The 57,390-nt window shown below is 71.5% G+C and carries 50 protein-coding genes (1 of these 50 only partly in view); 18 read left to right on the plus strand and 32 right to left on the minus strand.

What is annotated here, in order from left to right:
* Positions 1-1,333: 1,333 nt before the first annotated feature.
* Both AB0B58_RS38990 and AB0B58_RS38995 read left to right on the plus strand, forming a co-directional pair.
* Positions 1,334-1,492, plus strand: a complete 159-nt coding sequence (locus AB0B58_RS38990; protein ID WP_360235192.1) for a hypothetical protein — start codon at positions 1,334-1,336, stop codon at positions 1,490-1,492.
* Between the two features lie 348 nt (positions 1,493-1,840).
* Positions 1,841-2,377 carry a hypothetical protein gene (locus AB0B58_RS38995; RefSeq protein WP_360235195.1) on the plus strand — a complete coding sequence of 179 codons (537 nt, stop codon included), beginning with the start codon at positions 1,841-1,843 and terminating at the stop codon, positions 2,375-2,377.
* A 70-nt stretch (positions 2,378-2,447) separates the two neighbouring features.
* Here AB0B58_RS38995 and AB0B58_RS39000 read toward each other — a convergent pair whose 3' ends face one another.
* Both AB0B58_RS39000 and AB0B58_RS39005 read right to left on the minus strand, forming a co-directional pair.
* A complete protein-coding gene (locus tag AB0B58_RS39000) occupies positions 2,448-3,332 on the minus strand; it encodes an SDR family NAD(P)-dependent oxidoreductase (RefSeq protein ID WP_360235198.1) in 885 nt (294 codons plus the stop codon).
* 390 nt (positions 3,333-3,722) lie between these two features.
* Entirely contained in the window at positions 3,723-4,073 is a 351-nt protein-coding gene (locus AB0B58_RS39005) for a DUF6416 domain-containing protein (protein WP_360235201.1), read from the minus strand.
* 199 nt (positions 4,074-4,272) lie between these two features.
* On the opposite strand from AB0B58_RS39005, the gene AB0B58_RS39010 reads away from it, so the two are divergent.
* Positions 4,273-5,061, plus strand: a complete 789-nt coding sequence (locus AB0B58_RS39010) for a hypothetical protein (RefSeq protein WP_360235204.1) — start codon at positions 4,273-4,275, stop codon at positions 5,059-5,061.
* 268 nt (positions 5,062-5,329) lie between these two features.
* Here AB0B58_RS39010 and AB0B58_RS39015 read toward each other — a convergent pair whose 3' ends face one another.
* The 4 genes from AB0B58_RS39015 to AB0B58_RS39030 all read right to left on the minus strand — a co-directional run bounded on the left by AB0B58_RS39015 (position 5,330) and on the right by AB0B58_RS39030 (position 8,824).
* Entirely contained in the window at positions 5,330-5,704 is a 375-nt protein-coding gene (locus AB0B58_RS39015; RefSeq protein ID WP_360235207.1) for a nuclear transport factor 2 family protein, read from the minus strand.
* 3 nt (positions 5,705-5,707) lie between these two features.
* Positions 5,708-6,322, minus strand: coding sequence for a TetR/AcrR family transcriptional regulator (locus AB0B58_RS39020; RefSeq protein WP_360235210.1), 615 nt, complete (start codon positions 6,320-6,322; stop codon positions 5,708-5,710).
* A gap of 236 nt (positions 6,323-6,558) precedes the next feature.
* Positions 6,559-7,026, minus strand: coding sequence for a DUF4262 domain-containing protein (locus tag AB0B58_RS39025; RefSeq protein WP_360235212.1), 468 nt, complete (start codon positions 7,024-7,026; stop codon positions 6,559-6,561).
* A gap of 892 nt (positions 7,027-7,918) precedes the next feature.
* The gene (locus tag AB0B58_RS39030) at positions 7,919-8,824 is read right to left on the minus strand and encodes a LysR substrate-binding domain-containing protein (RefSeq protein ID WP_360235215.1); all 906 of its coding nucleotides are present in this window, start codon (positions 8,822-8,824) and stop codon (positions 7,919-7,921) included.
* Between the two features lie 21 nt (positions 8,825-8,845).
* On the opposite strand from AB0B58_RS39030, the gene AB0B58_RS39035 reads away from it, so the two are divergent.
* Together AB0B58_RS39035 and AB0B58_RS39040 are read left to right on the plus strand one after the other, a co-directional pair.
* Entirely contained in the window at positions 8,846-9,523 is a 678-nt protein-coding gene (locus tag AB0B58_RS39035) for a LysE family translocator (protein WP_360235218.1), read from the plus strand.
* Positions 9,524-9,793: 270 nt separating this feature from the next.
* Positions 9,794-11,431 carry a PAS domain S-box protein gene (locus AB0B58_RS39040; protein ID WP_360235221.1) on the plus strand — a complete coding sequence of 546 codons (1,638 nt, stop codon included), beginning with the start codon at positions 9,794-9,796 and terminating at the stop codon, positions 11,429-11,431.
* A gap of 68 nt (positions 11,432-11,499) precedes the next feature.
* Here the strand turns inward: AB0B58_RS39040 and AB0B58_RS39045 are convergent, their stop codons facing one another.
* The 3 genes from AB0B58_RS39045 to AB0B58_RS39055 form a co-directional block, all read right to left on the minus strand.
* A complete protein-coding gene (locus AB0B58_RS39045) occupies positions 11,500-12,114 on the minus strand; it encodes a hypothetical protein (protein WP_360235224.1) in 615 nt (204 codons plus the stop codon).
* A 242-nt stretch (positions 12,115-12,356) separates the two neighbouring features.
* Entirely contained in the window at positions 12,357-12,959 is a 603-nt protein-coding gene (locus AB0B58_RS39050; protein ID WP_360235227.1) for an AAA family ATPase, read from the minus strand.
* Positions 12,956-13,489 carry a hypothetical protein gene (locus AB0B58_RS39055; RefSeq protein ID WP_360235230.1) on the minus strand — a complete coding sequence of 178 codons (534 nt, stop codon included), beginning with the start codon at positions 13,487-13,489 and terminating at the stop codon, positions 12,956-12,958. Before AB0B58_RS39055 ends, AB0B58_RS39050 begins: the two co-directional genes overlap by 4 nt.
* Positions 13,490-13,740: 251 nt before the next feature.
* On the opposite strand from AB0B58_RS39055, the gene AB0B58_RS39060 reads away from it, so the two are divergent.
* On the plus strand, positions 13,741-14,079 hold the full coding sequence (locus AB0B58_RS39060) for a hypothetical protein (protein WP_360235233.1): 339 nt from the start codon (positions 13,741-13,743) through the stop codon (positions 14,077-14,079).
* The gene (locus AB0B58_RS39065) at positions 14,076-16,589 is read left to right on the plus strand and encodes an NB-ARC domain-containing protein (RefSeq protein WP_360235236.1); all 2,514 of its coding nucleotides are present in this window, start codon (positions 14,076-14,078) and stop codon (positions 16,587-16,589) included. Before AB0B58_RS39060 ends, AB0B58_RS39065 begins: the two co-directional genes overlap by 4 nt.
* Positions 16,590-16,695: 106 nt before the next feature.
* Here the strand turns inward: AB0B58_RS39065 and AB0B58_RS39070 are convergent, their stop codons facing one another.
* Complete coding sequence (locus tag AB0B58_RS39070) at positions 16,696-17,238, minus strand: CGNR zinc finger domain-containing protein (RefSeq protein ID WP_360235239.1); 543 nt, start codon at positions 17,236-17,238, stop codon at positions 16,696-16,698.
* Between the two features lie 38 nt (positions 17,239-17,276).
* Here AB0B58_RS39070 and AB0B58_RS39075 point away from each other — a divergent pair, with 38 nt between their 5' ends.
* Positions 17,277-18,215, plus strand: a complete 939-nt coding sequence (locus AB0B58_RS39075) for a DMT family transporter (protein ID WP_360235242.1) — start codon at positions 17,277-17,279, stop codon at positions 18,213-18,215.
* An 11-nt stretch (positions 18,216-18,226) separates the two neighbouring features.
* Here AB0B58_RS39075 and AB0B58_RS39080 read toward each other — a convergent pair whose 3' ends face one another.
* The 7 genes from AB0B58_RS39080 to AB0B58_RS39110 all read right to left on the minus strand — a co-directional run bounded on the left by AB0B58_RS39080 (position 18,227) and on the right by AB0B58_RS39110 (position 25,417).
* Entirely contained in the window at positions 18,227-18,751 is a 525-nt protein-coding gene (locus AB0B58_RS39080) for a GNAT family N-acetyltransferase (RefSeq protein WP_360235245.1), read from the minus strand.
* Between the two features lie 78 nt (positions 18,752-18,829).
* Positions 18,830-19,414 (minus strand): GAF domain-containing protein, encoded by a 585-nt coding sequence (locus AB0B58_RS39085; protein WP_360235248.1) that lies wholly within the window; start codon positions 19,412-19,414, stop codon positions 18,830-18,832.
* Positions 19,411-20,259, minus strand: coding sequence for a S8 family serine peptidase (locus AB0B58_RS39090; protein ID WP_360235251.1), 849 nt, complete (start codon positions 20,257-20,259; stop codon positions 19,411-19,413). Before AB0B58_RS39090 ends, AB0B58_RS39085 begins: the two co-directional genes overlap by 4 nt.
* Before the next feature lie 7 nt (positions 20,260-20,266).
* Positions 20,267-23,395 carry an adenylate/guanylate cyclase domain-containing protein gene (locus AB0B58_RS39095; protein WP_360235254.1) on the minus strand — a complete coding sequence of 1,043 codons (3,129 nt, stop codon included), beginning with the start codon at positions 23,393-23,395 and terminating at the stop codon, positions 20,267-20,269.
* Between the two features lie 40 nt (positions 23,396-23,435).
* The gene (locus AB0B58_RS39100) at positions 23,436-23,636 is read right to left on the minus strand and encodes an aroma-sacti cluster domain-containing protein (protein WP_360235257.1); all 201 of its coding nucleotides are present in this window, start codon (positions 23,634-23,636) and stop codon (positions 23,436-23,438) included.
* A 12-nt stretch (positions 23,637-23,648) separates the two neighbouring features.
* Positions 23,649-24,338 carry an iron-containing redox enzyme family protein gene (locus AB0B58_RS39105; RefSeq protein WP_360235260.1) on the minus strand — a complete coding sequence of 230 codons (690 nt, stop codon included), beginning with the start codon at positions 24,336-24,338 and terminating at the stop codon, positions 23,649-23,651.
* Positions 24,335-25,417, minus strand: coding sequence for a radical SAM protein (locus AB0B58_RS39110; protein WP_360235262.1), 1,083 nt, complete (start codon positions 25,415-25,417; stop codon positions 24,335-24,337). Before AB0B58_RS39110 ends, AB0B58_RS39105 begins: the two co-directional genes overlap by 4 nt.
* A 291-nt stretch (positions 25,418-25,708) precedes the next feature.
* On the opposite strand from AB0B58_RS39110, the gene AB0B58_RS39115 reads away from it, so the two are divergent.
* The 5 genes from AB0B58_RS39115 to AB0B58_RS39135 all read left to right on the plus strand — a co-directional run bounded on the left by AB0B58_RS39115 (position 25,709) and on the right by AB0B58_RS39135 (position 30,307).
* Entirely contained in the window at positions 25,709-25,840 is a 132-nt protein-coding gene (locus AB0B58_RS39115; RefSeq protein ID WP_360235264.1) for a hypothetical protein, read from the plus strand.
* A gap of 115 nt (positions 25,841-25,955) precedes the next feature.
* The gene (locus tag AB0B58_RS39120) at positions 25,956-26,093 is read left to right on the plus strand and encodes a hypothetical protein (protein ID WP_360235267.1); all 138 of its coding nucleotides are present in this window, start codon (positions 25,956-25,958) and stop codon (positions 26,091-26,093) included.
* Between the two features lie 24 nt (positions 26,094-26,117).
* Positions 26,118-26,249: a hypothetical protein gene (locus AB0B58_RS39125; RefSeq protein WP_360235269.1), complete on the plus strand. Its 132-nt coding sequence runs from the start codon at positions 26,118-26,120 to the stop codon at positions 26,247-26,249.
* A gap of 85 nt (positions 26,250-26,334) precedes the next feature.
* Positions 26,335-28,956, plus strand: a complete 2,622-nt coding sequence (gene lanKC / locus AB0B58_RS39130; protein WP_360235272.1) for a class III lanthionine synthetase LanKC — start codon at positions 26,335-26,337, stop codon at positions 28,954-28,956.
* 1 nt (position 28,957) lies between these two features.
* The gene (locus AB0B58_RS39135; RefSeq protein WP_360235275.1) at positions 28,958-30,307 is read left to right on the plus strand and encodes an MFS transporter; all 1,350 of its coding nucleotides are present in this window, start codon (positions 28,958-28,960) and stop codon (positions 30,305-30,307) included.
* Between the two features lie 20 nt (positions 30,308-30,327).
* On the opposite strand, the gene AB0B58_RS39140 is transcribed toward AB0B58_RS39135, so the two are convergent.
* The 3 genes from AB0B58_RS39140 to AB0B58_RS39150 all read right to left on the minus strand — a co-directional run bounded on the left by AB0B58_RS39140 (position 30,328) and on the right by AB0B58_RS39150 (position 35,977).
* The gene (locus tag AB0B58_RS39140; RefSeq protein ID WP_360235278.1) at positions 30,328-32,199 is read right to left on the minus strand and encodes a BTAD domain-containing putative transcriptional regulator; all 1,872 of its coding nucleotides are present in this window, start codon (positions 32,197-32,199) and stop codon (positions 30,328-30,330) included.
* A 108-nt stretch (positions 32,200-32,307) separates the two neighbouring features.
* Positions 32,308-35,184: an AAA family ATPase gene (locus tag AB0B58_RS39145; RefSeq protein WP_360235282.1), complete on the minus strand. Its 2,877-nt coding sequence runs from the start codon at positions 35,182-35,184 to the stop codon at positions 32,308-32,310.
* A 193-nt stretch (positions 35,185-35,377) separates the two neighbouring features.
* A complete protein-coding gene (locus AB0B58_RS39150) occupies positions 35,378-35,977 on the minus strand; it encodes a TetR/AcrR family transcriptional regulator (RefSeq protein ID WP_360235285.1) in 600 nt (199 codons plus the stop codon).
* Between the two features lie 78 nt (positions 35,978-36,055).
* Here AB0B58_RS39150 and AB0B58_RS39155 point away from each other — a divergent pair, with 78 nt between their 5' ends.
* The gene (locus tag AB0B58_RS39155; protein WP_360235288.1) at positions 36,056-37,000 is read left to right on the plus strand and encodes an LLM class F420-dependent oxidoreductase; all 945 of its coding nucleotides are present in this window, start codon (positions 36,056-36,058) and stop codon (positions 36,998-37,000) included.
* 96 nt (positions 37,001-37,096) lie between these two features.
* Here AB0B58_RS39155 and AB0B58_RS39160 read toward each other — a convergent pair whose 3' ends face one another.
* From AB0B58_RS39160 to AB0B58_RS39190, 7 genes are all read right to left on the minus strand, one after another.
* Positions 37,097-38,140, minus strand: coding sequence for a serine/threonine protein phosphatase (locus tag AB0B58_RS39160; protein ID WP_360235291.1), 1,044 nt, complete (start codon positions 38,138-38,140; stop codon positions 37,097-37,099).
* A 22-nt stretch (positions 38,141-38,162) separates the two neighbouring features.
* Positions 38,163-39,143, minus strand: coding sequence for an AraC family transcriptional regulator (locus AB0B58_RS39165; RefSeq protein WP_360235294.1), 981 nt, complete (start codon positions 39,141-39,143; stop codon positions 38,163-38,165).
* Positions 39,144-39,402: 259 nt separating this feature from the next.
* Complete coding sequence (locus AB0B58_RS39170) at positions 39,403-39,771, minus strand: STAS domain-containing protein (RefSeq protein WP_360235297.1); 369 nt, start codon at positions 39,769-39,771, stop codon at positions 39,403-39,405.
* A gap of 160 nt (positions 39,772-39,931) precedes the next feature.
* Positions 39,932-40,771 carry a SigB/SigF/SigG family RNA polymerase sigma factor gene (locus AB0B58_RS39175; RefSeq protein ID WP_360235300.1) on the minus strand — a complete coding sequence of 280 codons (840 nt, stop codon included), beginning with the start codon at positions 40,769-40,771 and terminating at the stop codon, positions 39,932-39,934.
* Between the two features lie 218 nt (positions 40,772-40,989).
* The gene (locus AB0B58_RS39180) at positions 40,990-41,697 is read right to left on the minus strand and encodes a GAF and ANTAR domain-containing protein (protein WP_360235303.1); all 708 of its coding nucleotides are present in this window, start codon (positions 41,695-41,697) and stop codon (positions 40,990-40,992) included.
* 308 nt (positions 41,698-42,005) lie between these two features.
* Positions 42,006-42,422 (minus strand): STAS domain-containing protein, encoded by a 417-nt coding sequence (locus AB0B58_RS39185; RefSeq protein WP_360235306.1) that lies wholly within the window; start codon positions 42,420-42,422, stop codon positions 42,006-42,008.
* 107 nt (positions 42,423-42,529) lie between these two features.
* Positions 42,530-43,249, minus strand: a complete 720-nt coding sequence (locus AB0B58_RS39190) for a GAF and ANTAR domain-containing protein (protein WP_360235309.1) — start codon at positions 43,247-43,249, stop codon at positions 42,530-42,532.
* 518 nt (positions 43,250-43,767) lie between these two features.
* On the opposite strand from AB0B58_RS39190, the gene AB0B58_RS39195 reads away from it, so the two are divergent.
* Positions 43,768-44,151, plus strand: a complete 384-nt coding sequence (locus AB0B58_RS39195) for a response regulator (RefSeq protein WP_360235312.1) — start codon at positions 43,768-43,770, stop codon at positions 44,149-44,151.
* Between the two features lie 48 nt (positions 44,152-44,199).
* Here the strand turns inward: AB0B58_RS39195 and AB0B58_RS39200 are convergent, their stop codons facing one another.
* Positions 44,200-45,705 (minus strand): glycosyltransferase family 2 protein, encoded by a 1,506-nt coding sequence (locus AB0B58_RS39200; RefSeq protein WP_360235315.1) that lies wholly within the window; start codon positions 45,703-45,705, stop codon positions 44,200-44,202.
* Positions 45,706-45,920: 215 nt separating this feature from the next.
* Between AB0B58_RS39200 and AB0B58_RS39205 the strand changes: the two genes are divergently transcribed.
* The gene (locus AB0B58_RS39205; RefSeq protein WP_360235318.1) at positions 45,921-46,532 is read left to right on the plus strand and encodes a hypothetical protein; all 612 of its coding nucleotides are present in this window, start codon (positions 45,921-45,923) and stop codon (positions 46,530-46,532) included.
* 105 nt (positions 46,533-46,637) lie between these two features.
* Here AB0B58_RS39205 and AB0B58_RS39210 read toward each other — a convergent pair whose 3' ends face one another.
* The 3 genes from AB0B58_RS39210 to AB0B58_RS39220 all read right to left on the minus strand — a co-directional run bounded on the left by AB0B58_RS39210 (position 46,638) and on the right by AB0B58_RS39220 (position 52,668).
* Positions 46,638-48,452, minus strand: a complete 1,815-nt coding sequence (locus tag AB0B58_RS39210) for a dynamin family protein (RefSeq protein WP_360235321.1) — start codon at positions 48,450-48,452, stop codon at positions 46,638-46,640.
* 160 nt (positions 48,453-48,612) lie between these two features.
* A complete protein-coding gene (locus AB0B58_RS39215; protein ID WP_360235324.1) occupies positions 48,613-50,208 on the minus strand; it encodes a hypothetical protein in 1,596 nt (531 codons plus the stop codon).
* 129 nt (positions 50,209-50,337) lie between these two features.
* Positions 50,338-52,668 (minus strand): LuxR C-terminal-related transcriptional regulator, encoded by a 2,331-nt coding sequence (locus AB0B58_RS39220; protein ID WP_360235327.1) that lies wholly within the window; start codon positions 52,666-52,668, stop codon positions 50,338-50,340.
* A 397-nt stretch (positions 52,669-53,065) separates the two neighbouring features.
* Here AB0B58_RS39220 and AB0B58_RS39225 point away from each other — a divergent pair, with 397 nt between their 5' ends.
* Positions 53,066-54,535 (plus strand): dynamin family protein, encoded by a 1,470-nt coding sequence (locus AB0B58_RS39225; protein ID WP_360235330.1) that lies wholly within the window; start codon positions 53,066-53,068, stop codon positions 54,533-54,535.
* Positions 54,536-54,657: 122 nt separating this feature from the next.
* A complete protein-coding gene (locus AB0B58_RS39230) occupies positions 54,658-56,652 on the plus strand; it encodes an Hsp70 family protein (protein ID WP_360235333.1) in 1,995 nt (664 codons plus the stop codon).
* A gap of 14 nt (positions 56,653-56,666) precedes the next feature.
* Here AB0B58_RS39230 and AB0B58_RS39235 read toward each other — a convergent pair whose 3' ends face one another.
* Positions 56,667-57,390, minus strand: partial view of a CotH kinase family protein gene (locus AB0B58_RS39235; RefSeq protein ID WP_360235336.1) — the end only. Its footprint extends 1,241 nt past the window's final position; only the last 724 of its 1,965 coding nucleotides appear in the window; its start codon lies beyond the right edge, outside the window; the stop codon is at positions 56,667-56,669.

The raw sequence follows: 57,390 nt of genomic DNA on the forward strand, positions 1-57,390 counted from the left end.
AGGTCGTCCGGCGCCCAGGTACGGACCATGTCTTCGATCACGAATCAGAGATCATGCCGCAGATCCATGACCATCCAAATGAGACACGCCCTTAGGTGCGATGCAAGGAGCGGCAAGCCATGTTCGGATGGTTCTAACGGTCATCAGTGGCCCACTCGGCTTGAAATGGGGCCCCACTAGCACTCGATGGCGTGACGGTCTGGGCCCTGCGGCGATCGGAGGGCTCTGTGCCCTCAGACGTTGACCTCCGGCCAGAACACACTGGTACCGACCTTGTTCGTGCGCCGGCCACATCCAAGCGAAAGACAGAAGTGTTTTCCTCAGAACCTGCCGCCTGCGGCCGATGATGACAGTGAAGGACAACCCCATCAGGGGTCGGCCGGGAGTGAGACGGGGTGGTAGATGGATTGCCGCGATGAGCTTAAGCCGAGCCCGCCCCTGTACGGATGCGGCACCTGCGGTTCGCAGGCGTTATCCGTCTCCTAGAGGGGTGGGCCTCGGTGCGTTTGGGGCAGCGCAACGTGCAGTGACTTTCAGCCGTAGGTGGCCCGCTTCCGAGTAGTCGGCATCTCCGCCGATCCACCGCACATCACGAAAACCCTCGACGACTACCGCACCCATGCTGCGGCTACTTCCCGTAGGTCATGGATTGGCGGGTGGACGCGACCGACGGCTCTCGCGGAGGGCTGGCGAGGTACCCGCGAAGATCATTTGCAAAGCCGGCGTCGTACCCGGTGATAGCGGGAAAGACCGCTCCCAGCTCCGATAGGCGGACGGTCAGCGTCGGACAGCGACGAGAACGCCGAGTACCGACCGACCCAAAGCGGCCTCTGGCCCGGCCTCTCGATCAAACCTGGTATCCGCGTTGCGTCCGGCTTGCCACCCGCCGCCGTGATCCTCGCCTGCTCCGTGGCGAAGTAGCCCTGGACGCCGACACCCAGCACTCCACAACTGCCGGCCACCAGCGCTGCCGTGACTACGGCGGTGGCGTTCAGCCGCGCGGCGCGGATGGTGCCGTTCACGGTTGATCTTCGCGGCGCGGATGGTGCCGTCGCGGTTCGTGTCGGCAGAGCATCGGGGCGTTCGAGCTGTCGTCGGCTCGGGGTGCTTCTTCTTACCAGCACTGCGCGCCATGTCGTGATTATCCCACCCGACATCTGTCCATCCGCTCGATGCGTGTCACTCGATTCGGGAATTGCCCGGCTTCCGAGGAGGTGTGGATGACCGACGTTCACGATGGGCAGCCACGTGATCTCGCGCGCCTGCTCCGGGCGGTGCTGGAACGCAATATGCCGTGTTTGAAGCGCATCGCTTGCCGGCACCGGAGTCCGCGATGCTCGAGCCGGCCGATCTGCGCACCTGGAGCCGGCAGGTCGCTGCGATGTTCAGCGAAGAGTTCGCTGCCAGCATGCTTCGCCAGGGAGGCAAGGTCTGGGCCCGCTCGCCCGACCGTCAGGTCAGCCCCGGCAACGGCGGCGTCCTTCCGCGGTAGGTGCACCGTGAGCAGCCGCTAGAGAACTACGACGACGGGTTCGTCGCCACGAAGGGTACTTGCGAGCCTTCAGCGCCCTGAGGCCGTGCGGTGAGGCGGTGCCGATTCGCGGCGGCAGCACCACGCTCAAGGGTGTGGATTCAGACCTAGGACCGCGGCAGCGACGAGGAACTGGCGATCCAGCCGAGGCACGCCGGATGACCGCGAACGGGCCGTGCGGAGGGTGCCGGACCGTCTCTGTCATCGCGCCCCGTTGACCCGGCAACACCTCAAGTACAGAGCTGGGGCTCCTACCGGAACTTACCGGGCTGCTCACACCCGGACCCGAAGGGGCAGCGGGGTGGCCTGATGGTGCTCAGCTTCTATGGCTCGTTTGGCGGCCCCGGTTACGGTGTTGTCGATCATCACCGCCACCGCGACTGGAAGGCAGTCATGCACTCACGATCCACACGCCTTTTCGGCACGTTCCTGGCCGTTCTGGCCGGGGGCGCGACCGTCGTCTTCGGCAGCCCGGCGCTCGCCGTCCCCTCACCGCCGCCGGTCACCTCGGGCTACTTCGGGCAGACACCGCTGTATCCCGGGCAAACGGTGCGGTACACGCTCGGCGCGTGCACCGGCCGGCTCAGCTACAAATGGGGCCTTTCCCGGCTCGTGGCCAAGACCACCGCCACTGCCTCGCCGGTGTCCGGCTGCCGGAACACCCGGGTACAGATGCTGTACAACACCCCCGACGATGGGCTGCGTTGGAGCGAGCCGGGCACCTCCACAAACTCCAATCCTGCCTATAGCCGGGTGACGGGCTACACGGCGCCGCAACAGGTCGTCGTGACGATCACGGACAACACGGGCGCCAGCGGGACCTTCTGGGGCACCAACCCGTATTGATTCCGGCCACCACGCAGTTTCATGGATCAGCCCGTCGAGGCGTGGGTGAACACCCGAAGCCGTTGCCACGTCAGCGTCGAGTCGCCTTCGACGCACGCCGGCACGCTTCGGCCAACGGCGGCAGTGGTGCGAAGACGTTGCCGCAATGCGGGGCTACCCTCTCCCGGGACAGCCCGGCGATGCGCATCAGCGGTCCAACCAGGGCGTCGTACAGCCCCGGCGTCGCCACGAACCCGAACCTTATGAACCAGTTCGCGGCGCCGACGGTCACCGTGCCGCGCGGCCGGCGGGCGCAGCGCAAGATTGCCGCGGCGACCTTCTCTGGGCGGTCCACCGGCGGCGGAGGTTGCCCGAAGCGGCCGGCAAAGTTGGCGGCGTTGCGGTAGATCGGGGTGTCCACGGCACCGGGTGCCACCAGGCAGACGTGGATGCCTGCGGCATCCCGGGTCTCCTGTCGCAGCCCTCGTACCAGCGCGCGCAGGCCCCACTTGCTGACCACATAAGCGCTGGTGTACGGCGTGACGACCGTCCCCAGCAACGACCCCCCGTAGATCAGCACCCCGCTGCCCTGCGCTCGGAACCGGGCCAGCGCGACCCGGGCCACGGTCGCCGAGCCGAGCAGATCAGTGGTCACAACCTGGTCGAACACCTCGGCGGGAACGTCCTCGAACCGGCCGAACGCCATGACGGCCGCGGTGTGCACCCACACGTCGAGGACGCCGAACGCGGTGACCGCCTCCGCCGCCACCGCCGCGACCGCCTCCGGCCGTGTGACGTCGGCGACCACCGCCAGTACCGGTGCGCCCAAGTCCCGGCATTCGTCGGCGACGGTGCCCAGTGCCACCTCGGAGCGGGCGGCCACGACCAGCCGAGCACCGGTGCGGGCGAATGCCAGCGCGGTGGCCCGCCCGACGCCACTGGAGGCACCGGTGACCACGACCGTTGCGGCTGGCACGACCAGCGGTGTACCCGCCCCTCAGCGGATCAAACCGTCAGGTGATACGCGGGTCCAGCAGCCGCAACGCCCGGTGGACGTGTCCCTCAATGACGCCAGGGTGCGCTCCGCTGCCTACGCTGCACCGCCGCGCCGGCGGCCGGCACGGCGCGATCCGGTCCGCCGCCTGCGCCGAGGCGCTCAGCCGGGTCACAGTGCGGACCACGGCGACCGTGGCCGTGGTACACATCGTCGGCGATATCGACGCCAGCATCGCTGGCGAACTGGGGTACGGCTGTCGTGACCAGTTGGGCGAGCCGGTTCTGCGGCCGCCGATGAGCCCGCAGGCCGTGACCGAAGCTGTCGGGATCGGCCGAGACGCCCGGCGCGGGTGGACTTACCGTGATGCCCTCATCCTGCGGTCGGTACCGCGTCCCCCAGTCTCCACCGCGTCTGCTCCGCCTCGGACAGGGTGATGCGAGCCTGACGGAACAGTTCCGCCACGGACGGCTTCACCGCATACCGCGTTCGCCCGGGTCCCGCGCTCCACCAGTAGAGCGGGTAACGACGTCCCGACGCCACACGCAGCCGCTCCAGCGGCTGAAGAGACCCGGCGATGGCATGCGCACCGGCCAAGGCGTTCCCGCTCGACGTGCTGATCTCGGCAACGCTGAGCCGCCGGCCAGGGTGATCGATCAACAGATCCACGATGATCTCAGCGCCGCCCGCGACCTGCGCGTAGAAGGCCTCCGCTGCGTGCAAGCATCGTGAAGGCTCCACTCCGGGGCATCGTCATGCCCGGACCCGCCGGAATGCTGACGCCACAGCGGGTCACCCTCCGGCAGGGACGCCGTCGCGCTGTCCGGACCAAGACGTCGCCAGACGCCCAGTTCCATGCCTTGGGCAGACGGCTGCGGTGCGAGCGACTTCCAAGGCCGGCCCGTGGACACTGCCGGAATTCGTGATCGATAATCGGCCGGACCAACCGAAGGGGAACCGCCGCATGTCACCAAGCCACAACGAATGCCTGGCCGAAGCGGCCACGCTGCCCGATTTCTGGCGGTGCTACGTGCTCGACGGCGCCGAGGACGAACTGAAGGCGAAGGCCATCGAACTCACTGAGGACACACTCGGTGAGCCGGAGGTGCACTTTCCGATCGGGCCAAGCTGGTTCCTGTCGCTCAAACTGCAGCTGTGGAGCCTCGGCGACGACACCCACGTGCTGAGCCTGGCCGACGTGTGGCTGCCAGAGGGAACCGACTCGAAGATCGAGGAGGGGAACCACCACGCCGACAGCGAGCACCGACTCGGGCACTGGGATCTCATGCACGCCCAGCCGTTCTGCCTTCGGTGGGAGGAACTGGAGGCTGTCGTGGCGACCATGCGGGCCGCGCCGGACATCCAGCAGACCACGCCGGAACTGGCGATGCTGCTGCTGTCCCGCTTCGTCGGCCACAGCGCGGACGAGCGGCACCTGGTGAAACCGCGCCGCGAGATGCTCGCCCACGAGCTGGAACAGCTCGGCGTATTCCGTGGCAAGAAGGCGAAGGCGATGGCCCGCCGGCTGCTGTGCGGGCCGCCGGACCGCGACTACCGATGGGTGTGGGACGGATCGGGTTGGATGCTCGGTGGTGAGTATCCCCACTATTCGCAGCGCAACCTCTGCTATTCGTTCCCGCACGAGGAATACAACGAGTTCCGCCGCCTCATCGGCTTGGCCGACCCAGCGGCGAAAACGCCGCCGATCTGAAAGCTCCTTGTAGCCGCGACTTCACACACAACACACCATCTCACTGTCATAGCCGATGTGAGTGCGCGATTCGGCTAGATCGACGATGATCCTGGCGCACATGGTTTGCCTTCGTGTGCGTCAGGGTTGGGCGTGGTCGGTGCGCCTGATGGCCGGCTATCGAGCGACGTCTGTGGATGTTCGCATCGATCAGCCTATGTAGTCTTGCCGCGGCGACAGGTCGTTTAGCTGGTCTATCCTGGGCGAAAATGATCTGGGTCGGCGGCGGTCATCCGGCGTTGACCTCGCCCGTCGGCTGGGCTGGGGCCGGGAAGAAGCCGGTGATGTCGGCGAGGCGGTGCGTGATGTCATGGATGGCGTGGCTGATGCCGGCCTGGATCGGGGTGTCGTCGGCGTCGCGCAGCTGCCAGTGGGCCAGGGACCGGTCGTGGTGGGTGTCGACCGTGACGATGGCGAACCGATGTCCTGGGAAGCCCTGCTGGAAGGCGTGCATGTAGTCGGCCAGCGCGTCGCGGCCACGCACCTCGGTGACCGGGTCGCGGTAGGACACCTGCGGGCAGACGTGGCGGTCGAGCAGGGTATGACGCTGCTCGGCGGGGGCCGACCAGGCGGCGGCGTAGGCGTGCCAGATATCGGTGCGCATTGGTCAGGGTGCTCCTTGTCCTCGGGGGGTGGGGCCGACGATGGCCGGGAGGGCGTTGGCGACGATGTCGGCGAGCTTGACGGTGGGGGTGCCGAACCGTACTAGCACCAGTACCCCCTGATAGAGGGCCAGCAATTCTGCGGCGAGCTGGTCGGTTGGGGCGGTCGGGGCAAGGTCGCCGGTGGCGACGGCGCGCTCGAGCATTCGCCGGAATCCGGTCTCGATCAGCTCCAGGCCGGCAGCTACCCCGTCCCGGCCGATGCCGGGCAGCATGGGCGCCTCGATGGCGGTGTTGGTGAGCAGGCAGCCCGGGTTGGCTTCTTCACTGTCGCTGTCGCTGAAGGTCGAGGCGAAGAACGTGTGCAGGCCACGCAGTGGCGGGTCGGTTTCATCGAGATGGAACTGCACCCGGCGGGCGGCCACCTGTTCGTTGTATGCGGCCAGCGCCGCGGTGAACAGTCCCTCCTTGCTGCCGTACGCCTTGTACAGACTGCCCGGATGCAGGCCGGTCGCCTCCTGCAAGTCCTGCACCGAGGTGTGCGCGAAGCCCTTGCGGCGAAACACGGCCATCACCGTCCGCAGTAGTTCCGGCTCGTTCCACGTCGGTCGACGGCCCACGCTCACCACCTTTGTTGAATGATCGCTCAACAAAGGTAGCTGGTGGGTCTGCCGTCGTCAACCACCCCGAGCGAGCCAGATGCGGCAAGGTCCACGGCTGCGCACGAAATGGCGGCTTGAACCCCATGTGTTGGCCCAGACCGCCACCGCGCATCCGAATCTGCCGCCGACCATTCGCGCTGGCCGGACGTGAGCGGTCACGTTCAGCCGCGCCGACCTACCCGGAATACGTCCCGTCAGCGGGATGAGACATGCCGGCCCAGGACCGGCATGTCGTCCACGCGCGTGCCGGGCTGCCAGGGCCAACGCTGGTACCGGTCCGGCCACACGATCTGCAGCGCCGCTACGGCGGCAGCAGCCGTGCCGGCATAGAACTGCGCGGCAACGGGCAGGTGGCGTTCCGGCTCGGTCACCGCAACGAACAGGACCTGGTGTCCCTCGAGAATGTCGTCTGCGTGTTGTCCCGCGACGCACGTCCGTCGGCCTGCGACAACGTCGCCGGCAACGGCATGCAGGACGGGCCGCGAAATGTCCGGCGGTAGTCCGAACAAGATCAGCTCAGGGTGATCGTGGTCGGTCAGACCGATCGTGTACCAGCACGTTTCCAAGGGATTCGGCTGGGGCACGAACTCCAGGTGCACGCCAGAACGCTCAATGGTCTCGCGGATCTGGCGAAGCCCGGTGTCCTGCTGTCCGGCCGTCATCAGGCTTACCTTCCGCCCGGTCGCTGTTGACCACGCATCGTGGTCGAGGCTGGAGTGCCCTTCCAAACCCTAACCCTGCATACCCAAAGCAGAACGCCCACACCTGACTGCCCCGCCCGGCTTCCGCCATGGCATCCGGCACGTAGCCGGCGCCAGAGCAGCCGATGCGGGTGCGTCGGTCACCGGCCGGGTCCTCGGGTCGTAGATCGATGAAAAGTCTGGAAGCTCCTCCGATCGGGCATCCACTGCTTTCAGGATCGCACCGCTTCGGCACCGTTCATCGGTGTGCTGCGGACCCGGGGCGGCAGACTGGCCCACTGGCGTGAATACCAGCACACCCTCGCCATCGCCCAGGCCGTTGGCCAGGCAAGACCCTGATCAAGCGGGGCCAGCCACGGGCGACGGCGAGAGTCAAGAATGCACGCTCATGCCGCCGACAAAGCGCGGGCCAGCCGACGCTGGCCGCGCTCGGTCGCCTGACGACCACCGACCCCGGCCCGAGGCGTTGCGCGCTTACGGGTAACGCAGGGTAACTGCGGCGCGGGGGGTTCTCACAAACTTGCCGGTGCGGCGCGGAAACGAACCGCCACGACGGTGACAGATGGCCCCTGAACAGGAACAACGGGGCCTGGCGGATACGCGTTGACGTTGGGTGTTCGACAAGCCTGGGACCTGGCTCCGGCAGCGGAACGGATCTGGTTGCACACCTCTTCACTGGACCACCCGAACGCCCTGGCCAACTATCGCCGCCGAGGTTTCCGCGCCTTCAAGGCCGAAGAAGGCGAACGTGGCTGGCCGAGGGGCCACGAGAATGCCTCACGCCGATGGAGCCTCCGCGAAGGGCGGCGCCGGCCGCGACGCGAATCATGTCGGACGCCTCGGAACCGGTTGTTCAGCCCGTCTTCCGGGCCAGCACCTCGGTGATGCAGCGCAGTAGATGCTCGACGGCGGCAGACCGGCCGCCCACTCGGGTAGTGGCGTGAATCTGCCGGGCCAGCCCGGCCGGCTGGCCGACCGGCAGGTACCCGAGACCGCGTTGGCTGGTGGCGGCGAGCTGCGGTACGAGCGACACCCCGAACCCGGCGGCGACCATGGCGAGCACCATCTGGTAACTGTGCACGCGGACGCTGATCTGCGGCTCGAACCCGGCTGCCCGGCACGCCATCTCGGTGGCCGCTTGGAAGCCAGTGCTGGTCAGCGCTGCCACCCAGCCGGTGTCCGCGAAGTCGGCCAAAGACACTGGTCCGGACTCGGCGGGCAGCAGGCGCCGGGGTACGGCGAGTAGCAGAGGCTCGCGGTAGAGCGGCCGCTGGGAGAGCCCTCGCAGGTTCGGCCGGGACAGCGGCGTGTACTCGTGGGTGACGGCCAGATCGATCTCGCCGGCGCGGACCCGGGGCAGCGCCTCGTCGGATTCCAACTCGGTGAAGTACAGCTCGACGTCGGGATACCGACGCCGGAACCCCGTCAGTGCCGGGATGACGAAGCTCGTCGCGGCGGTGGCGAACGCGGCTACCCGTACCGTGCCGCCGCGTAGCCCTGCCACGTCTCTCACCGCGCGCTCCGCCTCGGCAAGTGAGGTCAGCACCGATTCGGCGTGCTCGGCGAGAACACGGCCGGCTTCGGTCAGCCGGACACTGCGTGCGGATCGTTCCAGCAGCGGGGTGCCGACGTAGCGTTCCAGAGCGGACAGTTGCTGCGAGGCGGCTGCGGCGGTGCAACCGGCCCGGGCGGCTGCGCCGGCGATGGTTCCGGTGGCCGCGACATCCCGCAACAGGGTCAGACGGTGGGCATCGAGCATAAGCACAACTTACGCTGAGCGATGCGAGCATGGATTGATCGAGGCTTGCTGCCATGCCAGCCTGACCGGGTGCCTCTGGATCCGCATCTGCTCGCCGCATTCACCGTCACCACGATCGTCGCGACGGTCGCACCCGGCCCGGACATGCTGTTCGTGCTGAGCTCCGTGATGCGCGGCGGTCCCCGCGCCGGGCTTCTCGCCACAGCCGGAATCGCCACCAGCGAAGCCATCCACGTCATCGTCGCTGCCGCCGGGCTCAGCGCGTTGTTCACCGCGGTGCCCGAGGCGTTCACCGCGCTGCGTATCGCCGGTGCTGTCTACCTGGCCTACCTGGGCATCCAGATGATCCGGCAGCGCGGCGATCTCGTAGCGGCCGCCGGCGACGGCGCGCCGATCTCCGGTCGTCGTGCGTACCTCACCGGGTTTTTGACCAACTTGTCCAACCCTAAGATGATCGCCTTCTCGGTGGCGTTCCTGCCTCAGTTCGTCGATCCGGCCCTGGGCTCGGTGTGGGCGCAGTTCGCCGTGCTCGGCATGATCCTGATTCTCCTGGAGTTCCTGATCGACGGCGGGGTAGGCGTCTTCGCCGGCCGAATCGGGACCTGGCTGCGGCACCGCCATACCCTGCGGCGCTGCGCCGACACCGCCACCGGCAGCATCCTCATCGCACTAGGCCTCCGGCTCGCAGTGGAGCCGTAGGCGGCCGGCGCCTCGGTTCTCTCGTCGTCACCGGTCGGCCATGGCATGAATGCATCCGGATCGGCATCGAGCAGGCAGAAAGATAGGCCCCTGAGCTGCGGGTATTCGGTTCTTGTTCTGCCAAGTATGGTCCACATGGTTGGCAGTGCGCGAAGGCACGAACCGCGTGGTGGAGACAGTAGAAGCTAACCCCAGCCGTCAATGGCGCACTGGTAGCGCTACGTACATACCGGCATAGACACACAGCGACGCCGCTGGTACTAGTTGGGCGTGCTGAGGGCCATTGAATGGGCTGTGCTGGGAATCTGTAGCGCGGCCGCCATCGTCTACGGGGTCCGTCGTCACCGACCTGCCCGGGTCGGACCCTGGCTGCTGCTCGCCTGCGCCATTGTGGCGAGCGCCGCCGGCGATGTGCTGACCGCGTTGAACCGGCCAGGGGTGGCCGATGTCTGCTTCTACGCCATGTTCGTGTTGGTCGCCTGTGGCCTGCTGCAACTGACCCGCGTCGGTGCAACGCTCGTCGACCGGGCACGGCTCATCGACCTGCTCGCACTCGCGTGCTCGACGCTGCTGGTGGTCTGGGTGTTCGTCATCGGCGATGCGGGCCGGATCGGAAACATCTCCGGGGCGTACGTCATCGGAGCCCTGCTGCTCCTCGCGGTTGTCACCCGCCTGCTGGTCGCCGTGGGCCGGAACCTCACGGCCATGCTGCTGGTCATCGGTGCCGTGGGTGTCCTGGTCAGTGACATCGTGCAGCCGCTGTGGCCGGGCAGGCTGAGCGAGTCCGGGTTCGTGGTGCTCTACCTGGCCTGGGGCGCCGCCGCGCTGCACCCGTCGATGGTGAGGCTCACCGAGCCGGCGACGCCGCGTCCGAGCCCGTGGCGCAGGCGCTGGGCGGCACTGCTGGGCGTCTCCGTCGCCACCCCGCCGGTCGTTCTGCTGATCGAGGCGGCCCACGGCGCAGTTGGCGATGGCGTGGTGATCGCCGTGACCGGAGCGATCACACTTCTCCTGACCATCACGCGACTGACCGACTCGATGACCCTGAACCGCCGGGCCTTGACGCGTGAGCGCGGGTTGCGGCAGGCGAGCGCCGCGCTGGTCGCCGCCGCCGACACAGCGTCCGTGGGCGAGGCCGTCCGGGCCGCGGTCGTCCAGCTCATGCCACCGGACGCTGTCCGTAGCATCGACTTTGCCACCGACGACAGTCAACTCACGCTCGAGGCGGTGCCCGGCGTCGATGCTGGTCCACCGCCCCGCAGCTGGTGGATCGAGGATGCCGACCACGACCACGCCACGCTGGTCTGTCCGCTCTGGCTGGAGCCGCTCGCCGTCGCCCGGCCCAGCGGCGGCGCCCTGATCCTGGCGGGTCGCCGGGACACCCTTACCGCCACTCGCGACACCCTCGAGGTGCTGGCCGGTCAGGCGGCGCTCGCGCTGGATCGCATCTCCTTGGTGGAGGCGGTCGGCCGCCGCGACAGTGACCTCTATCTGCGCGCGGTGATCCGGAACAGCGCGGATATCATGGTGGTGATCGACGAGGACCAGCGCATCCGATACGCCAGTCCTTCACTGCGAGAGCTGCTCGGCGTCGACGACCTTCCGCCGCTGGCCACACTCGACGATCTGGTGCATCCGGACGATCGCAACCAGATGCGTCAGGTTTTCCGCAGCTCTGGCGACGGTGTGGTGTACTGCTCGCTACTGCGAGCGGACGACAGCCAGGCGTTGGTCGAAGCCACATACCGCGACCTGCGCGAGGACCGCTTGGTCCAAGGCTTTGTGGTGACGATGCGAAATTTTACCCGGGGCCATGAGCCGACCGAGCGGCTGCCCCATGGCGACAACCTGGACGAGTTGCCGGCTCGTGTGAACCGGCGCAGCGCTCGACACAAGTTCCGCTACTAGCGCCGCCCCTCACCCGGAACTCCCCGGCCGAGCCCGGTGCCCCCTGACGGAGGCACCGGCAGAGCCGGTCAGGCCGCCGCGTATTTCCGGGTGCGGCCCAGCGACGTGATCAGCGACTGCTCGACCGGGAACGACTCGCCGAACGCAGTGGCCACCACGGTGGCAGTCCGCCGCCGCGTGACGTAGCGGGCGCCCTCCTCGTCACTCCAGCGTTCCTTCACCACCTCGCCGGTCCCGGTCCAGGTGATCTTCACGCTGGTCGTACCCTCGGTCGCCGGGGCGTCCGTGCACGACTCCGGGCGTTCGCCCTCTTCGTTGACCGGCCCGTACGTGCACGTCCGCACGGTCTGCGAGTAGGTCACCACGCCGGTGGCCGAGGCGCCCTGCAGCGACATCCTGACCCGTGACGGCGTCTGGTCGTACGCGTTCCGGAAGATCGTCTCGCAAGTCTCCAGACCGCCGGATTCGGTGCAGGAGCGGGACCAGTATTCGACGTCCAGTTGGGCCACCCCGTCGATGCGGTCGAGGTCGACGGTCAGGGTCCGGCCGGTGTTCGGGTCGTCGAAGCCGACGTGCGCGCTCTCGAAAAGCGTTGAGGCCGGCGCAGCCGTCGCGGGTGTGGCAAGGGCTGCCGTGACGAGAGCGGCACCGATCGGCACGAGGACACGGCGGAGCAGGGTCATGCGGTCTCCTTTGCGGAGTGATTCAAGGAGACCCGAATGCTAATCGCCGGGTACGGCGGGCGCTGCCCCGGAAATCGGGGCGAAGTGCCCGATTGACGCGATCTCGCTGACCCGGGCCGGTGCTTTGGCCGGTCGTCGGCGGCAGCGCTGATGCGGCCGGGCTCAACCGGACCCGTCCGCGGCAAACCGGCACCCCTGCGTGCGCCGGACCACCTGTGAGGCGCCACGCTCGGTCCGGAGCCTCAGCTCCAGCCCCTTCCGGTCCGAGTCCACGCCTCCCGGTCCACCGGTGGTGGACCTTGTTGCAGCCACGTGATGATGCTCTGTGCCTGTTCCTCCGGCGTCCCCGCGGACGAATCCAGGCGGAGAGCCTCGTCGGAGTACGGGAACTCCTCGGCGCGCTCGCGGACGAGTGCTTCGTCGAGATCCGTGGCCTGGTGACGCTCCCGGAATCGGCTCACGGCCTCGTCGGGAGTCACGAAGAACTCGACCACCCAGAGCGGCGCGGAGGAGTCGGTCAACGCTTTGAGGAGACTGGTTCGCTGGCCGCGGCGAGCGTAGGTGCACTCGAGGACCACGGTCTCGCCGCGATCGACGAACATGCGGGCGAGGAGGTGCGCAGCGTCGTACGCATGCATTCGGTCTTCACGATTTCGATCGGATTCTGGGAACAGAAGGCCGAACAGGGTGTCGACCTCGAGATGGATCCGACCGTTACCCGAGGAGGTTCGCTTCTCGGCCAGAGCCGCCCCAGCCGTGGTCTTTCCCGAGCACGGAGGGCCGGAGAGCAAGACGATTCCGTTGTTGCATGCCGTCCTCGTTCTGCGCCGCATCGACTCGATCAAGTTCGCTTCGCCTGGCGGAACAGGCCGATCACGGCAGCGACGATCATGCCTGCGTATACCCAGAACATCGCGTCCAAGATCGCGGATGCCGGGTCCCGGGTGCCGCGCCAGGCCTCGCCGACCGCCTGCGACCAGGTGTCGCCGTGACCGGTGGTCCACGGCAGCGGGAGTCCCAGGCTGACGATCCAGACGGCGTCGCAACAGGTCTGCTGTATCGGGGTCGCCACGCCGGCCAGCAGCCCGGCGGCGCCGACCGCCGTACCGGCGATCCAGGCTGCCCGGCTTGTCCGTGGCCGTTGCCGCGCCTGCGCGATCATGACTATCCCGCCGATGATCGCCACTGCGGAGAACACCGAGACGTTCCAGTCCGCCTCGTACGCGGTGGCGTTCATGCCGCCCAGGTACAGGCCGAGAATGACGCTGCCCCCACCGACAAGCGCCCGGACGGCGGTGGTCAGGGTGCGCCGCATCGGCCCGAACCCGTTCCGACGGTCGTCGGCCGGATCCGCGTCGTGCCTCGCATCCGTCATCGCCCGATCGTCGCATGACCCCGCTCGGCGGATGAGGCGGTGTGCGACCGCTGTGTCGCTGTGATCGGATGCTGGATCCGGCCACAACGCAACCGCGGGGTTGGCGTGTTCGGTTCGCGATCGGCTACCCGAGCCGCGGCAAGCTCATCCTCCGCAGCCGTCCGGACGTGCCGGCAGTCAAGCGCCTCTGACCACGGCTGACCATCACTCTTGCGGGCGATGGTGTGGGGTCGCTGAGCCATCATGGGGCGATGACCAAATCCCAGAGAGTCTGGCTGCGGCTGTTTCCTGCGCTCGCCGCGATCGGGCTCGTCGGCGCCGTCGTCTACTTCGGCGTGCCCCTGCTCCGCGGTCCCGGACGGCTTGCGGCGGCAGACCAATGGGGCAGCGTCGTCGCGGCGGTGGTCGCCGTCCTCTGTCTGCCCCTGACGATCTACGGACTCGTACTGGCACGCCGCGCCTCTCCCCCGCCCGCCGCGCCGGAGACCGGGACCGCTGACGGCCCTGTGCAACAGCACGTGCGGGCGGGCCGGGACGCCTACATCGCCGGCCGTGACCAGCATTTCGGCAACCGGCCCGGCGCGCGATGACGGGTGTCGAGGCACACCGCGACGCCTACCTGGCGCAGACGCAGGTCTTCCACTGCTCCCCGGCCGACTCCCAGCAGGGTTTCCCCGTCCCACGTCAGCTCCCATCGGTCCCGGCCGGCTTCACCGGAAGAACAGAAGAGCTGACCCAGCTGACGGAGCTGCTGCTGACCTCATCATCGCCGCCGGTCGTCGTGGTGACCGGTATGGCCGGTGTCGGCAAGACCGCCCTCGCCGTCCGTTGGGCGCAGCAGGTCCACGAGCAGGTCCCCGACGGACAGCTCTACGAGGATCTGAACGGAGCGAATCCCGGCGCTCCGGCGAAGCCGACCGACGTTCTGGCGCGATTTCTGCAGGCGCTCGGGGTGCCCGCCGGGGGCATTCCCGCCGACGTCGCCGCTCGGGCATCCCTCTATCGGAGTCTGCTGGCCGGCCGGCGGGTCGTCGTGGTCCTGGACAACGCCGCCTCCGCCGAGCAGGTACGCACCCTGCTGCCCGGCGGCTCATCGTCCGTCGTCGTGATCACCAGCCGCAACACACTCCCCGGCCTCGTGGCCCGCGAGGGGGCCCGTCGGCTGAATCTCAGTCCGTTGCCCATGTCGGATGCGCTGGCACTGCTGCGGGAACTGGTCGGCGACCGGGTCACCGCCGCGCCGGAGGATGCCGCCCTGCTGGTGCGGCGATGTGCGGGCCTGCCGCTCGCATTGCGGATCATCGCCGCGGAGGCCAGCCGGCCGCACTGGAGCATCTCCGTCGTCGCGGCCGAGCTGGCCGATCAGTCGCGGCTCGACCGGCTGGTCACCGGGGACGACCCAAGAGCCGACGTACGCGTGGTCTTCTCCTGGTCCTATAGAGCGCTCGCCCCCGACGTGGCCCGGCTGTGGCGAGCCATCGGTCTGTTCAAAGGGCCGAACGTCACCGTGGAGGCCGCAGCGGTTCTCGGTGACGTGGACCTGAATGACGCACGGCGCCTGATGGATGCGCTTCTGCGCGCCAACCTGCTCGAGGAGCCCGATGCCGGCCGTTTCCGCATGCACGACCTCTTGCGCGAGTTCGCGGCCGAGCGGGCCGCCGAGGACGACGTCGAGCACCGTCGGGCGACCATCGGGCGGCTCTGCCGCTGGTACTTCGACACCGCGGCCGGCGCCGTCGCACTGCTGAATCCCGCCGCCCTACCACTGCCGTCCGAGCGGGGCGGACACTTCGCCGGCGTACCGGAGGCCCTCGCCTGGTACGAGGCAGAGGACGACAACATCCTCGCCGCGGCCCAGCAGGCGGCCGAGTACGGGCATCTCGAACTCGTCTGCGACCTGCCCGAGCTGCTGTGGCAGGGCTGGTACGAGAAAGACCTCCGCGCCGCGTACCTGATCTCGGCGAGCTCGGTTGCCGTCGACGCGGCGCGGCAGCTCAGAAATGGCGGACGCGTGGCCGCGTCGCTCGTACATCTGGGCCGGTCGTATCGCGAGGACGGCCAGTACGAGAACGCCGTGAGGACGCTCCGCTCGGCCGCGAACAAGTACCGACGGCAGAAAGACCAGCTCGGTGAGGCCAACGCCCGTAACGAACTGGGGCTCGCCTACTCGCAGAGCTGCAACGCCGACGCGGCCTGCACCGAGCACATTGCGGCGCTGAAGGTCTTCCGGAAGGTCGACGACACGGTCGGCAAGGCGCACGCATTCCTGTACATCGCCAGGCTGGTGGCTCACCTGAAGGACACGGAGGCCGCGCTGGAGGACTTCGACGCGGCTGCCGAGACCTTCGCCCTGGTCGATGACCAGCGGGGAGAGGCCATAGCGCGGCAGGAGCTCGGCTGCTATCTGTGGGACCGGGAAAAGCGTGAGGAGTCCATGCCACATCTGGATCGTGCGGCCGGCCTGCACGAGTCCACAGCCGACTGGGGACGCGCCATCGCCCTATTGGCCCGTCTGGGCCAAGCGTATGCGGAACGCAGGGATATGGACCGGCTCGACGAGGTGAATCAGCGCGCGATTCGCGCCGCCGGAGGTACCACGTGCCGCAGCTGCCGTGCAGCAAGCCTGGGTGCCGCCGGCGCCAATCTCGCCAATGTGGGACGGCACGCGGAAGCGGTGCCCCTGCTGCGGGATGCCCTGACGATGCGGAACGACGACAGCCCCGCCAAAGCGGTCCTGCACTACTTCTTGGGTGCGAGCCTGAGAGTCCTCCGCCGATGGGACGAAGCTGTCTTCCATCTCATGCAGGCCCAAGCCATCACGGGCGCGAAAGGCGAGCGGGATGTCCATGTCCTGGTGGTGGGAGAGCTCCTGATGACGTGCGGGGAGCGAGCCCGGGCCGGCAGAAAGAAGACGAGGGCGTACGCGCAGAGGGCCGCCGCCCTGCTCAGTCAGAACGCCCCCGCCGACCAGATCGAGGAGCTGATCGGGGAGTTCCAGGAGAGTTGCCGGCCATGGTGGCGGCGTTGGCTGTCCCGGCTCGTCACGTCAGCACGGCGAACAGGACACTCGAGCCACCCAGCGAGCGAGGCCGCGGGATAGCCGCGGCCTCCCGGCGACTGACCCCCGACGCCGAGGCTCGGTTGCGGCGGTTTTGCACCCCCTGGTGCGCGGCGCCCTTCGACCGCCGGTTTGCAGTCCGCCGCCGTCAGGGCTTGGCGGCTCTTGCCCGGGCGCGGTAGGCGGCCACGGCGCCCCGGTTGGCGCAGGCGGTGCTGCAGAAGCGGCGGGACCGGTTGCGGGTCAGGTCGAGCACGATGCCGTCGCAGTTCTCGTCGGCGCACACCGACAGGCGGGACATCTCGTCGCCGCGTACGAGATCGGCCATCGCCATTGCCGTCTCCACGACGATCCGGCGCACCACGGGTTCGTCGGGCGACACGGCGTGGATGTGCCAGTCGATGCCGTCGTGGCGGACCAGCCGGGGCACGGCGCCGGCGTCCGCCAGCATCCGATTGATCATCTCGGCGGCGGCGTCGCGGTCCGCGGTGAGCAGGGCCCGCAGTACGGGGCGCAGGGCCCGCAGCTCGGCCAGCTCCGCGGCGTCGCGGTCGCGGCGGCCCGTGTAGCGGTGCCGCGCGTACCAGTCGTCGACCCACGCCGTCGTGGCCAGCGTGTCCGGTTCCGCGCCGCTGTTGACCAGCTCGACGGCCGCTTGGAGCGCGGCCCCTGTGTCATGGGCTAAAAGCACCTTGACATCTTACGACGACCTCCATAGCGTCACTTCCTATGACCCAGCTAGCCAATGACAGGCCCGTCCTGACCGCCGCGCCCGGCATCGGCGGCGGGGTGCTGCTCGCCGTCGTCTCGGCGACGGGTTTCGGCCTCTCCGGCCCGCTGGCCACCGGTCTGCTCGCCACCGGCTGGAGCCCCGGCGCGATCGTCCTCGGCCGCATCGCGCTCGCCGCGCTCGCGCTGGCGCCGTTCACGGTCGCCGCGCTGCGCGGTCGGTGGCATCTGCTGCGGCGCCAGGCCGGGCAGGTCCTGCTGTACGGCACGCTCGCCGTCGCCGGCGCCCAGTTCTGCTACTTCTCCGCGGTCGCCACCATGGATGTCGCCCCGGCCCTGCTCATCGAGTACACGGCGCCCGCGGCCGTGGTCGCCTGGCTCTGGCTGCGGCGCGGCCAGCGCCCCCGCCCGCTGACCGTCGCCGGCGCAGTCGTCGCCGCGGCCGGCCTGGTGCTCGTGCTCGACCTGGCCTCCGGCGCCGATCTGGCCTGGTCGGGTGTCGCCTGGGCGCTGGGCGCGATGGTCGGCGCCACGGCGTACTTCCTGATCTCGGCCGACACCGGCAACGGCCTGCCGCCCCTGGCCCTGGCCGGCGCCGGGCTGACGGTCGGCGCGCTGGTGCTCCTGACCCTCGCCGCGACCGGCCTGCTGCCGATGCACGCCTCCGCCGTCGCACCGCAGTACTCCCTCGGCAGCCCGCCCTGGTGGGTGCCGATGGTCCTGCTCGGCCTGGTCACCGCGGCCGTAGCGTATGCGACCGGCATCGCCGCGAGCCGCCGGCTGGGCTCCCGGGTGGCGTCGTTCGTGGCCCTGCTCGAGGTGGTCGCGGCGGTCCTGTTCGCCTGGCTGCTGGTCGCCCAGCTTCCGGGCCTGGCCCAGCTCGCCGGCGGCGTCCTGATCATCGGCGGCGTGGTGGCCGTCCGCCTCGGCGACCGGTAGACCGCCTCTCCTCACAGCTGTTTGTGGAACACCAGGAAGTCGCAGGGCGTGGCCAGGCGCGGGACCAGGGCCGGGAAGTCGTCGGCGAGGTCGCCCTTGCGGACCACCTGGTAGCCGATCCGGGTGTACCAGTCGTACAGGAACTGCTTCACCGGGTGGGTCCAGGCCTGCGGGACCAGCAGCTCCAGCTGCATCGTGCGCAGCCCCCGGTCGCCCGCCCAGCCCTCGGCGTACGCCACGAGGGCGCGCCCGATGCCGGCTCCGCGCCGCTCGGGGTCGGCCACCAGCATGCCGAGCTCGCCCTCGCCGGTCGGCAGGCGCCGCACCCGCGCCACCCCCGCCGGCTCCCCGTCCGACCCGGCCGCCACCAGCTCGCCGGCCGCGATGATGGAGGCGACCTCGGCGGGTGAGGTCCGCTCGGTGCCCTCGATCCAGAGGCCTTCCTCGGCGGCCGCGTAGACGACGTTGACCAGGTCGGCGACCTGGGCGACATACTCCTCGTCGCCCGATCTGCCCGGCGGAACGAACGAAATCATCACTGTCCCGATCTGGTGGCGGCCGGCTGATCCCACGGTGGCGGGGGTGATGGTGAGTATCCCCGCGCCGCCGACACGTCAGCCAACCGGCTCCTCGAACAGCCGTTGCAGGCTGCCGAGCAGCTGCCGCGCCGTGGCCTGCCGGCCGGGATCCAGCACGCCGGCCGGGTGCGGTCCCCGGTCGACGTCGTCCGGCAAGTGCCGGTCGACGACGACCCGCAGCGCCGCCGCGGCCTGCCGGGCGAACAGCGCCAGCAGGTCGAGCTCGTTGAGGCTGGACCGGGACTGCGGCACGGGGTCCAGGACCTCCAGCACGCCGAGCATCCGTCCATCGTGGATCAGTGGTGCCGCCATCAGCGAGTCCGGCACGTACCGCGTGGATTCGGCGAGGCCGCGGTCGAACGCGGCGTTGCGGGACAGCTCGTTCGCGACCATCGGCTCGCCGGAGGCGACGACCCAGCCGGCGATGCCGCGCCCGGCCGGGAACCGCCGGCCGACCAGGAAGCCCTCGCCCTGGCCGGAGACGCTCTGGAAGATCAGCTCGTCGGCCTGCGCGTCGAGCAGGAACACGGAGCTCGCCTGGGCGCCGAAGATGGCCCGGGCCACGTCCACCACCGACTGGAGCAGTTCGCTGGACAGCGGATCGGTTTCGAGGCCGTTCATGCTTCATCTCCAATATGGACGTCGACGTTGGCCGCGGCCAGGTACAGGACATTCTTGAGTTGGAAGGTGGTCATCCTCGGGTGCTTGGAGAGGATGCGCGCGCAGAGCCCGGTGATGAACGGCGTGGCGAAGCTGTTCCCGCTGGCGCGGATGCTGCCGCCGCCCGGCCACGCCAGCTCGACGTTCTGCCCCGGTGCGAAGAATTCGACCGGGGGCCGCCGGTTGTAGAGGAAGAGGTCCGGCTGGTCCTCCTGGTGATGGCTGCCCACCGAGATGACCGAGGAGAACCGCCACGGAAAGCTCTCGACCGGTACGTTGTGCGCCGAGGCCACGATCGCTATCCGGCGGAAGTAGGCCTCGTCGGCGAGTGAGCGCAGCTCGTCGGCGTACCGCGTCCTGGTGGTGGACAGGCTCAGGTTGATCACGTCGAAGTCCTGGCGGATCGCCCACCGGAGCCCGGCGAGCAGCCCGTCGCCGGTACAGGTGCGGTTGTTGCCGAGCACCCTGACGCTGAAGATCTCGCAATCGGGGGCCACCCGGCGGACGATGCCGGCGCAGGCCGTGCCGTGGCCGCAGGCGTCGCCGGCGTCGACCGGCACCACCTCGTACCCGTCGTCGGCGGACACGACGGCCCACGAGCCGGAGACCGGCCCGACGAGCCGGTGGCCCGGATCCACGCCGGAGTCCACGACACACACCCGTACCCCGGAGCCCGTCGCGCCGCCCCAGGCCCACTCCGGGGAGACCGGCTGCCCGTCGGCGACGACGGCCAGATCGAGCTGGTCCGGGTCGCCCAGCCGCCAGGTAAGCCAGCCGCCGCCGCTCGGGTCGGTGGTAATGCTCATGATTCGCTCATTCGCTGTCCTCGGTTCGGTTCGGTTCGGAGCCGGTCGTGAGTTCGGCCAGCAGCTGCCGGGCCCGGCGGACACCGGGCCGGTGCCCCTTCGCGGCGAATCGCCGGCGTGCTGCGCCGGCGGAGGTCGCCGCCTGTGCGATCCGTCCGGCCCGCGCCAGGACGACCGCCCGGTCGAGTGCCGCGACCGCCTGGACGATCGGCGAATCCGTCGCGGCGGCGGTGGCGACGGCCCGCTCCGCCAGCCGCACGGCCTCCTCGCCCGCGCCCCCGGCCGCGGCGATCCGGCCGCGCAGGCCGTAGAGGTCCGCCAGTTCCGCGCGCAGCGCACCGGGCGCGGCATCGACCGTCCGGAGCGCGTCGCCGGCCTCCGCCCACCGTCCCTGTTCGAGCAGGAGCCGGGCCGTCTCCCGTACGACCGCGCTGCGCATGCCGTCCGAGGCGAGCCGCAGCGCCGCCGCATCGGCCCGGCGCAGCAGCCGCAGCGCCGCCTCCGGCCGTCCCGCCAGCGACTCGACGGCGGCGGCGAAGATCGGGATGACCAGTTCACCCTCGGCGTAGCCCAACGTCTCGGCGACGGCACCGGCATCCGCGAGGCGGGCGTGCGCGTCGTCGATCCGATCGTCGAGGGCGAGGAGGACGGCGAGCGGGCAGCTCAGCGTCACCCGCACGGTCGGCCGGCGGGAGCCGTGCTCGGCGAGGAGCGCGCGGCATCGCTCGACCGCCGCGGGTACCGGGGTCGGGCCCCGCCACAGCGACATGCCGAGCGCTCCGAGCGCCATCGCCTGTACGGCTTCCAGGTCGCGCCGCGCCGCGTGCGTCAGCGCGGCGTCGAGCCGCCGCACGGCACTGGAGTGCCGGCCGTGGAACTGGTGCTCCTGCGCCAGCCTGATGTGCGCGCGGGCCTGGCCAAGGTCGTCACCGGCGGCCACGAAGACGGGCATGGCCTGCCGGGCGGCGGCCGCGGCGGCGCTGACGGCCTCCGCGCCGTCCGTCGCGGCGAGGGCCAGCCGCGCGTGTGCCGTCTCGACCGGGTCCTCGGCCGCGTCGAGCACGCCGCGCAGCAGCGACCGGCCCTCCTCGATCCGCCCGGCGGCGATGCGGGCCTCGGCGAGCCGCCGGGTCGTGGCCGCCCAGCCGTCCTCCCCTCGCGTGCACAGGTCGGCGGCCCGCTGCAGCAGCGTCCCGGCCCAGGTGACGTCGGAGCGGTGGAGTGCCTGCGCGCCGGCCGTGCCGAGCAGGGCGGCGGCGCGGCGGCGCAGCGTGTCGGTGGTGGCGCCGAGCAGGCCGAGCTCGACGCGGTAGCGGTAGGCCCGCTCCAGATGACCGGCGGCGGTCACGGCCGCGGCGTCCCACCGGTGCAGGAGGTCCGCGGCGCGCTCGTGGCGCTCGGCCCGGGTCTGTTTGGCCATCGCCCGGTAGGTGGCCTCGTGGATCAGGCTGTTGGCGAAGCGGATCAGCGCGCCGTCCGGGCTCGCCACCCCGGTGCGCTGCACCAGGCGACGGCTGTCCAGGTGGGCCAGCGCGGCGCGCACCGGTTCGTGCGGCGGCGTGCCGGACAGTGGCCCGCCCGGAGCGCCCTCGGGCCCGGTGCCGGCCAGTCCGGCGAGTTGGCGGGGGGTGAACTCGCGGCCGAGGATCGCCGCGAGGTCCAGCGCCGTGCGCTCCGGCCGGTCGAGCGCGTCGATCCGGGCACCGAGCACGGACTGCAGCGAGGGCGGCAGGTCGTCCCGGTCGGCCTCGGTGACGGCGGCGACCAGCTGCTCGAGGTAGAACGGGTTTCCCGCGCAGGCGGCCACCACCGTGGCCGGGCTGGCCGTCTGGTGGCCGGCGACCTCGACGAGCGTCGCCACCATGACCTCGGACTCCACCGTGGACAGACCGGAGAGCAGCAGATGTGGTGCCCGCCCCGAACCCCATGCGGCGCGGCGGTCCAACACGTCCAGCCGGGCCAGGCAGAGGAACAGCACGGGCGACCGCGCGGTCAGCGCGGTGAGCCGGTCGACGGCGTCCAGCAGCGGATCGGCGGCCCACTGGCAGTCGTCGAGGACCAGCACCACCGGACGGTCCTGCGCGAGGCCGTCGAGGACCGCGGCGAGGGCGGCGCAGGTGCTGTGCGCGGCCGGTCCCGGCGTGCCGTCCTCGAGCAGGCCGGACCGCAGGACCGCCATGGCATCGGCCGGCAGCCGGTCCGGGTGCCGGCCGGCCAGCAGCTGGTGCACCGCCTCGGCCAGCGGTGCCAGGCTGCCGTGATCGCCGTACGGCCGGCAGCGCCCGGTGCCGTGCCGGACCGGCCGGCGGACGCCGGCGAGCCAGCTGTGCACCAGGCGGGTCTTGCCGATGCCGGGTTCCCCGCACACGGTGACCAGCCGGCTCCGGCGCTCCGTCACCACACCGTCGAGGGCCAGGTTCAGCTCTCGCAGTTCGCCTGCGCGGCCGACGAACGGGACGTCGAGGCGGCCGGGCAGCTCAGGCGCATCGGTGTCCAGGCCGAGCAGGCGGTGTGCGATGACCGGCGCCTGCTTGCCCTTCAACGCCAGCGGGCCGACCGGCTCGGTCCGGGCGGCGCCGCCGAGTGCCCGGTGGGTGACCGGGCCGATGAGGATCTCGCCCGCGCCGGCATGCTGCTCCAGCCGCGCGGCGACGTTCACCGTCTCTCCCGAGACCAGCGCCTGCCGATCCGCGAAGCCGTCACCGGTCACCGCGGGGCCGGTGTTGACCCCGATCCGGACCGCGAGGCGCACCCCGAGCGTCGCGTCGAGGTCGGCGTTGACGACGGCCAGCGCCGCGCGCATGTCGAGGGTGGCGGCCACCGCGCGGCGGGCGTCGTCGTCGTGCATCACCGGTACGCCGAAGACGGCCATGACCGCGTCACCGATGAACTTCTCCACCGTGCCACCGTGATGTTCGATGCAGTCCCGCATCGCCGCGAAGTACCGGAGCACCACCGAGCGCAGCGTCTCCGGATCAAGCGCCTCGGACAGGGCGGTGGAGCCGACGAGATCGCAGAAGACGACCGTCACCAGCTTCCGCGCCGCCACGACCGCGGCCGGCGTGCCGGCGGTGCCGCACGACGGGCAGAACCGGGCGTTCGGCGGCATCGTGGCCGCGCACGCGGTGCAGGTCATGCTGGGCCTCCCCGGCGGATCGGGCGGTGGGACCGCACGGTCAGAACAGCGCCGCGCCGGCGATGTCGCTGTGTGCCTGTACGTCCGGGCCGACCGCTTCCAGCCGGCTCCGGATGTCGACCAGGAGCGTGAACTCGTCGTCGGTCAGATCGCGAAGCACCTCGAGCTGCTCGGCGGTGAGCGCGTGGGTCGGTATGCCGTTCGCTTCGAGATCGGCGAGCGAGTACCGGTGCCGGTTCATGTGCTGTGCTCCTCACGCGGGTGGGTTGCGGCGCAGGACGTGCAGGTACAGCCCGACGAGCGCCTGCGCCGTCTGCAGGCCGCTGATCGAGACGAGACGCAGCTGCTCCTCGGTGAGTGGGAGCTCGTCGAGCAGGCTGAACACCTGTTCGGTGTGGCCGGTGTCCAGGACGGCGTGTTCGCGTACGGTCCGGACGGCGCGCTCGGGTATGCCGGCCGACGTGAGCCGGTCGACGAGCCGCACCGCCGGCGCGTTGGCCTCCAGCACGGCGATGTATCCGAGCACCGCGACCGGGTGAACGTGCGCGATCCAGTAGTACTGCGGGCCGACCAGGGCGGCCGCTGCCGGCGGCGGTTGCGCGAGCAGCCCGGCCGGGTCGGCGCCGGCCCCGAGCTCGGCGAGATCGGCGGCCAGCCAGTCGTCGTGGCCGCGCTCCTCCTCGATGTGGTGGCGCAGGTACGCCTGGAGCGGGCCGCCGACCGGGTCGTCCACCAGCTCCGCGCAGCGGCCGGCGGCGAACTCCATGACCGGCACCGAGGCGCGGACCACCGCGTGCATCGCGCACAGGTACCCGCGATAGCGCCCGGGCAGGCCGGGGCGCTGCCACAGCCGCGCCGACGCGGCACGAAGGGTCGGCGCCGCCTGCGCGATCGTGGCCCGGAGCGTCGCGGCGGCGGCGCGCCGCCCGGCCGGCCGGCTCACGACCGGTCCGCCCCGCGCGCGCCGACCAGGTGCGCGTGGCGCGCGCAGCCGTACCGGCGGACGAAGTCCACCGGGCCGGCCCGCAGCTGGACCGCCGCCACCTGCCGATCCACCAGCTCTCCCACGGCGCCGGCCGCCGCCCGGCCGGCCGCGGCGAGCACCTCCGGCCGCTCGCCGAGCCGCCGGCACCCGGCGCAGTACCCCTGATCGGCCGGTGCGCCGGCGGCCGGCGTGCCGTACCGCGAGAGCAGATGCGCGGGCCCGGTGCTGCGGATCATCCGCAGCACCGGCGCGGTCAGCAGCCGGCGGCGGACGGCCGGCCAGTCGTCGTCGTCAAGGTGCCCGAGCCGCAGGTGCTCCGGTGCCGGCCGCCGGTCGACGACGTCCTGGTTGCAGCAGGCCAGCACCATTCCGTCCGCGGCCACGACGGGCCAGGCCGCCATCGCGCACGGCGACACCTCACCCGGGTCGGCGGGCATCGGCCGGGCCGCGGCCCACGCCGCCGCGCGTCCCACCGGCCGGACGGTGTTGACAAGCATCGGTACGCGGTCGCCGAACCGCCGTCGCACGTCGGCGACGAGGCCGGTCAGGTAGGGGTCGCCGGCCGTGGCGCCGACCGCGTGGATGCTGACCGGTGTCCCGGCGTCGAGCACCGACGACAGCAGCCGGAACACGTCGGGGCGCGGGATCTGCCGCTCGTGGAAGACGTCGATGCTGACCGAGAAGTGGTCGACCGCGTCGATCGCCGCCCGGATGGCCGCGGGTGTCGCCGTCCGCGCGAAGAACGCTCCGGTCAGGACGGCGCTGCGGGCACCCCGGCGCCGGGCGGCGAGCGCGAGCTCCGCAACCAGCTCCGGGCGCAGCAGCGGCTCACCGCCGGTCATGAGCACCACATCGGGGCGGTCCCGGTCGCCGAAGGACGCCACGAACCGCCGCAACCGGGCGGCGGACGGCTGCGGGCCGGCCTGGGTCGACGCCGACGAGCAGTGCGCGCAACGCAGCGGGCAGCGCTGCGTCAACGCCAGCAGCAGACCGGCGCCGGGCAGCGGGCGCAGGCCGACCAGCTCACCAAGCTCCACGGTTTCCCCTGTCATAGGCCACCCGCGCGATCACGGACCGGTGCAGTCTCTCCGGGCCCGGGTTGGCGAGGGGCTGCCTCGCGCATCGAACGCGGTATGGCCGCAGGCCCAGGCGCGTGCCCGGCCCGCCGCACGTGTTCCGGCGGACGGGTCCGGCGCTCGGTACACCCCCGGCAGGCAGCGGCCATACCGCCGCCATACCGGTGCGCAACCGTTCCTTGTACTCGGGTCCATAGCGTTCGGGCCACGGCGGAACCACACCGGCTCCGCGCTGAACCAAGGAGTCTGACGATGTCGATGAACGCGTGGACGGTGCTTTCCCTGCAGGAGCAGAACACCGAGACCGGCCCCGAGGGCGACGGAGACGTCGAGGGCCACATCAGCCTGACCAGCGTCCTCGCCAACTGCGCGAGCGCCTCCTAAATAGTTCGATCGGGCACACCGGTAGTCGAACGGCGGGTGCGTTGGGCTCCCCCGGTCCAGCGCACCCGCCAGGCCGTCAGAAGTCCCGGAAACAGCCATCGGAAGGAATCCGAGAATGACCATGCACGCCTGGACGGTGCTTTCCCTGCAAGAGCAGCAGCCCGAGGACGGACCCGAAGGCGAACAGGACGTCGAGGGTCACGCGAGCGCCAGCTTCATCAGCATCGCGGCCGGCTGCCTGAAGCCCGTATAAGCAGCTATCAGAAGGAGTCTGACGATGACGATGCACGCGCGGACCGTGCTGTCCCTGCAGCAGCAGCACATCGAGAACGGACCCGAGGGCGAAGAGGACGTCGAGGCGCACGCCTTCAGCGCGTTCAGCCTCGCGGTATGCGAAAAGCCCTGCTAGGTGTTCGCCCGGCAGGGCCGGGGCGATAGGGCCCCGCCCTGCCGGGGTGACTCACCGGTTCACCTCAGCCTCAGATGGAGATGCCATGAGATTTCCGATGGAGTTCGCCGTGGCGGACCGGGAGTTCTACGCCCCGCTGGACGACGGCCGCGACGACGGCGACGGCCTGCGGCCGACGAACGTCCCCAGTGGATGGAACGAGGCCCGGTTCGGCGTGTGGCGGGGCTGGCAACCGGCTGAGCACGACCCGCTGCCCGATGACGGGTGGAAGGTGCACGTCTCCGCCCGGGCGGGGCGGATCCAGCACGTGTTGGACACCACGGCGGCGCTGTGCTTCGCGCAGGGTGTCGCGTTCAAGCATCTCGCGGCCGGATCCGGCTACTTCTGGCAGCACGCGAGGCACGCGAACCGGGCACAGAGCGGCAAGTTCATCGCGGCGTACCCGGCCGACGTTGCCGCGGCGCGCCGGCTGATGACCGCGCTGCACGCGGCGCTGGCCGACGAGGACGGCCCCTTCATCCTGTCGGACCGCCCCTTCCAGGACTCGAACGTCGTGTTCTACCGGTACGGCGCGTTCACCAGGCGCGAACGCCACCGGGCCGACGGCACGCTCGAGTTGCTGACCCGCGACGGTCACGGAAACCTCGTCGGCGACCAGCGCGGCGTGTCCTTCCAGCTGCCGCCGGGCATCGCCGACCCGTTCCTCGCCGAACCACTCGGGCCGCCGCCGGCCGCCGGCGACCTCAACGGGTTCCGCATCGAGTCGGCGATCCGCTTCACCAACGCCGGCGGCATCTACCTGGGCCGGGAGTCGGCCACCGGCAGGCGGGTCGTCTGCAAGGAGGCACGGCCCCACGTCGGCACGCGCGAGGACGGCGCGACCGCGATCGACCTGCTCCGGGCCGAACACGAAGTCCTGACCGAGCTGCACCGGCTGGCACCGGGGCTGGCACCGGAGCCGATCGCCCACTTCTCGCAGTGGAAGCACGAATTCCTCGTGATGGAGCACATCCCCGGCGAGTCGTTCGGGCCGTGGATGGTGCGGCGGACGCCACTGGTGCGGGCCGGCTCGACGGCGGCCGAGTTCGCCGACTTCTACGATCGCTGCGCGGCCGTCCTGAGCCAGGTGGAGCAGGCCATCCGGCGGCTGCACGCGATCGGGTACCTCTTCGTGGACATCAGCGCGACAAACGTCATGGTCGGCGACGACGACACCGCCCGGCTCGTGGATTTCGGCTCCGCCCAGCGGATCGGCACCACCTTCGTAGCGGCCGTCACACCGGGGTTCCTGCCACCGGACGACCTCGTCCGCGCCGACGCCCGCGAGCACGACCTGTTCGGGTTGTCCCGGCTGGCCCAGCACTGCCTCGGCCCGCTGCAACTGGTCCTGGACCGCAACCCCGACGCGCTGGCGCACCTGCACCGGGATCTGAACGACATCGCGCCGGTGTCGCCGGCGCTCTGGCAACGCGCCACCAGCCATCACGTGCCCCGCAACGACCCGCGCCTGCCGACGCCCGCACAGGTGGCGACCGACCCCATCGGTCACCTGACCGCGCTGCGCGACGGAGTCGCGGACGCGCTCGTCGCCATGGCCGACCTGACGAACACCAGCCGCGTGTTTCCCACCATCCCCCAGGGGCACCAGTCCAACACGGTGTGCGTGGCCTACGGCACGGCAGGCGTGGTACACGCGCTGCGCCGCTCAGGCCGCGCGCTGCCGGACGGTCTCGTCGAGCGGCTGCGCCGGGACGCCCTGGACCAGGCACACAAGCTCGGTCCCGGGCTGTTCGTCGGGCTGGCCGGTATCGCGCAGGTGCTCGCCGCGTCCGGCTGCGTCGAGGAGGCCGGAGACCTCCTCGCGACGGCCGACCGCCATCCACTCACCGGCAGCTGTGCAACGATCTTCGCCGGCGCCGCCGGCGTGGCGCAGGCCCACCTGGGGCTGTACCAGCTCACCGGCGACGAACACCACGTCGAACGGGCCTGCGCGCTGGCGGCGGCGCTGCCGTCGGACGAGCAGCTGACGGGCCGGCTCGGTGCGGACGACGCCACGGGGTTGATGCACGGCCGGTCCGGCGTCGCGTTGATGCTGCAGCAACTGGCCGGCGTCACGGGCGACGACCGCCACCTCGCGCGGGCGGTACGGCTGCTGCACGCCGAACTCGACCGGGCGACCGACGCCAACACGTCCGGCCTGATGTTCCCGGCCTCCACAAAGGACCGCAGGGTCATGCCGTACCTGTTCGTCGGCTCGGCCGGCACCGCCTTCGCGGTCACCCGCACCCTGCGTGCCGTCGCGGACGAGCGCCTGGCCGCCGCGCTGCCCCGCCTGCTGGAACCGGTCCGCCTGACCTACACCGCGTTCCCGGGTCTCCTGCAGGGGATGGCCGGCTTCGCGTTCACCCTCGCCGACCACGCCCTGCTGACCGGCGACGACTCGGCGCGCGCCGCCGCGCTGCGGTCGGCCCGGGCCCTGTTCAAGTACGTCGTGCCGCACGAGACCGGCGTCCGCATTCTGGGTGACCAGGCGTTGCGGTTCAGCGCGGAGCTGTGGAGCGGCTCGGCCGGCGTCCTGCTGGGACTGACGCACACCCTCGATCCGCGCCCGGACGCGCTGTTCACGGTGGACGAGCTGATCGACGCCCGGTGCGGGCCGGTGCCGCCGGCAATGGCCATGGCCCTTCCCGCGGCCGCGGGGCGGTGACGTGAGCCCCGGGCGGCACCGGCAACGCCCAGGGCAGCACCGACCTCGCCGGGACGCCACGTCGGCCGACCTCCGCCTGTACTGGTGGGGACACACCGCGTCGGCGCTCGGCTCGGCCTTCACCGGGATCACGCTGCCGATCATCGCGGTGGTGCACTTCGAGGCCTCCCCGGGGCAGGTCAGCCTGATCAGCGCGGCGGCCGTGCTTCCGATGTTGCTGCTTGCGCTGCCGGCCGGCGTCCTCGCCGACCGGATCGAGCGACCGCGCCGCACCCTGATCCTGCTCGACACGCTCTCCGCGATCGCCGTCGCCGCGATCACGGCGGGTGTCGCCCTGGAGGTCGCCTCGATCGGCTGGCTGGTGGCGCTCTGCGCCGCGCAGGGCTGCGTCGGGGTCTTCCTGGAGACCGTGTACTTCATCCACCTGCGCCAGCTCGTCGACGACGCGCAACTGGGCGCCGTGCGGGCCCGGCTGCAGGCCGGCCAGTACGCGGCGGGCATCATCGGCCGGCTCCTCGCCGGCCCGACCATCGTGATGTTCGGGCCGGCGGCCGCGCTGGCGGTCGACGGGATCAGCTACCTGCTGAGCGCCACCGCGTTGGTGTGCATGACGCCGGTGGCACAGACCCTGCGGCCCACCGCCGGCGAACCTGCCGCCGGGCTCGGAGCCGCGCTGCGGACGATGACGACCGGGATGCGGTTCTGCTTCGGCGAGCCGGTCCGCCGGGCGGTGCTGGTGGCGCTGTTCGTTCCCGGCGCCGCGCTGGCGGGCGTGGGCGCGCTCACCGCGCCGTTCCTGCTGCGGGTGGTGCAGGTGCCGACCCAGGCGTACGGGTGGTTGTTCATGGCGTCGGGGTTCGCGGGTCTCGCCGGTTCGGTCCTCGCCGGCCGGCTGCTCGCCGGCGGCCGGGATCCCCGGGGCGTACTCCTCGCGTCGAGCGGCGCCGCCGCGCTCGCCGGCGTCCTGCTGCCCGCCGCGGGCGGGCCGATCCTGATCGCAACCGGCCTGGCCGCGGTCGGCGTCGGCCTGCCGGCGCTCTTCGCGGCGGTCGCCAACGTCGCGGTCGGGCCCGTGATCGTCGCCGACGTCGACGAGGGGACCCTCGGCCGCATCCTGGCCGCGCTCCAGGTGGTGGGCGCCGCCTCCGGGCTGCTGGGTGCGGTGACCGGCGGCGCGCTCGGCGAGCTCATCGGCGTCCGGTCGGCGCTGTGGGTGCTGCAGCTCGGTGCGCTGGCGGCCGTGCTGCTGTCCGTGCCGCCGGCGCTCCGGGCGGCGCGCCGGTCCCGGCGGGCGGCCGCGCCGGCGGACCTGGGCCGCACCCCCGCGGCGGACCTCGCCCGGGCGGCGTGAGCAGCGGCGCGGTGCCCGGCTCAGGCGTCGTGCCGGCTCAGGTCACGGACGAACGACCGGACCAGCGGGGGCAGGACGAACTGCGGCAGCGCGTGCCCGTCGTGCGCCTCGACCTCGGCCGGTTGCAGCTCCACGAAATGCTCCTCGGCGAGGCGCTCGACGGCCGCCTCGGCCTGAGCGAACTCGACGCCGAGCCCGCGGGCGACCTCGGACACCGAGGCACCCGGCTCGGCCGACGCCGCCAGCAGGCGCAGCGTCGCGCGATCGTCGGGCCGCAGGTCGTGGTACCAGACGGACAGGCGGGCGCGCAGGTCGACGTCGCCGGCCATCAGTTCGGTCAGCAGGGCCCGGCCGTCCGCCAGCCGGTCCGCATAGCGGTCCAGCGGGAGGTGCCGGAGGCCGTCGAGCTTCCCGCCGATGATCCGCAGCGCCAGCGGCAACCCACGACAGCTGGCGAGGAGCCGCCGGACGGCCGCCGGCTGCGCCGTCACCCGCTCCGGTCCGACCAGCCGGCCGAGCAGCTCCAGCGCCTCGGCGTCGGAAAGCGGCTCCAGGCCGATCCGCACCGCCGACGCCAGGCCGACCAGCTGTCGACGGCTGGTGACGACGACCGCCCCGCCCCCGGTCGCCGCGAGCAGCGACCGCACCTGGGACTCGGTGACCGCGTCGTCCAGGATCACCAGCATCCGGTGGCGTGCGGTAACCGACCGGAACAGCTTGGCCCGGTCGTGCGGCACCGGCTCGGTGACGCCGAACTCGCGCAGCAGCTCGCCGAGCACCTCCGGAACCAGGCGCGGTCCCCCGTCGGGTGCGCGGAGCGAGACCATGACCCGGCCGTCGGGGAACCGGTCGGCGAGCCGGTGCGCGCAGTGCACCGCCAGCGCCGTCTTGCCGACCCCCGCGGCGCCGCTCACCACCGCCACGGTGTCCCGGCCGGCGGTGAGGACGCCGAGCAGCGCGTCAGTTTCGTGAGCGCGCCCGGTGAAGTCGGGGGTGTCCCAGGGCACGTTGACGTGGCCGGCCGGGCCGTCGGGCACCGACACGGCGGCGACCGCGGGCGCGGATTCCGGCACGTGCAGGTCCACGTCGCCGCGCAGCATCGACTCGTAGAGCCCGACGAGTACCGGGCTCGGCGGCAGCCCCAGCTCCCGGGACAGCTGCTGGCGCATGGCCTCGTACTGGGCGAACGCCTCGGTGTGCCGGCCGGACCGGTAGAGCGCGAGCAGCTGGGCCCGGCGCAGCCGCTCCCGGAACGGCTGCTGACGCGACGGCGGGTCGAGCGCGTCCACGATGTCCGCGTGCCGCCCAAGCGCCAGGTTGGCCTCCGCCCAGTCCTCCAGGACGGTCAGGTGCTGCGCCTGCAACCGGTCGGCCTCGGCGGCCACCTCCGGCACCGTCACCAGGTCCGGCAGGACGGGACCGCGCCACAGGCGTACGGCCTCGCCGAGCGTGTCGGCGGCCCGCTGCCACGCGCCGTCTCGCATCGCTTGCCGGCCGGACCGGGCGAGCTGCTGCTGCCGCAGGGTGTCGAGCTGGTCCGGCCCGACCTGGATCGAGTAGCCGGGCAGGTGGTGCCGCAACGGCCCGTCGCACCGGGCGCCGTCCGACCGCTGACCGAGAAGGCCGCGCAGCCCGGACACGTACACTTGGAGGTTCTTCTGTGCCGTTCGCGGCGGCTCGTCGTCCCACAGCGCGTCGCGCAGTGCGCCGACCGGCACCGCCGTGTTCGCGCGGCACAGCAGCACCGCCAGCACGATGCGCTGTTTGCGGGCGCCGATGGCGAGCGGCCGTCCATTCTGGAGCACCTCGAGCGAGCCGAGGATGCCGTACCTCAGATCGGTGACAGACCGCGTGACGCGCTCGTGATTCTCGTCGGCCCCGTTGCGCATCATCGTTCTCCCACCGGCGGACCACCCGGTGCGGCCCACGTACCACGCTGTCAGGTGAAGTTGATCACGCACATCAGTACGTACCCGCATCCGTCGATACGTAGCAGAGCCTCAGCGCGCAAGCCGGCTGACGGCGGCGGCGCGGGTGGTGACGCCGAGCTTGGTGTAAATCCGGGACACGTGCGTCTCGACCGTGCGCACGCTCACGAACAGCTCGCCGGCGATCTCGGCGTTGGACATGCCCGCCGCGATCAGCACCGCGATCTCGCCCTCGCGCCGGGTCAGCTCCGCCGCCCCGGTTACGGCCGGGGGCGGCGACGCGTCGGGCCGCAGCCTCCGGGACAGCCGCCGGATCGCCGCATGAAGGTCGGCGGCGTCCGTGGGTTCGGCGATCTCCTCGGCGCGCGCGAGGTCGTCCAGCGCCGCCGATTCGTCGCCGGCCCGCAGCCGCAGGGCGGCCGCGGTGAGCCAGGCGCGGCCGGCCACCAGCGGCAGCTCCACCTCGGTCAGCAGCGCGCCGGCCCGTTCGGCGAGCTCGGCGCCGCGGGCCCGGTCGTCGCCGCCGACCGCGTACGCCCGGGCCAGCAGCGACAGCCCCGGCCCCGCCCGGTGCCCGGAGCCGGCGATCTGTTCGGCCAGGTCCGCCCAGTGCCGTGGGGACTCGGGCTCGCCGTTCTTCGCGGCGACCTCGCTGAGCACGGTGCAGGCGATCAGGCGGTTGTGCGGGTACAGCGCGGCCAGCTCGGGTCCGCCGCCGGCGGCGACCAGGTCGGCCGCGCCGCGCCGCACGTCGCCGGCCGCGACCCGGCTGAACGCCAGCATCGCCTGCGCGGTGGCGAGCCAGCCGTGGCTCGCCGACGCCGCGGCGACCGCCTGCTCGCCCGTCGCGATGGCCGCCGCGTAATCGCCGGCGCACCGGTGCAGCCAGCACTGGGTCAGCAGGGCGAGCGCCAGCGGCTCGGCGGCGGCGAGCAGCCGCGCGATCGTGATGGCCTCCTCGGCGGCGCGCATCGCGTCGCCGATCCGCCCCAGCCGGGCCTGCATCAGCGCCTGCATGGCGAGCAGGTAGGGCAGTACGAAGCTCTGTCCGGCCTGGACCGCGATCTGTCGGCAGCGCAGGAGGCGGCGCAGCGAGTCGCTCGGCCCCTGCGCCTCGAGGCCGGTCCAGCAGAGCCAGGCGACGACCTCGAGCCGGCAGGCGATGTCGTCGTCGCTCAGCGTGTCCAGCAGGGTGTTCGCCGAGGGCGGCGGCTCGCCGATGCGGTCCGCCGGCCCGGCCGCGTACCCGGTCATCGGCCGCATGGCGCGTGCGATCGCGGCGGCCGTGCCGCCCGGTGCGCGCGCGATGACCTGGCACAGGCGTTCGTCGGCCTCGCCGAGCCGGCCGCGCATCAGGGCGTAGGTGGCGATCTGCAGCAGCACATCCGAGTTGTCCGCGTCGGGCCGGTGGTCGAGCTCCGCGGTGAGCAGCGCCTGCGCCTCCGCGTGCCGGCCGAGCAGCCGGATCAGCACGCCGGTGTACGCGACGGCGGCCAATCGGGCGGGATGCCCGGCCGGCAGCTGGTCGTCGAGGACGGCACCCATGGCCTCCCGCGCCTCGGCGAGATTTCCGCTCGCCGCATGCCGTTCGGCCAGGTAGGAGAGCAGTTCGGCGCGGGGCGGCAGGCCGGCACCGGTGGTGTCGCCGGGCAGCAGGCGCAGGGCGGTCCGCAGCCATTCGGCCGCGGTGGCGGGCGCCTGCGCGCCGACCGCCCGGGCGGCCGAGACCAGGGTGACCGCCGCGCCGGTGTCACCGATCGCCGCCGACCGGGCGACATGGTGCGCCCGGGCGCGCGGCGGCGCACCGACCCGTTCCAGGTACGCCGCGGCCCGCGCGTGAGCGCCGAGCCGCCACCCGGCGGCGGCCGACGCGTACACGACGTGCCGCACGAGCGGATGCCGGAAACGGAACCGGCCGGTGCCGGCCACCACCTGGACGAGGTCGCGGGCCACCAGCTCGTCGAGGCAGCGCAGCACGGCCGGCGGCGGCAGCTCGGCGACCTCGGCGAGCAGGGCCGGCTCGCTCTCGTCGCCGCCGACGGCAGCGGCCGAGGCCAGCAGGCGGCTGTCCGGCCCGACGGACTCCCACTCCGCGCCGAGCGCGGCCCGCACCTCCGCGGGCAGGGCCGCCAGGGCGGGGTCGAGGTCGTCCTGGGTACGGGCGGCGCCGAGCGCCGTGGTGCCGCAGCGGCGCAGCGCGTCCAGGTACAGCGGGTTTCCGCCGCTGAGGCGATACAGGTACGCGGTGTCGCGGGTGTCGACACCGGGCCCGAGCAGGCGCGTCACGTCCGCCTCCGGCAACGGCGCCAGCGCCAGCCGGTGGTGGAGCCGGCTGGTGTGCCCCGCGGCGAGCGCGGCGGCCAGCCGGGCCGGCGCCTGCGCGGGCCGGTAGGCGAGCGCCAGCACAATCGGACCGGCGGGCGGGCGGCGCAGCAGGTAATCGATGAGGTCCGTGGTGGCCGGATCGCACCAGTGCACGTCATCGAGGATCAGCACCAGCCCGTCCGGCTCGGCGATGGTCTCGAGCAGGCGGCGCAGCGCCCGCAGCGACCGGTAACGCTCGGCCGCTCCGCCGGGCGACGCCTGCGGCGCCGGTGGTCCGGCGCGCAGGCCGTCGAGGATCTCGCCGAGCCGCCACACGTCATCGCCGGGCAGCCTGGCACGCAGGGTCTCGCCGTGCAGCCGTACGTGATCGTCCAACGCCTCGGTCAGCAGGGCGAACGGCATCTCGGACTCGAACTCGGTGGCCCGCCCGGTCAGGGTCACCAGCTTGTTCTCCCGGGCGTGGCCGGCCAGCTCGGCGAGCAGGCGGGTCTTGCCGATGCCGGGTTCGCCGACGACCTCGATCACCTGGGAGCCGTCCCCGAGGGACTGCAGCGCCTCGGTGACCGTGCGCCACTCGGCCTCCCGGCCGATCATCGACTGCACCCCGGCCGCCCCCTTCCCCACGCAACGGGCCGCCATTGTTGCAGCAGGATTCCAGTCGGCGGGGTCTGGGGCACATATTCGGGAAAAAACGGCGACTGGCAGCAGAATGACGAACGACAATGTCTGGGATGTCGATCTTGCAAATCCCACCCGATCGCCGGGTGTCGTACTTCCGACCTCACCCGCCCGCCCGACAGCCCGATCACGACGGCGCTCACCGCCCGGACGGGGCGATCAGGGTCCGGGCCGCCACGCAGGCCCGGGCGGCGGCGTCTTCGACGGTGCCGGAATTGCGGGCGAAGAAGCCCTGCGCGTACAGCGAGGCGTAGCCGTGTGCGACGGCGAGGGCCGCCTCGATCAGCAGGACGGCCGCCTCGTACGACCGGGGGCCGGTCGCCGCGGCCAGGTCCAGCAGCGTGGTCATCAGCGCGCGGCTCTGCTCGCGGCGGGCGTCGTCCGCGAGGTTGTACAGCTCGGCGGCGTAGATGACGTGGATGCCGGCACCGGTACGGGCGACGTACCGGACGTAGGCGCCGGCCGCCGCGGCCAGGCGGTCGGCCGGATCGAGGCCCGCCGCATCGGCGGCGGCGACGATCTCGGCGCGCAGGTCGCGGGCGGCCGCGGCCGAGACCGCGCCGAGCAGATGGGAGCGGTCCGGGAAGTGCCGGTACGGCGCGGCCGAGCTGACTCCCAGCCGGCGTGCGACCGCGGCGACCGAGAAGCGCTCGAGGCCGTGCTCGGCGAGCAGGGTGAAACTGGTTTCGATCAGCGCCGCGCGGAGATCGCCGTGGTGGTAGCTCCGGTCCGCCGACATCCCCACCTCCCCGCTTGCCGCCGTGTAAGTTACCTCTTACATTAGCAAGTGATAGCCCTCTTACATGACGGAGGCACTGTGAGTATCCGGCTCGGGTACCAGATTCCGAACTTCACCTATCCCGGCGTCGAGGTCGAGAACCTCTTCGACACCGTCGCCGCGCAGGCCCGGGAGGCCGAGGCCGCAGGGTTCGACACCGTGCTGGTGATGGACCACTTCTATCAGCTGCCGGGCATCGGCGCGCCGGAGAACGCGATGCTCGAGGCGTACACGACGCTCGGCGCGCTGGCGTCGGTCACGTCGACGATCCAGTTGTCCGCGCTGGTCACCGGGAACACGTACCGCAATCCCGCCCTTTTGGCGAAGACCGTGACCACCCTCGACGTGGTCTCGAAGGGCAGGGCGATCCTCGGGATCGGCGCCGGCTGGTTCGAGCGGGAACACCACGACTACGGCTTCGAGTTCGGCAGCTTCGGGCAGCGCTTCGAGCGGCTCGAGGAGGCGCTGAACATCATCGCGCCGATGCTGAAGGGAGAGCAGGCGACGCTCGACGGCAAGTGGTACTCGGCGCGCGGCGCCATGAACAATCCGCGGCTGCGCCCGACCGTGCCGATCATGCTGGGCGGCAGCGGCGAGCAGAAGACGTTCCGGCTCGCCGCGCGCTTCGCCGACCACATGAACATCATCTGCGACGTCACGGAGCTGCCGCGCAAGGTCGCCGTGCTGCGGCAGCGCTGCGAGGAGATCGGCCGGGACCCCGCCACGCTGGCGACCAGCTATCTGAGCATGGGCCTCGTCGGCGAGACCGAGCAGGAGGTGAAGGAGCTCGGCGAGACCGTGCCCGAGGACCGCCGCAACCGGGCCTTCCTCGGCACGCCGGAACAGGTCGCCGAGCAGCTGCACGAGCGGGTGCTGAGCGCCGGGATCGACGGAATCACCATCAACCTGATCCGAAACGGCCACCGGCCCGGCGTCGTCACCCAGGTGGGCGCCGCGCTCAGGCCGCTCGTGGCGACGACATAGACCGCGGCGACGACGGTCTGGTACGGCCACCACGTCGAGCCGACCGTCATGCCCGTCTCCTGACCGGCGGGGCCACGCTGAAGGCCCGCAACTCCGTCAGCCGAGTGTCCTGCCGAGGTCCTCGGCGGGGAACGGCGTGCGTTTGCTGACGTTGACGACGGCGTCGAAGAACTGTTCCATGACGACCGCGACCGGCGTGTGCCGCGCCACGATGCGATCGGCGGTCGCCGAGGCCGCGATGGCTCCCGGGTTCCGGGCGTGCCTCTGGAGGTAGGCGGGGCAGTCACTCCAGGGGACCTTCAGCAGGTTGCTCACCAGCCAGACGGTCAGGTGGGTGGCCGTGTAGCAGCGGTCGTAGCTCCGGTGCCGCCGGACGAAGGCGGCCTCCTCGGCGCTCAGGTCGAACCGCGCATGGACGGCCAGGCCGAAGTCCGCGAAGTAGAGGCGACGGCCGTCGGTCAGCAGGTTGCGGAAGTGCGCGTCGAAGTGCAGGAGCCCCTGCGACTCAAGGAAATTCACGCCGGTTCGCAGGGCGTCATCGACGAAGGCGTACGCGGACTCGGCGGCCTCGCCCCCGGCGGCGGTCCGCATGGTCAGCCAGCCGTCCACCGTGTACGGGATGTGCTCCATGAACAGGACCACGGCGGCCGAGGCCGCGCTGATCGCCTGCAGCCGGCCGCGGACCTCCTCGGCGCCGTCCCAGTGAGTCACCCAGCGTTCCAGCTCGCTGTTCCGCATCGGGCGCGGCTGCTGCGGCAGCACGCGCCAGTGATGCAGGAGCGGAAAGCCTTCGAAGCGATCCTCCAGCACCCAGCGGGTCGTCATGGCGTGCACGGCGACCTCCCGCCACGCACCGAAGCCGGTGGAGCCGATGCCGTACTGGTAGAACACGGGAAGCCGGAAGAGGTTCGCCGTCGAGCCGACGTTCTCCGCGCGCCGTTCCAGGTCGGTCAGGGGCACGCTCTTCACGAACACCGGCAGGCCGTCCACCTGGACCGTCAGCGTCGTTCCGCCGATGCCCGCGGTGGACGACGTGGCCCCGGCGAGCAACTCTGCGACCTCGGAATCACGAAGCGCCGCCAGCCTTTCGGACAGTGCGGTGTGGCGGGCCACGCGGTCGGACCAGGCATCGTCGGGCACGGGGCAACGATGCCAGAAGTGGTCAGGTGCGCAGGGTGTGGCTGGGGCTGGTGCCGTACACGGCGCGGTAGTCGGTGCTGAACCGCCCGAGGTGGGTGAAGCCCCATCGGGTGGCGATCATCGCGACGGTGGCGCCGGTGGTCGGGTCCGAGGCCTGCAGGTCGCGGTGCGCTCGCTCCATGCGGACCCGGCGGGCGTACTGCGTCGGCGTGGTGTCGCGGTGGCGGCGGAAAGCGAGTTGCAGCGCGCGGGGGCGCACGCCGGCCGCGGTGGCCATCTCCGCCACCGTGAGCGCCCGGTCGGTGTTCTCCTCGACGTAGGCCATCGCCCGGCGCAACGCCTGCGACGTGACCTCGCCCGGGTGCCGCAGCTGGGCGTCGAGGCCGGTGTTGGGGAACACCGCCAGCGCTGTCGAGGCGAGTAGATGGCGTGCCTGCCCGGCGATCAGCGGGTTCGCCATGAGGGCGCGGTCGGACAGCACGGTGCGGGTGAGGTAGGAGACGGTCTGAATCCAGTGGCGGCCCAGCCGTGCGGAGACCGGCCGAGGGCTGTCGAAGCGCAGGTCCGCACCGCTGATACCGGTCTGTGCGCTTGCGACTTCTTCGAGCAGCCCACGGGGGAGCCGGACGTTGAACGTGTCGATGTCGGTGAAGTCGACCTCCACGGCGTGGTCCGGCAGGATCAGAACCACATCACCCGGCCGCAGCAGGTATTCGTCCTTGCCTCGGGCGGCGGCGTAGCGCCCGCTCATCATGTGAGTGACGATCAGATCTCCGGCGGGCGCCGTCTGGAGTTGAGTTCGCGCCGAGTAGTGCATCCGGTTCACGCCGACGTCGTCGAGTTGGGTGAAGACGGTGCGCAGGCCTGCTCCGTCGGGGCCCTCGCCGGAGAACCGCACGTTGACGTCGATCAGGGAACGCCGGATGAAGGCGTGCGCCTGATCCGTGTCGGTGGTGGCATACCGCTGCCAGTGCGGGCCGGAATACACGGTGCCGGCGGTCATGCCGGACCACCTCCTGGAAATGAGGCTGCACCCGGGATGCGCGCCGGGTGGGCTATTTGTCCACCATACGCATCGCCTTCGCGGCGGACGTAGTCCGCGGGATGATCTGTTGGCGGTTCAGCGCACGCCACGGCTATACAGATTGTCGGAAACTGCTCAGCCCGTGCCGGGCGGTCCCGCGGGTGCCCGAGGTCAAGTAGTCGGCCCTGGGCATCCGTGCATTCCCGCCCTCCCCGCCGCTGCCCGGCCGCCGGCGGGATCAGCGGCCTCCGGGGACCTGCCCTTCGGTGAGGCCGAAGTGATCGGCAAGACCGGTGATCTGCAGAATGCGGTGCGCCATGGGATGGGTGTCGGTCAGCCTCAACTCGCAGTCCACGAGCCGGGCATCGGCGTGGCACAGCAACAGGATTCTGATTCCGGCGGAGTCGAGGAAGCCCACGCTGAACATGTTGATCTCGATGCGGCTGGGGCGGTACTGGCGCAGCACGCCGAGGACCGCCTTGTGCAGCTGGCCGGCGTTGAGCGCATCGATCTCGCCGACCACGATGATGGTCTGCACGCTCCGGTCATCACCGCGGTCGACGGTGATGAACAGCGACGACGAATCCGGCTGTTCGTTGTCGAGCATGCGTTCATCGCACATGTGAGCCTCCAGCACAGTGTGTGGGCATGATCCCCTCACTGCTGAAGGCTCCCGACGAGCCTAGCCCCCGGCCACGGCCTCGGCCATCACCCGGGAGAGCGACCCGACCACGGCGTACCGAGCGTCGTGAGGCGGTCCGCGGGCCTCATGGCCAGACGTTTCCGGCGGCCGGCCGGCACTCCGCCGGACCGCCCTCCCAGGACACCAGGCGCCGGCGCAGCTTGGCCAGGCTGGTGGCGAGCAGCCGGGAGGCGTGCATCGGGGAGACACCGATGCGCTCGGCGATCTGGGCCAGCGTGTGGTTGCCGTAGAAGCGCAGCGAAATGACGCGCCGCTCGCGCTCCGTGAGTGCCGCCATGGCGGGTCCGAGATCGACGCCCAGTTCCGCGAGCGCGTAGCCGCGCTCCGGCACGCCGAGCGTGTCGACGAGTTCGCACGATCCTTCCGGACCGACCGGCGCCGACAGGGACCTCGCCCGGTAGGCCCGGGATCCCTCGAGGCCCTCGATGATCTCCTCGTCCGAGACCCTCAGGTACGCCGCGAGGTCGGCGACCGTCGGCATGCGCCCGAACCGCGCCTGCCACACGCCGTTCGCCACGCTGATCGCCAGCCACAGCTCCTGAATCCGGCGTGGTACCCGCACGGTCCAGGCCCGGTCCCGGAAGTGCCGTCGGATCTCGCCCAGGACGGTGGGCACCGCATAGGCGACGAAGTCGTTGCCGCTGCGGGGATCGAACCGGTCGACGGCCTTGATCAGGCCGACGGCGGCGGTCTGCCGGAGGTCCTCGAAGGGCTCGCCCCGCCCGGCGTAGCGGCGGGCGAGGCGGTCCGCCATGGGTGTCCAGGCCTCGATGGACCGGCGACGAAGGTCCGGCCGGGCCGGATGGGTGACGGGCGATGCGGCGTACGCGACGACGAGCTCGACGGCGTGTTCGTCCCTGCTCGTCGCCGCGACGGTCGTCGGCTGCGCGGATGCGGTGCGCATGAGGGTCCTCCGGGTAAGCGAGCGCCGTGGCGCTGTCTGCCGTGGCTCCACGGCGGAAACGCTCGCTTGAGGACTGCGGCCCCGCGGTCGATGGCGCCGGATCCCGGTCGCGAGACGGTTGCCGCACTCGGGGTCTCGGCGCTCTGCTTGACCGATGTACCCGACCCTAGCCAACGGTTGCTGGAACGGACCCGAACGCCGGGGGACTTTCGGGCCGGTTATTCGTCGTGCCCGGCCGCCTTGGCGACGAGCGCGGAGGCGACGTCGCGGAGTTTGCGGTTGCTGTCCTGGGAAATCCTGGTCAGGATCGCGAAGGCCTCGTCGGCGGTGCACCGGCGTTCGCCCATGATGATGCCCTTGGCCTGCTCGATGACGGCCCGGTGTTCCATCGCCCTGCGCAGATGTTCGACGAGGCTGACGGTGGTGTCGTACAGGTGGGCATTGGCCAGCGCGACGGCGGCATAACCGGCGAGCCTCTGAGCTAGAGCGACGCTCTCCCCTTCGAAGGCGCTGGGTGTCTCGCTGTAGACGGTGAGCGCACCACTTATCGAATCGTGCATGGGCAGGCCGACCGACAGGGCGGCGCGCACTCCGGCGGCGGCGGCACAAGCCGCCCAGTCGACCCAGCGGGGATCGGCGGCCGCGTCGGCGACGACCACGGGCAGGTCGCCGGCGGCCGCATCGACGGATGGTCCTTCGCGTCGCTCGTGCTGCCATTCCTCGAGGCGCTGAGCATGAGCGCCGGTGGCGACCGTATGCGAGACGAATTCACTGATAATGGTGACCGCCGCCGCGTCGGCGCCGGGCAGGCTCCGCCGCGTAAGCTCGGCCACCCGTTCGAAAACGCCGTTCAAATCGGTTTCGCTGAATCTGATCTGGCCGATTTCCGCAAACGTGCGGAGGGATTCCGCCGGCTGGTCCGTCAACGTCAGTTCCCTGCAGCGGGCGCACCGCCACCGAAAGGCGACCGTGCGGGTATGGGCGTCTTACTGCCCGGGAGTGGCTGTCACTCACGGACCCGCGCCGCTGCTTGACGCTGGTGCACCAGCCGATGATTCCGATGGCCGGCCGCAGGATGGTCATGCTACTCGGCGGGGTTGAGCCGAGTCCTCTTGGATCAAGCGAGGCGGCTCACCACAGTCGACCGGTGTTGCGGCTGCGAGGACGCCGGTGATGTCGGCATCCGGCGCACCGTTGCGGCGCACAGCCGACGACCTGGGACGACCGCAAACGATCAATCTTCCATTCGGAGAATCCCGCTCAGTCCGGTGAGATCCAGAACCCGCGCCGCGAACCCGTGCACGCCACGCACGGAGAATGCGCCGCGGGCATGAGCGGCCTGAATATGCGCGGTGGCGAGAACATTCGCGCCGTCGGCTCCGAAGAAGTCGACGCCACGCAGATCGCAACAGACGCGTGGCGTGACGTCGATCGCCGCGGCCAGGGCTGCGAACAACGTGGGCGCCGTTTCGGCGTCGACGTCGCCGGCAACCTCGACCACGAGGATGGGACCACGCCGGACCCGCTTGATCCGCAGGGCGCTTCCGGCGGCCGGCAGCGGGCGGTCAGCACTGCCCCGGGGGCACGAATGTCCTCGGGTGATATGCGGGCAACGTCCGGCCGCAAACGATCGCATTCGGAAATACCGCATCCACCCACCTCAATCAAATCTGGGATCCGGCGGGCACAGCGGCTTGACCCACGTCCAGCATACGGAGACCGCGACCCTCGGACCAGTTCTCCGCGAGAAGGGCACACTTATTCACCACGGGCTTGTTCATTTGTCTGCGCGACCAGTGCGCGGGCGACGTCACGGAGTTTGCGGTTGCTGTCCTGCGACAGCCGGCTCAGGATCACGAAGGCCTCGTCCGGGCCGCAGCGCCGACCCGCCATGACGATGCCCTTGGCCTGTTCGATGACGGCGCGGTGCTCCATCGCGGCCTGCATCTGCTGTGCCAGCGTCACCGTCGCGTCGAAGATGTGCGCGTTGGCGAGCGCGACCGCCGCGTAACCGGAGAACGTCTGCGCCAGCACCACGGCGTCATCGTCGAAGGCGTCGGGCTTCCTGGAGTAGAGGTTCAGCGCCCCTGCGACGTTGTCGTGGACGGGCAGGCCGACCGAGAGCGAACTGAGGATCCCCGCATTGATCGCGTGCCGGACGTAGTTCGGCCAGCGTTCTTCCTGGGTCAGGTCGGGCAACGACAGGGTGGCGGTGGTCGCCGCCGCCTGCAGGCAGGGGCCGCCGCCGCCTTCGTACTGCCGTTCGTCCAGGCTCAACGCGAGGCTCCCGGTGAACGCCGCGGTGTGCGTGTTCTTACCTCTTATCAGGGTCACCGACGCCTCGTCCACGCCGGCGACGGTGCGCTTGGACAGTTCGGCGACCTTGTGCAGGACGCCGTCGAGGTCGGTCTCGTTGAGGTTGATCCGGCCGAGCTCCGCGAACGCGTTGATCGGGTCGAAGGGCTGCTGTGCTTCCACCGGGTTGGTCCCTTGAACGGGCGCGACAGCCGAAGATCCGCACCGAATCCGAGGTCATGCGCAGGCCACTGCAGGACTTCCCACCCACGGGCCGGAACCGTCCGGGACCTGCGCCGCTTCTTGACGCTGGGCTCGTCGATGCGATCGGGGCATCGACCACAGACACCCAGCCTATCGGGCCGCCGGGGTAAAGGCACTCGGCGGAGCCGGCCGCTCTCCGCCGGAAGATCCGGCGAAACCCATGGTCAGGGGCCCTCGGTATCACTCTTGGCGACCGGCGCCCCGGCGGCCGGACATACCGTCGGGGAAGCCGGAACACGGTCAGGGAGGCGGACCCCGCCTCGCAGCCGTCCGTAGCCGCGAAGACTCACTCAACGGAGCGCGCAGGATTGACGGTTGTGACGATCCCCACCCTCTTTCGGGTGCCCGGTGCGCCGGATTGTCGTGCGATCTGCTCAAGAGGTCGTCGCGCCGGCCGATTGGATCCGGTTGCTCACCCCCCTCCGAAAGGCGTTTGAATGCTGGCTCTGGTGGTCGACGACTCGAGCACGATGCGCCACATCTTGCAGCGCATCGTGGGCGGGCTTGGTTTCGCGTCCTACGAGGCCGCCAACGGGCGGGAGGCACTGGACCTGCTGGTGGAGATCCCCACGGTGCCGGACGTCGCGCTGATCGACTGGAACATGCCGGTGATGGACGGCCTCGAGCTGATCCGCCACATCCGCAAGATTCCACCGCTGCGGGACATGTGCATGATGATGGTGACGACCGAGGCCGAACACAGTCAGATGGTGCGCGCGCTCGCGGCGGGCGCGCACGAGTACGTCCTCAAGCCGTTCACGCCGGAGATCATCCGGGAGAAGCTGGCCTATCTCGGCCTGGTCGGGCCGGAGAACCGCTAGGAACGGGCAACGCGGGCCCCGGCGAGCACGTCGCCGGGGCCCGCGCCGTCAGCTCTTGACCGACGCGATGACCATGGACGGGATCCACAGCAGCGCGTACACCCCGACCATCACCACCGCCGCCGATCCCGGCGCGTGGCGATAGACGCTCAGATACGTTGCGGTGAGCGCCAGCAGCGTCATCAGGTTGAGCGCCCGGATGCGCCGCGCGGCCTTGACCGCCACCGAACCCTTCCTGCGGTTGGTCTTCGGCGTGACGAACCAGGTCTGAGCCAGGTCCCGGAAGCCCTTGATGTTCGCGATCGCATAGGTGTGCACCACGGACAGGGCGATCCAGCAGGCGGCGGGGAGGTAGGCCAGGCTCGCCCACTCGCGTTTCTTCATCACGGTCACCAGCAGCGGCACGACGCCGCTGAACAACGTCAGCAGCATCGCCGGCGGCAGGACGTACCCGACGATGCGCAGCACCGCGGGCTCGGGGGCGGCCCGGCCCGCCGCGGTGCCGACGGTGACGAGCGCGACCATCATCAGGCTCCACACCGCGGACAGCTCGATGCCCAGGGCGGCGGTGTAGTAGCCGTTCTGGCGCAGCAGGCTCAGCTTGGTGCGCAGGCCCAGCCCGGACCGCAGGACGGGCAGGAAGTACTCCTTGAACGTACGGGCGGAGCCGATCGCCCATCGCTCCTGCTGGCGGCGGAAGGCCTTGTAGTTCGGCGGCACCTCGCCGACGTTCGTGACGTCCTCCAGGTATACCCCCCGGTAGCCGGCCAGGTAGAACCGGTTCGACAGGTCGATGTCCTCGGTGAGATGCCCGGCGTGGAAGCCACCCACCTCGTAGAGCGCTCTCAGATTGAACATGGCGCAGCAGCCCGAGAACAGGATCATGTGGCCCAGGCGTTGCCGTCCGGGCAGGTCGGACAGGTAGCAGGACTCCTCGTTGATGGCGAGGCAGCGCTGGAAGTGGTCGGTGCGGCCGAAGTGGTACAGGCGCTTGGTCTGCACGTATCCGATGCCCGGATCGACCTCGATCGTCTCCAGGCAGCGCTCGATCGCGTCGGCCTGCGGGCGCCAGTCCGCGTCCAGCAGGTACATGTGGGTGAAGCCGCGCTCCTGGAGATAGCCCTCGAGGGTCTTCAGGTTGCCCGCCTTGAATCCGACGTTGTCCGCGCGGTGGAACACCACGAAGCCGTCGGACTCCCACAGCTCGACGTCCGTGCCGGCGTACCGGGCGTCCTCCCGGCGGACGCAGCCGCGTTCGGTGGCCAGCCTGCGCAGGATCGCGATCGTCTCCGGGTCCTTCGAGTCGTCGCCGACGATGATGGTCTTGTTCCGGTACGACAGCCGCTCACACGCCGCAACGGTGTCGGCGATGACCTCGCGCTCGTTGAACGACACGACGACGACCGCGACCTGGAGGTCGGCGGCGGGATTCACGGTGGGTGGGCGCCGCCGGGACAGGGCGGCGAACGCGTAGGCGTAGTTGAATACAGCGAAGAACCCGAAGTACAGCAGTAGCAGGGCGGGCACGGTCAGTAACAGCACGTCGATTACCACGTGCCGCGACGGTACGTGAGAAGGTTTACGGGTTTGTGTCGGAGTGCCGACCTTTGAGCAATTTTTGTCGTACCGGGCGGCGCGCTGCGCAAGGGCCGGGTGTGCCGCCGGGATACGGCTGGTGCCGGCGGTGGAATGCCGCGGAACCAACGTTAGGGGGCGATCAGGGGATGTCCCCCTGCCGGTGCAGGTGAGGCTTTTCCTACAGTAGTGGCATGGCACCGGCGCGATCCCTTCACGAGATCATCGCGGGGTTGACCGGCGACGCCGGAACCTCGGGTGATCTCGCCGCCGTGCTGCACGCCGGCGGGCACCCGGACCTCCCGGAGGAACTCCTCGCCGAGGCCGTGATCAGCTTCGCCGACACCGCCCCGGCCGAGGTCGCCGAGCATCTCGCCCCGTTCGTCATGGCGCACGGTCCGATCGCCGAGGGCGACGCCGGGGCGGGCGAGATCGGCCGGCTGCCCGACCTTCTCGCCACCGCCCCCTCGGCGGGGTTCGGCGAGGCTTCGGCCCTGGCCGCGCCGGAGATCGATCCGCCCTTCGAGGCCGGCGGCGCCGACGCGGCGCAGCCGCCGGACGACGTCGACGAGCCCGCGGAGCCCGGGTGGGCGCCGCTGGACACGGCGTTCGGCCACGGCCACGGCGCCGCCGCCACGCCGGTCGAGGACGCCGGGCCCGGTGCCGTGGCGCCGGAGGCGGCCGGGTACGCCGATCCGCACGATCTGCCGGAGCTCCAGGACGTGCCGTCGCCGGCCGCCGAGCTGTGGGCGACGCCCTCGCTGCCCGACGACGCCCCGGAGATCGACGACATCGACGGCGACTGAGGCCGGCACCGGCCCTCCGGCCGAGCGGATCACAACCAGGCCACGCCAAGAACCGGCCGGCCAGGTCATGGACCGGCCGGCCGGGTCACCCAGCGATGTGCCGGGTCAGGTGACGATCGCCGCCGCGTGCTCCCGCAGCTGCCGCAGGCGGTCCAGTTCGGCGGTCAGGTCGCGCAGCCGGCTCTCGCGCTCGGCCGTGGTGCGCTTGGCCGCCTCCGACGCGGCGGTCAGCGCCTTTGCGTTGGACCGGGCCAACTCGTCGGCCAGCCCGCTGTAGTGGTCACGGAGCTGACGCTGGATCCGGCGCAGGGTGTCCCGGGAATCCTTGGTCATCACGAAGGTGACCTCGTCGCAGTAGCGCCGGATCGCGTTCCGGGCCTGATTCTGCCGGTTCGTGCGTTGCCGCTTCTTCTCCTCGCGCAGGCCCTTGCGGCCCATCACCAGGCCGATCCCGACGCCGATCGGGCCGAGGGCGATGCCGGCGAGCGTGCCGAGCATGGTGAACATGAGCGCACCGCCGTAGGCGCTCTTGAGCGCCACCATCGCCTGCTTGCCGACCTTCATCTTCGCCAGCTCGATCTTGTGGTCGACCTGGGCGGTGCCGGCCAGCGGCACCGGGTTGGCGATCGCGACCTGGCGCAGGATCTGACCCGCGGCCTCCTGGAAATGGGTACCCACGTCGTCGCTGAGGCTGATCGCCCGGTCCCGGAGCATCATGTAGTTGGCCAGCAGCTCATGGGAGACCCGGGCCTGCAGCCACCGTTCGGTCTCGTCCCAGGTGTCGGCCGGGTCGTTCTCCTCGATCTCGGCGTCGGCCTCCTCCACCAGCCGGCGGATCCGGCCGCGAAGGTCGTGGTCGATGTCGGAGCTGAGATCGGCGATCCCGTCGCCGAGGGTCTGCTGCCACTTCGCCGCGGCGGCCTTGAGCGCCTCCACGCGCTTCTTCAACCCGGCGAGGTCGTCCATCACCCGGGCCGCGGCGGCCGGGTCCGCGAGCGCGGCCCGCTCGGCCTCGAACTGGCTCTCGATCTGCTCGCAGATCCCCACCACCGACGCGCCCGCCTGTGCGGCGGCCCGGGAGGCCGCCCCGCCGGAGACCCGCTGGGAGACGAACTTGACCAGGTCCGGAAAACCGGACTCGACGTTGAGTTCCTTGTCGCCGGCGGCGACGGCGCGCAGCCGGAGGTCGGACGAGACGGGAATGATCGGCAGCTCCCCCGCGCCGCGCAGGTGCCCGGCGTTGAGGTCCCTGATCTTGCGCCAGTAGGGATAGAAGTCGGTCTTGGTGAGCACGCACACCGCCGTCGAGCACACCTCGCGGGCCTGGCGCAGGAACTCCAGCTCGCTGCGGGTGAGTTCCTGGGCCGCGTCGGTGACGAACAGCAGCGCGTCGGCCATGGACGCCGCGGTCAGGCTGGCGGCCGAGTGCACCGAGCCGAGGCCGCCGACGCCGGGGGTGTCGACGATGACGAGCCCGCTGGAGAGCAACTGGCGCGGCAGCCGGACCTCGACGCCGGTGACACCGTCCACCGCGCCGCCGGCGTCCTGCTCCAGGACGAACTCCCGCACCCGGTCGACGGGCACCGACTCGCGCCGGGGCGGCACCTCGTCGAGGAGCACCTGGGCGGACGGTTCCTTGCCGTAGCGGACATAGGTCGGCAGGGCGGTGGCGACGTCGTCGTTCACCGGGCAGACCTTGGTCCCGACCAGCGCGTTCACTAGCGAGCTCTTGCCCTGTTTGAACTCACCCACGACGACGATGTGCACCACCGGGTCGGCCAGGGTCTCGCGGACCGCGGTGAGCCGGCCGCGCAGATCCGCGCGGTCGTACGCCTCGCAGGCGCGCAGCGCGAGGTCGACGATCTCGGTCGCCCGTCGCAGCGTGCCGTCGGCTTCAGGTGGTGCCGTGTTTGCGGTCAACGTCGTTCCTCCCCGTCACGGTAGGTTACGGCGAACCGGAAGCGGCCCGGCCGGCGGCCGGGCACGAGCGGGGCGTGGCAGGTCCACCGACCCACCACGCCCGCTGTTCTCATCCGGCCGCTGCCCGATATCCGCTGTTGGTCCGGTCCGAGGGTCAGGATCAGAGGCTCGGGTCCGAGTCGAGGCTGTCCTCCGCCTTGAGGACCGGCCTGACGTCGTTGAACGACTCGTCGTTGTTGAACGAGTCCTCGTTGTTGAACGAGTCATCCGTGGACTGGTCGTTGAACGAGTCGTTCGTCGACTTGTCGTTGAAGGAGTCGTTCGTCGACTGGTCGTTGAAGGAGTCCTGCGTCGTGGCCGCGTCACCGCCGGAGGAGAGCGAGGAGTCCTTCACCTCGGAGTCGGTGACGTTCTGCTGGCTGCCCCCACCGAAGTTGATGTTGATCGGGCCGACCTCGCCGCCGTTGCCGCCGCTGGCGTTGCCGCCGACGCCGCTGCCACCCGCGCCGCTGCCGCCGACCGCGGTGCCGCCCGCGCCGCCGTTGCCGCCGTCGCCGCCCTGGCCCTGGCCGACACCCTGGCCGCTGCCGCGGAGCCCGACGCCGACACCCGCGCCGACACCCGCGCCGACCGCTCCGCCGCCGCCGTTCCCGCCCTCGGCGTCGGCGTCGCCGCCGACGCCGCCGGCGCCACCGGTGCCACTGGCGTTGCCGCCGGCCGCGCCGCTGGTGTCGATGTCGAACTGGGCGGCCTGGTTGTCGTTGCCGACGACGGCCTTGTCCACGTCGTCGCCGACGATGCCGAAGTTGTCGCCCACCAGCACCTTCTCGGCGTCGCCGCCGGCCTGGACGCCGGAATTGATGCCGGTGTTGACGGCACCGGTGATGTCGTCACCCGCGGTCACCGCGTTGTCGCCGGTGTTGCCGACCACGTCACCATTGGCCGCGCTGCCGGCGAACGCGCCGTCCCCGGTCGCGCCGAGCACGTCGCCGGCGCCGGTGCCGATCACGGCGCCGTCGCCCGCGGTGACCTTGTCGCCGCCGACGACTTCCACCGACGAGTCGTCGCCGGTGACGCCGATCGCGTCGCCGCCCGCCGCCACCGAGCCGCCGGCCGCGGCGACCTGGTCCCCGTCGCCCTGCTGCGCCACAGCGCCGTCGCCGGTGGCCGCGTTGACGTCGCCGTCGCCCGTGGTGCCGACGTTGCCGTCGCCCGTCTGGTTGACGTTCGTGGAGTCGATGTCGATGTCGCCGAGGACCGCGCCGTCGACGTCGACGTCCACCGAGTTGTCGATGTCGGTGGAGTTGTCGATGTCGGTCGAGTTGTCGATGAAGTTGCGGGAGTTGTCGACGAAGTTCTGGGTGGTGAAGGTCTGCGCGACCTGGGTGACCTGCTGCACTGTCTGCGCGGCCGGCGCCGAGGCGGCCGCGCCGCCCCCGCCGCTGCCACCGCCGCTGAAGCCGCCGCCGCTGCCACCGCCGCTGTAGGCGCCGCTGCCACCGCCGCTGTAGGCGCCGCCGCTGTAGCCGCCACCAGCGGCACCCGCGGGGCCGCCCTCGTAGCCGCCGTAGGCGGCCTCCGAGACGATCTGGTTGATGTCGACCGCGCCGAGCGTCTCGGCGTCGATGTCGTTGGCGGCGAAGGCACCGGCCGGGTCGGCGAGGAACTTCGCGGTCTCCGCGTCGCTGCTGAACACCTTGTCGAACAGCGCCTTGATGTTCTCGATGATCAGCGGGGTAACTTCGATTGCGGCCATGACTTATCTCCTGTGTTCAGGCCCGCCCCGGTGGTCGGACAAGTGCAAGCCTGCCGGTTGTAGCCCATGCCCGGCATCGGGGCTATCCCCCTTCCGGGCGCGGGGGGTTAGGGGGTGCGCCCCGGCCGGCTAGGGCTCCGCCGGTAGGCGGCTGCGCAGCGCGGCGATCATCTCGGCCCGGTTGCCGGCGCCGAGCTTGGCGCGGATCCGGGCCACATGGTGTTCCACCGTCTTCGGGGACAGGTAGAGCTGCGATCCGATCTCGCGGTGCGTGCGGCCCGCCAGCACCAGCCGGCCGACCTCCACCTCCCGGTCGGACAGGCCGCCCCGGCCCGCGTCCTGGGGCGACTCGTCGGCGACCGGCTCCGCGCGGGACAGCTCCCGCGCCCGCTCCAGCAGCCGGCGCGCGGCCGACGGGTCACTCGTACGGATCGCGGCCTGCCCGAGCAGCCGGGAAGACTCCCACGGCAGCTCGACCGCGACGAGTTCGGCGGCGTCCGCCAGCACGTCGTCCGGGGGTACCTCGCCGGCGAGCGCGGCGGCCCACCGGACGGCGGCACGGCATTGGGCCTGCTGGCGGGCGCCGGACGGCTCGAGGCCGCCGAGGTCGCTAGCCGCGGCGGCCGCCGCCGGCTGGTCCTCGCCGACGACGGCGATCTGCAGCCGGATCCATCCGAGCGACACCGCCCAGGCGGCCGGCCGGCCCAGCCGGTCGACGATCGCACCCAGGTCGTCGAGGATCGGCGTGATCCGCCGGTGGTGGCGCAGCCGGGCGGCGGCGACCAGCAGCTCCTCGACCATCTCCAGCTGGAGCAGGTCGACCGCACGCCGCGCGAGCACCGGCTCGGCGAGCTCCCACGCCGCACGGAGCTGGGCGATGTCGCCCCGGCGCCGCGCGATCCCGGCGGTCAGGCAGGCGAACGCCAGCCGGTCGCGGCCCGGCAGCGGCGCGCCGGCCAGGCGTTGGAGCTCGGCGAGGGCGGTGTCGTAGCGCCCCGCCCGCAGCCGCGCCCAGGCCAGCAGCAGCCGGTGCCGGTTCTGGGCGACGGGCCCACCGGCCCCGGCGTCCAGCGCCCGCTCGAGGAGGTGCTCGGCGGTCGGTGTGTCGCCGGCGGTGACCGCGACCAGCGCGCCGATCGCGTGCGGCAGGTCGGGAAGCGTGACCGCCGGCGGGGCCTGTTCGTAGGCCTCGGCCGCCTCGATCAGCAGCGGCAGGGCGGTCGCGGGGCCGCCGATCGCCAGCGCCGCCTCGGCGAGGCGGCGCAACGGCAGCGGGCCCTGACCGGTCGCCGCGGAGCGCGCCGCCTCCGGTTGACCGGTGGCAATCAGCGCCGCGACGGCCAGGACCGGGCCGGGGGGACCGATGCTCAGCAGCGCCTCGGCCGACCGGCCGGCCCGGCCGTCGTGTGCCGCGGTGGCACCGGCGACCAGCGCGAGCCGGGCCGTTTCGGACTCCGATGACGTCGCCACGTCCAGGTCGACGGGCAGGCCGAGCAGGGTGGCCGCCTCGGCCCGGCCGGCGGACACGGCGGCCGGGTCGGCGCCGGCGTTGAGCGCCTCGTCGTACCAGGACAGTGCCCGGTCGGGCGCGGCGAAGCGGAGCCGGTCGGCGGCGCGCCGGTAGACGTCGGCCGCCGCCGGGGTACGCGCTCGGGCCGCGCGCAGCTGCTCCGCGGCGCGTACCGGGTCGGCGCCGGAGGCCAGCAGGGCCGCCGCAACGGTGTCGTGGAGCCGGCGGCGCTCCGGCGGCGACAGGTCGGCGAGTACCGCGCGGGCGACCGCCGGGATCATCCGTTCGCCGTCGGGCGTCAGCAGCCCCTGGTCGCGCAGCGCGCGCGTCGCCGTCGCCGCCCGCGCCGGCTCGAGCCGGGCCGCCGCGCAGACGACGTCGTCGTCGAGGTCCAGCCCGAGCGCCAGGATCACGGCCAGCTCCGCCGCGTCGCGGTCGGGACCGGCGAGCCGCCGTTGCAGCCGGGCGACCAGGGCCGGCGGCGTGCCGTCCGGGGCGGCGGCCACCGCCTCGGCCACGGCGGCCAGTCCGGCCGAGGCGGCGTGCACGGCGGCGAGCTGTTCCGGCGTCGCCGGGCGGCCGGTCGCGGCGGCGATCAGCGCGGAGAGCGCGTCGGTGCCGAGCGGGCCGAGGGTTTCGACCGTTCCGGCGGCGGCGACCGCTTCGTCCAGATCGGCCAGTTCCGGCCCGTCGATCGTGGGGCGGCGGGCGATCGCCATCGGGGTACCACCGCGGGCGGCGGCGGCCAGCGCCCGCAGCGCGTCCGGTGGCAGCCGGTGTGCGTCGTCGACGACGACCATCGCGCCGTCGGCGCGGGCGTGCGCCAGGAGCGTCTCCAGCTCGCCGACCGTCGTGAAGATCACGGGGACGACCGGCCGGCCGGCGGCCGCGGCGATCTCGCCGAGCCGGCGGGTCCGCCCTGAGCCGTCCACCCCTACCACGACAGTCACCCGTGTTCTCCCCCTCTCGCGGCGCCGACCTGGCAGTTTACGGATGGTGGCGGCGGAGTTTGCACAGCCGTCACCGCCTGCCCCGAGCCTGTACCGTCGGCCCGGCTTCCGGCACGAGGCTGTCAGATGGCCGAAAGGTGCTCGGCCGCCGGCGGTGCACCCGGGGGGCCGTTCGGCCGAGTGATAGCAGACCGCCCGCGCCTTGCCCCGGTGGCCCGCGCTCCGCGAGGCTTGTTCCCGGGTGGCATGCTCAGGGCGTCTGCCAGGCCGGACAACGGTCGGTGCACGGGAAGCGACGGAGCGCACCGAGGCAGACCGGGAAGCAGCGACGTGAGGATGTGGGGTCCGAGTTGATCTGGATCCGGATGCCCGGGCAGCGGTCGGGTAAGGCGAGGGCATGAGCCTGATCGACCGCACGCGGGGTGTGCTCGGCCAGGCCATCGACGTGTACCGCGGTACGCCGTACGAACGGCGGCTGACCGCCGTGCGCGACCGGCTCGACGAGCCGCTGCGGGTGGCCGTCGCGGGCCGGATCAAGGCCGGGAAGTCGACGCTGCTCAACGCCCTGGTCGGCGAGCGGCTGGCGCCCACCGACGCGGGCGAGTGCACCCGCATCGTCACCTGGTATCAGGACGGGCACACCTATCGGGTGACGGCGCAGCCCTACCAGGGTCCGCCGCGGCAGCTCCGGTTCAGCCGTGAGGACGGCGCCATCGAGATAGACCTGGGCGACCTCGGCGTGGACGACGTGGCGCAGTTACAGGTCAGCTGGCCGTCGCAGGCGTTGCGGACGGTGACGTTGATCGACACCCCGGGTATCGGCTCGCTGTCCGAGAAGACCTCGCTGCGTTCGTGGAACCTGCTCGTGCCCGACGACGAGGAGACGCCCGCCGACGCCGTCATCTACCTGATGCGCCACCTGCACAACAACGACGTCGAGTTCCTGCGGGCCTTCCACGATGTCGAGGTGTCCCGGCCCAATCCGGTCAACGCCATCGGGGTCCTGTCCCGGGCCGACGAGATCGCCGTCGGCCGGCTCGACGCGATGGCGTCGGCGCGCCGCATCGCCGGCCGGCTGAGCACGACCGCGAGCGTACGGCGGCTGGTGCAGTCCGTCGTGCCCGTGGCGGGCCTGCTCGCCGAGACCGCGACGACCCTCACCGAGGTGGAGTTCGCCCGGTTGCGCCGGATCTCGGAGCTGCCGGTGGCACAGGCCGAGCAGCTGCTGCTCTCCGCCGACCGGTTCGTGCAGAGCATGCCGGAGCTGGGCATGACCTCGATCGAGCGGGAGGAGCTGCTGGGCCGTTTCGGCCTGTTCGGGCTGCGGCTGTCCGCGGCCCTGCTGCGGCACGGCACCTGCGGCACCGCCACGGAGCTGGCCCGGGAACTGACCGAGCGCAGCGGACTCGGGCAGCTGCGCGAGGTGCTCGGCTCGCTGTTCTTCGAGCGCCGGGATGTGCTCAAGTCCAGGTCGGCGCTGCTCGCCCTGGCCGAGGTGACGCGCGTGTGCGCCCGGCCGGGCAGCGAGAGGATCGCCGGCCTGGTGGAGGAGATCATCGCCTCGGCGCACCCGTTCAACGAGCTGCGGGTGCTCTCCAGCCTGCGTTCCGGCTGGGTTACCGGCAAGCCCGACGTCGTCGCCGAGCTGGAGCAGCTCATCGGCGGCGCCGGCGCCGCAGTGCACCAGCGGCTGCGGCTGCCGGCGGACGCGTCCGGCGCCGAGCTGGACGCGGCGGCGGACGCGGCGCTCGCCCGCTGGCAGCGCCGGGCCGAGAATCCCCTGACCTCGGCGGAGATGGCGGTCGCCGCGCGGGTGGCCGTCCGATCCTGCGAGGGCATGATCGCCGATCGGCGGCGGCTTCGATGAGCTTGCGGTGAGTACCGTATGAGCCGCGACCGTGCCGGCTGCGTAGGCGCGACGGTCGCGCCGCCGTCCGTGTGACGACCTGATGAGCCTTGTATTGATGATCATAATCGGAGCATCCATCGATGTACGCGCTTGGAATTGACCTCGGAACCACGTTCACGGCGGCGGCGATCTGGCGGGACGGCCGGGCGGAGACCGTCTCGCTCGGCGACCGGAGCGCGGCCATCCCGTCGGTGGTGCTGCTGCGGCAGGACGAGACGTTCCTGACCGGCGACGCGGCACACCGCCGGGGATTCTCCGAGCCGCAGCGGGTGGCACGCGAATTCAAGCGGCGGCTGGGCGACACCACCCCGTTCCTGCTCGGCGGCGTGCCGCAGTCCGCCGAGGCCCTGATGTCGCGGCTGCTGCGGTGGGTGGTCGACGAGGTGACCCGCCGGGAAGGCGGCCCTCCCGCCGCGATCTGCATCACGCACCCAGCGAACTGGGGTCCGTACAAGATGGATCTCATGCGCCAGGCCGCGCGGATGGCCAACCTCGACCTGCCGGTGACCTACACGACCGAGCCCGAGGCGGCGGCGGTCAACTACACCCAGCAGCAGCGCGTCGAGCCGGGCACGGTCGTGGCCGTCTACGACCTGGGCGGCGGCACCTTCGACGCCGCGGTGCTGCGCAAGACCGCGACCGGGTTCGAGGTCATGGGTCAGCCGGAGGGCATCGAGCGGCTCGGCGGCACCGACTTCGACGCCGCGGTCTTCAACCACGTCCGCACGGCACTCGACGGCAAGCTCGAGGAGCTCGACGAGGACGACACCGCGGCGATCAACGCCGTCGCCCGGCTGCGGGACGAGTGCGTGCAGGCCAAGGAGGCGCTGTCCTCGGACACCGACACGACCATCCCGGTCCTGTTGCCGGACGTGTCCACGGAGGTCCGGCTCACCCGGGCCGAGTTCGAGGCGATGGTCCGGCCGGCGCTGCACGGGTCCGTCGAGGCGCTGCAACGCGCCCTCCGGTCGGCCGACTGCACGCCGGAGCAGGTGCACTCGGTGCTGCTCGTCGGCGGCTCCTCCCGGATGCCGATCGTCGCCCAGCTCGTGGGCTCGGAGCTGGGCCGCCCGGTGGTGGTCGACGCGCACCCCAAGCACTCGGTCGCGCTCGGCGCGGCCTGGCTGGCCGGCGGCGAGCTGGCGGGGCCCGCGGGCGGCGCGCCCGCGCAGGCCCCGCCCCGCCGGCAGGCGGCGCCCGCCACCCCGCCCGGCCGGCCGGCGCAGCCGGTCCCGCCCGCGCGGCCCGCGCCGTCCGGGCCCCCGGCCGCCAGGCCGGCGGCAGCGGCGGCCCCGTCCGGCGGGCCGGTGCCGGCGACGTACCGCGCCGAACCGGTGGCGCCGGCGCCGCGCGTGCACCCGTCGCCTCCCCCCGCCGTCGCCGCGACCGTGGTCGGCGCCGCGGGCGTGCCGGCGCCCGCCGCCCGCCCGGCCGGCCAGCCCGCGCGGACCAGGACGTTCGTGTCGGCCGCTGCCACGCAGGCCCCCGCCTCCGCGCCGGCCTCACCGGCGCCGAGGCCGCCGGCCCGGCGGCGCCGGGGTGCCCTCATCGCGACGGGTGCCGCCCTGGTCGTGCTGCTCGCCGCCGGCGTCGCGGGCTGGGCACTGACCAGGGGCGACCGTGACGGCGACGGCAACCGCACCGTGGCGGGCGCCGACACCCCCACGGTCCCGGCCGACGAGCAGTGCACGGACAAGATCAAGAGCAACCCGCGCTGGGTCTGTCTCACCTCGGCGAAGGTCTCCGGCGGCAAGTTCACCGTCGAGTACGACGCGGAGTTCGGCGACACCCCGCCCTCCACCTCCGGCGGATGGCACCTGCACTTCTGGGGCAGCGACGGCACCAACCCGCCGGACGAGATCATGGGCGAGCAGGCCCCCTCCGGCCAGCAGGGGGTCTGGTACGTCGACGACGAGCAGCCCTCGGTGATCGGGACGGGTGAGCCGGCCTTCGTCAAGGCCATCGGCAACGCGCCGAAGGTGTGCGCCCGGGTCGCGAACTCCGAACACGGCCTCGTGGCCGACGGCGACGGCACCTACAAGACCGGCAACTGCGTACCGATCAAGTGGCAGTGAGCGCACCGGCGCGGTCAGGTGGCGGCACACGTCAGCGCCGGGGGTGTGTTGGTGCCCGTCCATGATCCGATGAAGCCGAAGGTGGTGCTCGCCGCCGGCGCGAGGGGCCCGTTGTAGGTCTCGTTGCGGGCCGTCACCGTCGCGCCGCTGGTGGACAGGACGGCGTTCCAGCCCTGGCTGACGCGTTGCCCGTTGGCGAAGGTCAGGGTTGCGGTCCAGCCGTTGATGCGCGCCGATCCGGCGGTCACCCGCACCTCGCCCTGGAAGCCGCCCGCCCACTGGCCGACCTGCGTGTAGGTCGCGGTGCAGCCGGTGGTCGCCGGCGGCGGAGTAGTCGGCGGCGGAGTGGTCGGCGGCGTGGTGGTGCCGCCCCAGGCGGCGGTGCCGTCGAGCCAGGCCGCGCGCCGGGTCATCCAGGAGCGCATCACCTGGACCTGGCCCGCCCAGGTCGCCGCGGTGTCGGTGACGAACGGCCCGATCATCCGGGTGGTCAGGTTGGGCCACCGCTGGAAGTTGCGCTGCGCCGCGGCGGTCAGCGGTGCGCTCAGCGCGTCGACGCGCGCGGCGAGCGCCGAATCGGAGAGCAGGCCGCGGCGCAGCGCCTGCCAGCGGGCCTTGAGGTCCTGCTGGAGCGCGGGATCGGTCAGCAGGATCTGGAACCAGTCGTTGGCCTGTGGCGAGCGGGTCTGCTGGTGCTGCCATCCGGCGGTCTGCTCGTTGCCGAAGAAGCCGCCGGTG

It is taken from the genome of Actinoplanes sp. NPDC049118 (assembly GCF_040648555.1).
Lineage (GTDB): Bacteria > Actinomycetota > Actinomycetes > Mycobacteriales > Micromonosporaceae > Actinoplanes.

Excerpts from the sequence above, each read along its gene's own strand:
- AB0B58_RS39195 (WP_360235312.1), top strand. The coding sequence starts at position 43,768 with ATGCTGGCTCTGGTGGTCGACGACTCGAGCACGATGCGCCACATCTTG.
- AB0B58_RS39025 (WP_360235212.1), bottom strand. The coding sequence starts at position 7,026 with ATGACGGCCGGACAGCAGGACACCGGGCTTCGCCAGATCCGCGAGACC.
- AB0B58_RS39015 (WP_360235207.1), bottom strand. The coding sequence starts at position 5,704 with ATGCGCACCGATATCTGGCACGCCTACGCCGCCGCCTGGTCGGCCCCC.
- AB0B58_RS39225 (WP_360235330.1), top strand. The coding sequence starts at position 53,066 with ATGAGCCTGATCGACCGCACGCGGGGTGTGCTCGGCCAGGCCATCGAC.
- AB0B58_RS39095 (WP_360235254.1), bottom strand. The coding sequence starts at position 23,395 with ATGACCTGCACCGCGTGCGCGGCCACGATGCCGCCGAACGCCCGGTTC.
- AB0B58_RS39075 (WP_360235242.1), top strand. The coding sequence starts at position 17,277 with ATGACCCAGCTAGCCAATGACAGGCCCGTCCTGACCGCCGCGCCCGGC.
- AB0B58_RS39185 (WP_360235306.1), bottom strand. The coding sequence starts at position 42,422 with ATGCGGTATTTCCGAATGCGATCGTTTGCGGCCGGACGTTGCCCGCAT.
- AB0B58_RS39080 (WP_360235245.1), bottom strand. The coding sequence starts at position 18,751 with ATGATTTCGTTCGTTCCGCCGGGCAGATCGGGCGACGAGGAGTATGTC.
- lanKC (WP_360235272.1), top strand. The coding sequence starts at position 26,335 with ATGAGATTTCCGATGGAGTTCGCCGTGGCGGACCGGGAGTTCTACGCC.
- AB0B58_RS38995 (WP_360235195.1), top strand. The coding sequence starts at position 1,841 with ATGGTGCTCAGCTTCTATGGCTCGTTTGGCGGCCCCGGTTACGGTGTT.
- AB0B58_RS39100 (WP_360235257.1), bottom strand. The coding sequence starts at position 23,636 with ATGAACCGGCACCGGTACTCGCTCGCCGATCTCGAAGCGAACGGCATA.
- AB0B58_RS39035 (WP_360235218.1), top strand. The coding sequence starts at position 8,846 with ATGCGAGCATGGATTGATCGAGGCTTGCTGCCATGCCAGCCTGACCGG.
- AB0B58_RS39085 (WP_360235248.1), bottom strand. The coding sequence starts at position 19,414 with ATGAACGGCCTCGAAACCGATCCGCTGTCCAGCGAACTGCTCCAGTCG.
- AB0B58_RS39205 (WP_360235318.1), top strand. The coding sequence starts at position 45,921 with ATGGCACCGGCGCGATCCCTTCACGAGATCATCGCGGGGTTGACCGGC.
- AB0B58_RS39150 (WP_360235285.1), bottom strand. The coding sequence starts at position 35,977 with ATGTCGGCGGACCGGAGCTACCACCACGGCGATCTCCGCGCGGCGCTG.
- AB0B58_RS39030 (WP_360235215.1), bottom strand. The coding sequence starts at position 8,824 with ATGCTCGATGCCCACCGTCTGACCCTGTTGCGGGATGTCGCGGCCACC.
- AB0B58_RS39120 (WP_360235267.1), top strand. The coding sequence starts at position 25,956 with ATGACCATGCACGCCTGGACGGTGCTTTCCCTGCAAGAGCAGCAGCCC.
- AB0B58_RS39115 (WP_360235264.1), top strand. The coding sequence starts at position 25,709 with ATGTCGATGAACGCGTGGACGGTGCTTTCCCTGCAGGAGCAGAACACC.
- AB0B58_RS39055 (WP_360235230.1), bottom strand. The coding sequence starts at position 13,489 with ATGACGGATGCGAGGCACGACGCGGATCCGGCCGACGACCGTCGGAAC.
- AB0B58_RS38990 (WP_360235192.1), top strand. The coding sequence starts at position 1,334 with ATGCTCGAGCCGGCCGATCTGCGCACCTGGAGCCGGCAGGTCGCTGCG.
- AB0B58_RS39215 (WP_360235324.1), bottom strand. The coding sequence starts at position 50,208 with ATGGCCGCAATCGAAGTTACCCCGCTGATCATCGAGAACATCAAGGCG.
- AB0B58_RS39060 (WP_360235233.1), top strand. The coding sequence starts at position 13,741 with ATGACCAAATCCCAGAGAGTCTGGCTGCGGCTGTTTCCTGCGCTCGCC.
- AB0B58_RS39165 (WP_360235294.1), bottom strand. The coding sequence starts at position 39,143 with ATGACCGCCGGCACCGTGTATTCCGGCCCGCACTGGCAGCGGTATGCC.
- AB0B58_RS39125 (WP_360235269.1), top strand. The coding sequence starts at position 26,118 with ATGACGATGCACGCGCGGACCGTGCTGTCCCTGCAGCAGCAGCACATC.
- AB0B58_RS39170 (WP_360235297.1), bottom strand. The coding sequence starts at position 39,771 with ATGCTCGACAACGAACAGCCGGATTCGTCGTCGCTGTTCATCACCGTC.
- AB0B58_RS39175 (WP_360235300.1), bottom strand. The coding sequence starts at position 40,771 with ATGCGCACCGCATCCGCGCAGCCGACGACCGTCGCGGCGACGAGCAGG.
- AB0B58_RS39140 (WP_360235278.1), bottom strand. The coding sequence starts at position 32,199 with ATGATGCGCAACGGGGCCGACGAGAATCACGAGCGCGTCACGCGGTCT.
- AB0B58_RS39090 (WP_360235251.1), bottom strand. The coding sequence starts at position 20,259 with ATGAGCATTACCACCGACCCGAGCGGCGGCGGCTGGCTTACCTGGCGG.
- AB0B58_RS39045 (WP_360235224.1), bottom strand. The coding sequence starts at position 12,114 with ATGACCCTGCTCCGCCGTGTCCTCGTGCCGATCGGTGCCGCTCTCGTC.
- AB0B58_RS39230 (WP_360235333.1), top strand. The coding sequence starts at position 54,658 with ATGTACGCGCTTGGAATTGACCTCGGAACCACGTTCACGGCGGCGGCG.
- AB0B58_RS39065 (WP_360235236.1), top strand. The coding sequence starts at position 14,076 with ATGACGGGTGTCGAGGCACACCGCGACGCCTACCTGGCGCAGACGCAG.